Source organism: Vibrio sp. B181a (genome assembly GCF_030248375.1).
Taxonomy (GTDB): domain Bacteria; phylum Pseudomonadota; class Gammaproteobacteria; order Enterobacterales; family Vibrionaceae; genus Vibrio; species Vibrio campbellii.
This window is the reverse complement of the sequence record NZ_JAHGAD010000025.1, coordinates 1-57671: the sequence shown is the minus strand read 5'-3', so window position 1 is coordinate 57671 and position 57671 is coordinate 1. Positions and strand designations below refer to the sequence as shown.

At 46.8% G+C, this 57671-nt stretch carries 42 protein-coding genes, 1 other RNA gene and 1 other annotated feature (1 of these 44 running past the window's edge); of the genes, 15 read left to right on the top strand and 28 right to left on the bottom strand.

What is annotated here, in order from left to right; all coding sequences use genetic code 11:
* On the bottom strand, positions 1-1148 hold the 5' portion of the coding sequence (gene thrA / locus KIO97_RS12905) for a bifunctional aspartate kinase/homoserine dehydrogenase I (RefSeq protein WP_038888975.1). It extends 1312 nt beyond the left edge of the window; the window shows 1148 of its 2460 coding nt (coding positions 1-1148); it begins with the start codon at positions 1146-1148; its stop codon lies off the left edge, out of view.
* A gap of 53 nt (positions 1149-1201) precedes the next feature.
* Positions 1202-1318, bottom strand: a sequence feature (Thr leader region).
* 442 nt (positions 1319-1760) lie between these two features.
* Between thrA and KIO97_RS12900 the strand changes: the two genes are divergently transcribed.
* Positions 1761-2231, top strand: a complete 471-nt coding sequence (locus tag KIO97_RS12900; RefSeq protein ID WP_285382860.1) for a ribonuclease regulator — start codon at positions 1761-1763, stop codon at positions 2229-2231.
* On the opposite strand, the gene KIO97_RS12895 is transcribed toward KIO97_RS12900, so the two are convergent.
* The gene (locus KIO97_RS12895) at positions 2228-2710 is read right to left on the bottom strand and encodes a putative 4-hydroxy-4-methyl-2-oxoglutarate aldolase (protein ID WP_005426466.1); all 483 of its coding nucleotides are present in this window, start codon (positions 2708-2710) and stop codon (positions 2228-2230) included. The genes KIO97_RS12900 and KIO97_RS12895 overlap by 4 nt on opposite strands.
* Positions 2711-2764: 54 nt before the next feature.
* A complete protein-coding gene (locus KIO97_RS12890) occupies positions 2765-3172 on the bottom strand; it encodes a DUF3293 domain-containing protein (RefSeq protein ID WP_285382858.1) in 408 nt (135 codons plus the stop codon).
* Between the two features lie 360 nt (positions 3173-3532).
* On the opposite strand from KIO97_RS12890, the gene arcA reads away from it, so the two are divergent.
* A complete protein-coding gene (gene arcA / locus KIO97_RS12885; protein ID WP_005436194.1) occupies positions 3533-4249 on the top strand; it encodes a two-component system response regulator ArcA in 717 nt (238 codons plus the stop codon).
* Positions 4250-4353: 104 nt separating this feature from the next.
* On the opposite strand, the gene KIO97_RS12880 is transcribed toward arcA, so the two are convergent.
* The 4 genes from KIO97_RS12880 to KIO97_RS12865 all read right to left on the bottom strand — a co-directional run bounded on the left by KIO97_RS12880 (position 4354) and on the right by KIO97_RS12865 (position 10129).
* Positions 4354-4803 carry a hypothetical protein gene (locus KIO97_RS12880; RefSeq protein WP_038888973.1) on the bottom strand — a complete coding sequence of 150 codons (450 nt, stop codon included), beginning with the start codon at positions 4801-4803 and terminating at the stop codon, positions 4354-4356.
* A 1-nt stretch (position 4804) separates the two neighbouring features.
* On the bottom strand, positions 4805-7165 hold the full coding sequence (gene arcB / locus KIO97_RS12875) for an aerobic respiration two-component sensor histidine kinase ArcB (protein WP_012127010.1): 2361 nt from the start codon (positions 7163-7165) through the stop codon (positions 4805-4807).
* A 223-nt stretch (positions 7166-7388) separates the two neighbouring features.
* Positions 7389-9134, bottom strand: a complete 1746-nt coding sequence (locus KIO97_RS12870; RefSeq protein ID WP_045369970.1) for a diguanylate cyclase — start codon at positions 9132-9134, stop codon at positions 7389-7391.
* A gap of 50 nt (positions 9135-9184) precedes the next feature.
* On the bottom strand, positions 9185-10129 hold the full coding sequence (locus KIO97_RS12865; protein ID WP_285382855.1) for a TIGR01212 family radical SAM protein: 945 nt from the start codon (positions 10127-10129) through the stop codon (positions 9185-9187).
* A 554-nt stretch (positions 10130-10683) separates the two neighbouring features.
* Between KIO97_RS12865 and gltB (KIO97_RS12860) the strand changes: the two genes are divergently transcribed.
* From gltB (KIO97_RS12860) to KIO97_RS12815, 10 genes are all read left to right on the top strand, one after another.
* Positions 10684-15234 (top strand): glutamate synthase large subunit, encoded by a 4551-nt coding sequence (gene gltB, locus KIO97_RS12860; protein ID WP_285382853.1) that lies wholly within the window; start codon positions 10684-10686, stop codon positions 15232-15234.
* Positions 15234-16703 (top strand): glutamate synthase subunit beta, encoded by a 1470-nt coding sequence (locus KIO97_RS12855; protein WP_050905358.1) that lies wholly within the window; start codon positions 15234-15236, stop codon positions 16701-16703. Before gltB (KIO97_RS12860) ends, KIO97_RS12855 begins: the two co-directional genes overlap by 1 nt.
* A 452-nt stretch (positions 16704-17155) precedes the next feature.
* Positions 17156-21619: a glutamate synthase large subunit gene (gene gltB / locus KIO97_RS12850; RefSeq protein WP_285382850.1), complete on the top strand. Its 4464-nt coding sequence runs from the start codon at positions 17156-17158 to the stop codon at positions 21617-21619.
* Positions 21620-21639: 20 nt separating this feature from the next.
* On the top strand, positions 21640-23052 hold the full coding sequence (locus KIO97_RS12845; protein WP_005436181.1) for an FAD-dependent oxidoreductase: 1413 nt from the start codon (positions 21640-21642) through the stop codon (positions 23050-23052).
* Between the two features lie 91 nt (positions 23053-23143).
* Positions 23144-23572: a DUF1499 domain-containing protein gene (locus KIO97_RS12840; RefSeq protein ID WP_285382848.1), complete on the top strand. Its 429-nt coding sequence runs from the start codon at positions 23144-23146 to the stop codon at positions 23570-23572.
* A 65-nt stretch (positions 23573-23637) separates the two neighbouring features.
* Positions 23638-24333 (top strand): 5'-methylthioadenosine/S-adenosylhomocysteine nucleosidase, encoded by a 696-nt coding sequence (gene mtnN, locus KIO97_RS12835; RefSeq protein WP_005436177.1) that lies wholly within the window; start codon positions 23638-23640, stop codon positions 24331-24333.
* Between the two features lie 14 nt (positions 24334-24347).
* The gene (locus KIO97_RS12830; protein ID WP_285382847.1) at positions 24348-25301 is read left to right on the top strand and encodes a cobalamin biosynthesis family protein; all 954 of its coding nucleotides are present in this window, start codon (positions 24348-24350) and stop codon (positions 25299-25301) included.
* Entirely contained in the window at positions 25301-26125 is an 825-nt protein-coding gene (btuF, locus tag KIO97_RS12825; protein WP_285382845.1) for a vitamin B12 ABC transporter substrate-binding protein BtuF, read from the top strand. The genes KIO97_RS12830 and btuF overlap by 1 nt, the downstream gene beginning before the upstream one ends.
* Positions 26126-26202: 77 nt before the next feature.
* Positions 26203-26823 (top strand): TRIC cation channel family protein, encoded by a 621-nt coding sequence (locus KIO97_RS12820; RefSeq protein ID WP_005425397.1) that lies wholly within the window; start codon positions 26203-26205, stop codon positions 26821-26823.
* A gap of 130 nt (positions 26824-26953) precedes the next feature.
* The gene (locus KIO97_RS12815; protein WP_105064787.1) at positions 26954-27814 is read left to right on the top strand and encodes a LysR family transcriptional regulator; all 861 of its coding nucleotides are present in this window, start codon (positions 26954-26956) and stop codon (positions 27812-27814) included.
* Here KIO97_RS12815 and KIO97_RS12810 read toward each other — a convergent pair.
* Positions 27750-28529, bottom strand: a complete 780-nt coding sequence (locus KIO97_RS12810) for a TSUP family transporter (protein ID WP_009707726.1) — start codon at positions 28527-28529, stop codon at positions 27750-27752. The two genes, KIO97_RS12815 and KIO97_RS12810, sit on opposite strands and share 65 nt — an antisense overlap.
* Positions 28530-28780: 251 nt before the next feature.
* On the opposite strand from KIO97_RS12810, the gene KIO97_RS12805 reads away from it, so the two are divergent.
* Entirely contained in the window at positions 28781-29692 is a 912-nt protein-coding gene (locus KIO97_RS12805) for a hypothetical protein (RefSeq protein ID WP_038888962.1), read from the top strand.
* Positions 29685-30149 (top strand): hypothetical protein, encoded by a 465-nt coding sequence (locus KIO97_RS12800; protein ID WP_285382842.1) that lies wholly within the window; start codon positions 29685-29687, stop codon positions 30147-30149. Before KIO97_RS12805 ends, KIO97_RS12800 begins: the two co-directional genes overlap by 8 nt.
* Positions 30150-30248: 99 nt before the next feature.
* On the opposite strand, the gene carB is transcribed toward KIO97_RS12800, so the two are convergent.
* The 5 genes from carB to secA all read right to left on the bottom strand — a co-directional run bounded on the left by carB (position 30249) and on the right by secA (position 39244).
* On the bottom strand, positions 30249-33482 hold the full coding sequence (carB, locus tag KIO97_RS12795) for a carbamoyl-phosphate synthase large subunit (protein WP_285382840.1): 3234 nt from the start codon (positions 33480-33482) through the stop codon (positions 30249-30251).
* Positions 33483-33498: 16 nt separating this feature from the next.
* Entirely contained in the window at positions 33499-34638 is a 1140-nt protein-coding gene (gene carA, locus KIO97_RS12790) for a glutamine-hydrolyzing carbamoyl-phosphate synthase small subunit (protein WP_010445883.1), read from the bottom strand.
* A gap of 481 nt (positions 34639-35119) precedes the next feature.
* Entirely contained in the window at positions 35120-35929 is an 810-nt protein-coding gene (gene dapB, locus KIO97_RS12785; RefSeq protein ID WP_285382838.1) for a 4-hydroxy-tetrahydrodipicolinate reductase, read from the bottom strand.
* Positions 35930-36042: 113 nt separating this feature from the next.
* Positions 36043-36441 carry an 8-oxo-dGTP diphosphatase MutT gene (mutT, locus tag KIO97_RS12780; RefSeq protein ID WP_191117985.1) on the bottom strand — a complete coding sequence of 133 codons (399 nt, stop codon included), beginning with the start codon at positions 36439-36441 and terminating at the stop codon, positions 36043-36045.
* Positions 36442-36514: 73 nt separating this feature from the next.
* Positions 36515-39244: a preprotein translocase subunit SecA gene (gene secA, locus KIO97_RS12775; protein WP_010646536.1), complete on the bottom strand. Its 2730-nt coding sequence runs from the start codon at positions 39242-39244 to the stop codon at positions 36515-36517.
* Positions 39245-39664: 420 nt separating this feature from the next.
* On the opposite strand from secA, the gene KIO97_RS12770 reads away from it, so the two are divergent.
* On the top strand, positions 39665-40123 hold the full coding sequence (locus tag KIO97_RS12770; RefSeq protein WP_038888956.1) for a DUF721 domain-containing protein: 459 nt from the start codon (positions 39665-39667) through the stop codon (positions 40121-40123).
* Positions 40124-40192: 69 nt separating this feature from the next.
* Here the strand turns inward: KIO97_RS12770 and lpxC are convergent, their stop codons facing one another.
* The 15 genes from lpxC to rnpB form a co-directional block, all read right to left on the bottom strand.
* Positions 40193-41110, bottom strand: coding sequence for a UDP-3-O-acyl-N-acetylglucosamine deacetylase (lpxC, locus tag KIO97_RS12765; protein ID WP_005436150.1), 918 nt, complete (start codon positions 41108-41110; stop codon positions 40193-40195).
* A 101-nt stretch (positions 41111-41211) separates the two neighbouring features.
* Positions 41212-42459, bottom strand: coding sequence for a cell division protein FtsZ (gene ftsZ / locus KIO97_RS12760; protein WP_005528698.1), 1248 nt, complete (start codon positions 42457-42459; stop codon positions 41212-41214).
* A gap of 30 nt (positions 42460-42489) precedes the next feature.
* Positions 42490-43752, bottom strand: coding sequence for a cell division protein FtsA (gene ftsA, locus KIO97_RS12755; protein WP_005528700.1), 1263 nt, complete (start codon positions 43750-43752; stop codon positions 42490-42492).
* Positions 43745-44530 (bottom strand): cell division protein FtsQ/DivIB, encoded by a 786-nt coding sequence (locus KIO97_RS12750; RefSeq protein WP_005528702.1) that lies wholly within the window; start codon positions 44528-44530, stop codon positions 43745-43747. Before KIO97_RS12750 ends, ftsA begins: the two co-directional genes overlap by 8 nt.
* A gap of 191 nt (positions 44531-44721) precedes the next feature.
* Positions 44722-46179: a UDP-N-acetylmuramate--L-alanine ligase gene (gene murC / locus KIO97_RS12745; protein ID WP_005528704.1), complete on the bottom strand. Its 1458-nt coding sequence runs from the start codon at positions 46177-46179 to the stop codon at positions 44722-44724.
* A gap of 23 nt (positions 46180-46202) precedes the next feature.
* Complete coding sequence (gene murG, locus KIO97_RS12740) at positions 46203-47270, bottom strand: undecaprenyldiphospho-muramoylpentapeptide beta-N-acetylglucosaminyltransferase (RefSeq protein ID WP_081234362.1); 1068 nt, start codon at positions 47268-47270, stop codon at positions 46203-46205.
* Positions 47257-48453 carry a cell division protein FtsW gene (gene ftsW / locus KIO97_RS12735; protein WP_285382833.1) on the bottom strand — a complete coding sequence of 399 codons (1197 nt, stop codon included), beginning with the start codon at positions 48451-48453 and terminating at the stop codon, positions 47257-47259. Before ftsW ends, murG begins: the two co-directional genes overlap by 14 nt.
* 18 nt (positions 48454-48471) lie before the next feature.
* A complete protein-coding gene (murD, locus tag KIO97_RS12730; RefSeq protein WP_285382831.1) occupies positions 48472-49785 on the bottom strand; it encodes a UDP-N-acetylmuramoyl-L-alanine--D-glutamate ligase in 1314 nt (437 codons plus the stop codon).
* A gap of 39 nt (positions 49786-49824) precedes the next feature.
* Positions 49825-50907: a phospho-N-acetylmuramoyl-pentapeptide-transferase gene (gene mraY / locus KIO97_RS12725; protein ID WP_005428568.1), complete on the bottom strand. Its 1083-nt coding sequence runs from the start codon at positions 50905-50907 to the stop codon at positions 49825-49827.
* On the bottom strand, positions 50907-52271 hold the full coding sequence (gene murF / locus KIO97_RS12720) for a UDP-N-acetylmuramoyl-tripeptide--D-alanyl-D-alanine ligase (RefSeq protein ID WP_285382829.1): 1365 nt from the start codon (positions 52269-52271) through the stop codon (positions 50907-50909). Before murF ends, mraY begins: the two co-directional genes overlap by 1 nt.
* Positions 52268-53749 (bottom strand): UDP-N-acetylmuramoyl-L-alanyl-D-glutamate--2,6-diaminopimelate ligase, encoded by a 1482-nt coding sequence (gene murE, locus KIO97_RS12715; RefSeq protein ID WP_285382827.1) that lies wholly within the window; start codon positions 53747-53749, stop codon positions 52268-52270. The genes murF and murE overlap by 4 nt, the downstream gene beginning before the upstream one ends.
* 60 nt (positions 53750-53809) lie before the next feature.
* Entirely contained in the window at positions 53810-55615 is a 1806-nt protein-coding gene (locus KIO97_RS12710; RefSeq protein ID WP_038888951.1) for a penicillin-binding transpeptidase domain-containing protein, read from the bottom strand.
* Positions 55612-55929 (bottom strand): cell division protein FtsL, encoded by a 318-nt coding sequence (gene ftsL / locus KIO97_RS12705; protein ID WP_005428577.1) that lies wholly within the window; start codon positions 55927-55929, stop codon positions 55612-55614. The genes KIO97_RS12710 and ftsL overlap by 4 nt, the downstream gene beginning before the upstream one ends.
* Positions 55930-55934: 5 nt before the next feature.
* Positions 55935-56885, bottom strand: coding sequence for a 16S rRNA (cytosine(1402)-N(4))-methyltransferase RsmH (rsmH, locus tag KIO97_RS12700; protein ID WP_285382825.1), 951 nt, complete (start codon positions 56883-56885; stop codon positions 55935-55937).
* 176 nt (positions 56886-57061) lie between these two features.
* Positions 57062-57490: RNase P RNA component class A (gene rnpB / locus KIO97_RS12695), an RNA gene on the bottom strand.
* Positions 57491-57671 lie beyond the last annotated feature (181 nt).

Sequence of the window (57671 nt, the reverse complement as noted above, 5' to 3'; positions counted from 1 at the left end):
TTTAGTTCAAGTTCAAACGCATCCGCCAATACTTGTTGTGCTTTTGCTTTGTCTTGCGCTTCGATACAGAAGCTGATGCTGTACTCAGAAGAAGATTGAGTGATCAGAACGATAGACACACCTGCTGATGACATTGCGCCAAATACTCGACTTGCCATGCCAACCATACCCTTCATACCCGGGCCAGACACGTTAACCATCGTTAGGTCGTTCAGCGTCGTGATGCCTTTGATAGCGAGGTTATCTTCGCCAGTGTCTTGACCAATCAGCGTACCCGCACCTTGTGGGTTAAAGCTGTTTTTGATCAGACAAGGAATATGGAATTGTGCGATTGGTGCGATGGTTTTCGGGTGCAGAACAGAAGCACCGAAGTAAGAAAGCTCCATCGCTTCTTGGTAGCTAAGCGATTTAAGCAGACGAGCATCTTCTACTAAGCGAGGGTCACAGTTGTACACGCCATCAACGTCTGTCCAGATTTCACAGCAATCTGCGCGCAGACACGCCGCAAGAACCGCTGCTGAGTAGTCTGAACCATTACGACCTAGTGTAACTAGTTCACCTTTCTCGTTACCTGCGGTAAAGCCCGGCATAATATTCACATGGCCCTGAGGAAGAGGGTTCTGACGGAAGTTCTGAGTTGAAACTTCAACATCGACCATGGCTTCTAGGTGATCGCCTTTTGCGTAGAGGTATTCAACTGGGTCGATAAGATGCGCTGGTTGCCCTTTCGCTTCCAATACCGCTTTCATCAGCTGAATCGAAACGCGTTCACCTTTACTAATGATGCGTGCATTGACGTTGTTTGGGCACATGCCAAGAAGATTGATGCCATGAACGAACTGGCGAAGTTGAGAAAGTGAGGTTTTAACTTGGTTATCGAAAGCTGCACCATCGATGTTTGGTAATACAACTTGGATATCTGCAAACAGAGCTTTGAAAGAAGCTTCCAGCTCATTGATTTGCAGTTCAGCTTCACCATTGCGAAGCGCACCTTCAATCACCGCTACCAGCTTGTTGGTTGTTTTGCCAGGTGCAGAAAGTACCACTGCGACTTCTTCTTGTTGTGCGTTGTTGGCGATGATATCCGCCGCTCTCAAAAAGCGATCTGCATCTGCTAATGATGAGCCGCCAAACTTTAATACTCGCATCCCTTCCTCCGATGTATCTTCTTAAATCTGTCTAAATTCTGTATAAAAAAGCATAAAAAAAGGCCTGTATCTTGTTGGATACAGGCCTTCTTTGTGAATTTCTTTCGCTCAGCAGCCTGCCCCAACATTGGTCGTGTTGGTAATAATAATGGTTGTGGTCATTACTACTTGGCTGTGAGATGTCATAAATAAATATTCAACGATAATTATGTGTTTGCTTAACTCTACGTTTACCGAGTTTCGTAAACAGAGTCAACAAAAAATTGTTTATTTTCCGGCCTTGCAGAGATTTCTGCTACGCAATGTCATTGATATTTCAAAGTAATTACAAGGATTTACCGTTACAGCGGTTTGGGTTACTTTTTTGTGCACAGTTCTTAACTCACTAAAAACCAAATCATCGAATGATCCTTGAGCCGATCTTAAACGCTGAGCACAAGATCAAAATGCCATCCTTTACTGACATTACTTAACAAACACTTAACCGTGATCAATGTTCATAGGATCGAATTAAACAGAAAATAAATGAGCTGGATTTCATATTCTATGCTTTAATAGTGAGAAGCTTTTAGCACATACTAATAACAAAGTTAGACACAAGGAGTGGTCAACATGAAAAAATGGATTTTTCTGTTACTGTTCGTTGTGCCTGGCATTTCTGTCGCCAGTGATCTTCCGCCTTTACCGGGCAAAACTTCCTCGTCTCCACACAAACTTTTCATTTCGAGTGAAAACTACCAAACCGACAGCTTTGACGTCTGGAATATCGATGGTGGGTACGCGTATGAGCTCTTTGATTCTGTCGATCTTTACGTGGGTGCTCGCGTCAATAACTCTCCAACTCAGAATCAGAGCGGCTTTTTAAGTGGTATCAGCTATCACGTGAACGATCGCGTAACGGTGAAAAGTACGGTGCGTTCTTACAAAGGCGAAACGACAGAAGGCATACGTGAAGAAGACAGTAGCCTTGCCGCAGAAGTATCGAGCCGCGTGAAAATCACCGAGAACTTGGATCTTCACGCCACTTTGGATTATCAAGACTGGCAACAAGGCTTTGAAGTAGGCCTAGGTTTCCGCTTCTAAAAATCCAACGCCTCTTTCGAAGTTAATACCCCATTCCAATCCGCATACACATAATGCTTAGGTTGTACGATCTGGTTTTGCATGGTCAATGTCACGTTGACTTCTCCCATGCCACGCTTCTCAGTTTTAAACGGGCATGTACCCAATGCTTGAATACCGATGTCCATCTGTGACATCTGCGCCACATCACGAACCGCACCGTAAACGATGATCCCTTCCCATCCATTTTCGATACCAAGAATCGCCAATTGATCGCCAAGCAAAGCTTTTTGACAAGAGCCGTGTCCATCCACGATCAGCACTTTTCCTGTGCCGTCTTCACTCAGTACTTCACGTACTTTGGAATTATCGTGGTAGCAGCGCACAGTGACAATTTCGCCGTGAAAGGCACTGCGTTGACCAAAGTTCTGCAATGGTAAGCTCAGCAGGGTAACTTGGTCCTCAAATTGGTCACAAATGTCTGGTGTTATGTCTCTCATAGTTCCTCCGTGAATTGTCTCATCCGAACCAACGCCCAGGTGAGTAGTATCCTTCTATACGAGTCGCGGTGTTATCGACCCTAGCTTGTGCATCACCTCAGGAGCGGAACAAGCAATCAAATAAAGTTCGTCATCAATAACGTAGTAAATCGCGTTCTGCTGGAACTGATTGGCCAACTCTACCGCCGCTTGTGGGGTTAACTCCGCAGCGTAACTTTCTTCCAACCACTCAAATGCCTGATCGCCTACCGTGACAGGCACGTACTTTACGTGGTTTAATTGTTTCTCGAGCTTATGAGTACTTATGCAATTCTCTTCTTTTGACCGCAAATTACTGTAAGGGTTCCAAGCAGTTATCACTGCGTAGCTGGTAACCTGCCATTCAGCATGAAAACGGAAGAAAGACTTTGAATAAGCATTCCATAACGATGCGTCTATGTTCGTATTACTTTTTTCTATCATAACTCTTAAACGATTAATAACAGTTACATTTCATCAATTGATGTAAATCAACAAACTGAATGGAATTAACATTTGAGCATTGTTAGCATGCTGTTAACAATATAAAATCCGCTCCATATCTTAGGGTGTTTACGTTTCAGGCCCCATAAATACTGGAATTGAAAGGTAAACAAGCCCTATAGAATAAACGTCGCCATTGGATACTGGTGAGTTGGCAAAATTCCAAGGAGGGCGGATAACTGAAAGAAGTGTTTTTTTGATCAACTTGATTTATTATCAAAATCACATTACCTGTATGTTATATTTTTGCCTAGAATTTATTCTATTAGCACAATTTTGTCACAAATTTAGGTACCGCCAATGCAAACCCCGCAGATTCTTATCGTTGAAGATGAGCAAGTAACTCGTAACACTCTTAAGAGTATTTTTGAAGCAGAGGGATACGCTGTTTTTGAAGCCAGTGACGGTGAAGAGATGCACCAAGTGTTGTCTGAAAATTCAATCAACTTGGTTATTATGGACATTAATCTTCCAGGCAAGAATGGTCTCCTTCTAGCACGTGAACTTCGCGAGCAAGCGAACATCGCTCTGATGTTCCTAACTGGTCGTGACAATGAAGTAGACAAGATCCTAGGTCTTGAAATTGGTGCTGATGACTACATCACTAAACCATTTAACCCACGTGAACTGACTATCCGTGCGCGCAACCTGCTAAGCCGCTCTATGAGCACTAACGCTGTACAGGAAGAGAAACGCTCGGTAGAAAAATACGAGTTCAACGGTTGGGTGCTAGACATCAACAGCCGCTCGCTAGTGAGCCCAGCTGGTGATAGCTACAAACTGCCTCGTTCTGAGTTCCGTGCTCTACTGCACTTCTGTGAGAACCCAGGTAAGATTCAAACTCGTGCTGATCTTCTTAAGAAGATGACTGGCCGTGAGCTTAAGCCACACGACCGTACTGTAGACGTAACTATCCGTCGCATTCGTAAGCACTTTGAATCAGTATCAGGTACACCTGAAATCATCGCGACAATTCACGGTGAAGGCTACCGCTTCTGTGGCGATCTAGAAGACTAATCTGCCTCAGTAAAAAACAATAAGGGCTTGCTCCATGAGCAAGCCCTTTTTCTATCTGTAAACGAGCAAATAGTACAAAACCGTAATTAGTACAAACCTAGCGATTAGTACACCTTGTCGATTCGGATGCCTTTTTCGACTAACCAACCTTTCTTACCTGCGTCATCCAACAACAGTGCTAAATCGACCGACTTCTCCATATCCGCTTCAATTTGCCATACAAACGCCACTTCCCACTGATTTTCGCTGTGAGTACGCAGTTCGAGCAGATCACCATCGATTTCCCACTCAGAGTCACCCTGCTTGATGATCAACGAATCAACGGTCAAGTTTGCTGGAAGTTCTTTATCAGCCTTCAAGTACAGTGCGCCGTGCACGTTCTGTTCTTGAACTTCGCCAATGGTTGGCATTAGATTTACCCACAGATTGCTTTTCAGTTCAACATTCACCTTGTTCATGGTGATTTGACTGTCCTCTTGCCAACCAACCTGAGGAGCAGAACTACAACCCGCCAGAAGCGCCATTGCCAGTGCTGCCGATGCAAATTTCTTCATGTTATTTCCTCTGTTCCAACCAACTTTTCAAGACTTGAATATCGTTTTGATACTCGTTTTTAATTTCTTCGACCCAATCAGAGATGTTCTCCCACCATGCTGGCATGTCTGGAGACTGCGCTTTTTGAGCAACGCTTTGAATGTGTTTAAGACCAATGGAGCCCGCCGCACCTTTGATCTTGTGAGCTTCGGAGACAATGCCATCTTGGTCTTTGGCCGTCATATTTGAGTCGAGCACTTCAATATAATCCGGCATCATGTCTTCGAACATCTTGATGCTATCGTACACAGGCTTCACGCCCACGATATCCACGTATGACTCTAGCATATCCAAATCAAGCAAATGGGTATTGATGACTGGTGATGGGGTAGGTGTAACATCCTCAACCACTTCAGGCTCGATAACGACTTCTTCTTGGCTTTCAATACGATTAACGAAGAACTTATCAATCACTGCCTGCATTGCCTGAACCGCAAGCGGTTTGCTGATGGCATCGTCCATACCATTATCTAGATACTCGCGACGATCTTTCATGACGTTAGCCGTCAAGGCCACCAGCGGCGGCAGATTGTCGTAGTGCTCGCGATAGTACTTGGCGACATCAAAACCCGTCATGTCAGGCAATTGAATATCAAGCAGTGCTAAATCATATTCATCCGGTACAAAGTTCACTAGCGCCTCTTGGCCTGTCATTGCAACGGTCACGGTATGCCCTAAACTCTCAAGCAGTGACTTAGCAACGGTGACGTTCAACTCAATGTCTTCCACCATAAAGATATTCAGGCGCACGTTATCGCGTTTTGCATCGACAACCGGCTCTGCGAGCTCAACAATTGGGACGTGAATGGACACGGTGAAGGTACTGCCAAAGCCTTCTTCACTCGCTACGGTAATATCACCGTCCATCATGTTGATCAGCTGCTTAGAAACTGCCAAACCAATACCAGTGCCAACCGCATGCAGGTTATCTTTGCCAGATTTCACTTGGTAGTACATAGCGAAGATCTTATCCAACTCTTCGTCTGGAATACCGATGCCAGTATCTTCCACTTCCATGATGATGGTCGCGTAATCGTCTTCTACATCTGCACTCACCGTCATCACTACGCCACCTTCTTTAGTGAACTTCATGGCATTGCTAACGAGGTTCCAAATCACCTGACGCAGGCGGGTCGCATCCACTTCAATCGCTTTTGGCAACGAGCTCAGACGCTCTAGATCGAAGCGCAACCCTTTTTGCTCAGCCATCAGAGCCGAGATACTTTCGATTTCAGCGACGAAGTCTTCAAAGTTCAATGGGGCTGGTAACAGCTCCAACTTACGACGGTCGAACTTGTCCATATCGATGATGTCGTTGAAGATGTTGCCCAAAGTAATGGCACTAACATTGATGGTTTGCATGTGCTTACGCTGCTCTTCAGTCAACTGACTATCAAGCAACATACGGCTCAAGCCAACGATGCCGTTTAATGGCGTACGCAGCTCATGACTGATCGTAGAGATAAACGTGGTTTTGTCACGGCTGGCTTTTTCTAGTGATTCTTCGTGGCGTTTACGCTCAGTGATATCACGACCGAAACCAACCAGACCAAGATGGCGGCCATCTTTGCTGTAGAACGGCACCTTGCGCAGTTCAAAGTAATGCTTACGCCCGTCAGGGTATTCCAGCCATTGTTCGTAAGTAATAGCTTGATTGTCGGCAAAAACTTTTTGGTCGGTATCGACGATATGCTCCGCCACTTCTTTGCTGTAGACATCCCATGGGCTCAAGCCGACTAACTGGTGCTCTTTCTTACCAGTTAGCTCTTCCATCGCGCGGTTACAGCCAGAGAAAACACCGTCAGCGTTACGGTAGTAAATCAAGTCAGGAGATGCATCGATAAAAGAACGCAATAGTGCCGTACGCTCGGCAAGCTCAAGCTGAGTGCGTTCACGTTGGAAAACTTCGTTCTCAAGATCTTGCATCGCTTCTTCGCGAGCTTCTTCTGCTTTAATGCGCTCTTCAATCTCTTGGTTGAGCTTCTCAATGTTCTGCTGTAGCTGGAAGTTTAGCTCTTGGTCACGAGAACGCATGTCTTTAAGCTTAGATACCAACTTGGTTAGTCTTTGACGTGACTCTTCTAGTTGATCGACTACCACAGATAGGAAGTACACCGCCCAAGGGGTGATCAACAAACCAAAGAACACTGAACGGACAATATCAATATCGTCGACATTGCCTTTCAGCGCTAAGGTAATCCCCACTTGCACCACAACAGCCAATGCCACCAACGCCAGCGCCAGCAATATCGAGAAACGGACAATCCCCAGTTTGACCAATAGGTCAACATAGTACTGGGCGAGATTTTTCATGGGCTTCATTCACTACTCCACGGAACAAGCTAGATATCGAACCCTGACAAAATGAAAAGCGAAACCGCTGAGCGAAGAAGCAACAACGATTTACCTATTTGAAAGACACACGGATGGAGTAGCGGTGTTTCAGGGCTCATCAACGCCTCATCCTATGTGCTTGCAGTTTAACGTGTTTAATACGGTGATTTAAACAGCCTACTCTCAACTTAGAGCAAGCGGTCACAAAGCGTTAGTAAGAACTTGGATGAACACTGGTGCAATCACGGCCATCAGCCTTGGCTTGGTAAAGCGCACTGTCTGCCATTGCAACGCCCATTTCTGGCTCATCACCATGATGAGGAACATAAGCGACGAAACCGATACTGACTGTCAGTCGGTCCGATGTATTTGAACTGCGATGTTCGACCGCCAGTTCGTGAATTTGCTCATGGATGCGCTGTGCGACTTTCAGCGCCCCCTCCGTCGTTGTATTAGGTAAAATGAAAGCGAACTCTTCACCACCGTAACGCGCCACGCAGTCAGAAGATCGGCTCGCGACTTGTTGGAATACCGCAGCCACCTTCACTAAGGCTTCATCACCTTGCTGGTGACCATAACAATCGTTGTAATCTTTGAAGAAGTCGATATCACATAGCATGATAGTCAGTGGTAACTTCTCACGAATATGGTGGTACCAAAGGGTATGCAGTTGCTCATCGAAACGACGACGGTTGGCCACTTGAGTTAAGCTGTCTGAGAAGCTGAGTTTCTCTAGTTCTAAATTCGCTTCTTCAAGTTTCTGCTCAGCAAGATAACGCTCTGAAATATCACGTGCCATGATCAACACGCCATTGGTGCCAGAGGCTTTATCTTTGAACGGCGATTTCACCACATCAAACCATGTGTAGTAACCATCGGTGCTGCTCACTTTATCGATGTATCGAATTGGCTGAGTTTGTTGTAAAGCCTGTAGGTCACTCGCTTCTAAGCGGATATAGATATCCTCAGGAATGACATCTTGCAGGCGCTTACCAATCAAATCTCCCACATCGGAAATGCCGAGAGCATTAACAAAGGGTTTATTACAAGCTTGGTAAACCATGTTCTCATTGAAGATACCGATTGAGTCCGGGCTGGCATCCAGAATGGTTTGTAAGATGGTATCGCGCTGTGCCAAAGCGACTTCGGTATCTTTACGGCGCTCCATCTCATCACGTAGGTTCTGCTGCATCTTGTGCCATTCAGTGACATCATGGCTGATAGACAAGGTGCCAATCATCTCTCCACTCTGAGAGACTAACGAACTCTGATTAACTTCAAGCAAACAACTTCGTCCTTGAGGGTCTGTCGTCCAACGACGCTCACTTTTTCTTGTCGCGATCGGGCTAATGTTTGCAGAGCAGGCTTCTTCTCTCCGCCCCTCCCAGAAAAGATCAAACGCTCGGTTAGTTGTTAACACTTTACCCTGCTGATCTTGTAAGCAAATCAACTCAGATAGAGAATCGATCGCAGAGCGAGCAATGCCTAATTTTTCTAGCTCTTTCTGCTGCTCTTGAAGTGTCGCTTGATAAGGTTGAGCGTAGATAATCCAGACTCGATGACCACGCAGTACACTCTTTTTACCAGACAGTTCAACTTTGACGTTTTCTGTTTCAGATAACCGCCAATCAAATAATTGATGGCGGAAATGGCGGCTGGAAAAGCTATCGAGTAGCGCCACCAGCTCTTCAGTGTGAAAAGAGGCAGGATAAAGAAAGCCAGACCCTAATGCGCGGATGCCAAGTAATTGCATCGCAGGATCGTTAGAAAGCAGTAATTGACCATGACTTGCGTCGAGTACAAGTACGGGGTAAGGAGAGTCAGTAACGAGGTGTTTTAAAGCGGATTGGAATCGCAGATAGATCAGCGTAACAGTGATTACACATACCACAGAGAGCAGGACCACAAATCCGTAGTCGCCCTGCCCATCCCAGAGCCAATTGAGTAACTGATCCATTTTTCCGACCTTTAAAGCAAATCGGGAGAAATATAACAGTTCTTAATCGATCATTCTGCCTTTAATTCTGGTTTGCTATAGATGAAAGCATCACCAGTTAAGCTACCTTGTGCGCCCTCTCGGTCCAATGCGCGACCAATTTCGGTCATCGCGAGCCAACGGTTCTCACACCACAGTGGTGATAGCAAGGTTGGACGACGCGCCGCAGAAGAAACACGATGATAAATCACCTCTTTTGGCGTCATGCGGATCATTTCACTGGCGATAGCCACATACTCTTCAAGCTCAGGCGCTTCTAGCTTTCCAGCACGCCACGCTTTTGCCATAGTACTGCCTTCGACAATATGTAGACCGTGAAGCTTGATGCCGTCAGTACCGACTTCGAGCACTTTACGCAGTGTTTCAACATTGTCGTCGCGTGTCTCTTTCGGCAAACCAACGATCAGGTGAGTACACACTTTGATACCAAGTGCACGAGCACGCTTGGTGATTTCTGCGTAGCACTCAAAATCATGACCGCGGTTGATACGCTTGAGGGTGCCATTGTTGGCCGTTTGAAGACCTAGCTCTAGCCAAATCTCATAACCTTGATTCACGTAATCCGACAGCAGATCTAGTACCGAATCAGGAACGCAATCAGGACGAGTGCCCACACAAAGGCCGACGATATCAGCCGCCTTGAGGGCTTCTTCGTACATGTTTTTAAGAACTTGTACTTCTGCATAGGTACTGGTGTACGCCTGAAAATAAGCCAGATACTTCTTCGCTCGATGGATCTCTCCAGCACGATCTTTCAATTGCTCGTGAATGCTTTTGATCTGAACTTCTTCGTCAGCAAATGAAGCCACATTACAAAATGTACAACCACCTCGGCCAATCGTGCCGTCGCGGTTTGGGCAGCTAAAGCCACCATGTAAAGTCAGCTTATGGACTTTTTCGCCGTAACGACGCTGAAGATCTTGGCCTAATGTGTTGACCAACTCATGTAACTGCATAGATTCTCACCAATAGTAAACCGTAATAAATCTCACTACGATTCATGTAAATAAATTACATCCCTGCAAGAAAAAACAAATAATTCTAGTCAATTCAAACAAACAGGTAGCGGTGTGAAATCAATAAAACTGCATAAAACCACCCCAAAACCCGCAATGTTGCGCAAATGTTAAACAAAAAGTGAATATTTAAACGAAAAAATTGGGTCACAAAAGCGACTTTTCGTTGCATTCTCAAGTCACAAAATTGTAGGATACTTACACAACCCCGTTGTTTTTGTGACTTTTATTACAACAATAACTGCGGGAATTGTCGGCGATACCCCGATCCCACCTATATAAGTCACTAAATTGTGGCAATAAATAAAGGGATATCACCAAGGATTGTTTTTCTCGCAAAATTTTTCCTGCGAGATACGGAAAGGAATCAAGACTGGTCAACCTCGGCCAGTGGCGAATCATAAATATAAAGGACAAGACGCAAAGAGCGCACCTAAGGCAGTCGAGATCTGTCCGGGATTCTTGCGTCGACATTGAACTGGAAGGATGTATCTATGGTAGATAGAGAGCAAAATTCACAGGGTCTGTACACTCCGGAGCTGGAGCATGACGCTTGTGGTATCGGTTTTGTTGCTCACCTTAAAAACCGTAAATCTCATGAAGTAGTGACTCAAGCATTGGATATGCTGGCTCGCATGGAACACCGTGGTGGTCAAGGTTGTGACCCGTGCAGCGGTGACGGTGCGGGTATCTTGCTACAAAAACCTCATGAATTCCTATTAGAAGAAGCCGTTAAGTTAGGCATTAAACTGCCTTCGTTTGAAAAGTATGGTGTTGGTGTCGTTCTTTTCCCGAAAGACGAATACAAACGCGAGCAATGCCGTGACATTCTAGAACGTAACGCACAACGTCTAGATCTTGAAGTTATCGGCTACCGTGTATTGCCAACCGACAACTCAATGATCGGTGCAGACCCACTAAGCACAGAACCTCAGTTTGAGCATGTGTTTATCTCTGGTGGCCCTGGCATCACACCTGAAGAACTAGAGCGCAAACTGTACGTACTTCGTAACTACACTGTACGTGTTTGCCTAGAAAGCGTCTCGAACATTAGTGACGACTTCTACATTAACTCCATGTCTTACAAGACATTGGTGTACAAAGGTCAGTTAACGACCGAGCAAGTACCTCAGTACTTCCTTGATCTACAAAACCCGACCATGGTGACCGCACTGGCACTGGTACACTCTCGCTTCTCTACCAATACCTTCCCGAAATGGCGTCTTGCACAGCCTTTCCGTTACATTGCCCACAACGGTGAAATCAATACAGTTCGCGGTAACTTGAACTGGATGAAAGCCCGTGAGGCAATCCTAGAATCAGACCTGTTTACTCAGGCTGAAATCGACATGCTTCTTCCAATCTGTCAGGAAGGCAGCTCGGATTCATCTAACTTTGACATGGCACTTGAGCTCCTAGTTCTTTCTGGTCGCAGCCTGCCACACGCATTGATGATGATGATTCCGGAAGCATGGCAAGAAAACAAAAACATGGATCCTAAGCGTCGCGCATTCTATCAGTACCACGCGAACATCATGGAACCATGGGATGGTCCTGCTTCAGTATGTTTTACTGATGGTGTTCAAGTTGGTGCGACACTAGACCGTAACGGTCTGCGCCCTTCTCGCTACACAGTGACCAAAGACAACTTCCTAGTAATGGCATCTGAATCTGGTGTTGTGGATATTGAACCAGAGAACGTAGAGTTCCGCGGTCGTCTACAACCAGGTCGTATCTTCGTTGCAGACCTAGAGCAAGGTCGCATCATCTCTGATGAAGAAGTGAAAGACACCATCGCAACGGCGCAGCCTTACGAGAAGTGGGTAGAAGAAAACCTGCTGAGCTTGAAGAAGCTACCAGATGCGAGCAACCAGTTCAGTCAACCTTCTCCAGAGCGTTTGCTACACCGTCAACAAGCTTTCGGTGTGAGCACTGAAGAAGTGAACGAAATCATCGTTCCAATGGCGAATGATGCGAAAGAGCCATTATCAGCAATGGGTGCTGACTGGCCTCTTGCGGTTCTCTCTCATCAGTCTCAGCACCTTTCAAACTACTTCAAGCAGCTGTTTGCACAGGTAACTAACCCACCGATCGACCCGATCCGTGAGCGTATGGTTATGTCGCTGAACACTTACTTGGGTAAAGACCAAAACCTTCTGACTGAAACACCACTTCACTGTCAGAAAGTAGAATTGGAATCACCTGTTCTGGCGAACTCAGAGCTTGAAAAACTGCGTGCGATCGATAACGAGCACCTACAAGCGAAGACGCTGGATATCGTATTCCAAGCCAATGAAGATCAAGGCAAGCTTGAGCGAGCACTAAAACGTATCTGCCAATACGCAGAAGACGCGGTTATCGATGGTTACTCAATCATCCTTCTAACTGACCGTGCAGTGAACTCAAACCACGCGGCGATCCCTGCAATGCTGGCAGTTGGCGCAGTGCACCACCACTTGATCCGTAAAGGTCTACGCGCGAAGTGTGACATCGTGGTTGAAACCGGTGACGCGCGTGAAACGCACCACTTTGCAACACTACTTGGTTACGGTGCGAATGCGGTTAACCCTTACCTAGTGATTGAAACCATTATTGAACTTCAACGTACTAAGAAGTTGGATCCAGAAGCGAACCCTCGCGATCTGTTCAACAACTACCGTAAAGCGATCAATGGCGGTCTTCTGAAGATCTTCTCGAAGATGGGTATCTCAACGCTACAGTCGTACCATGGTGCGCAAATCTTCGAAGCGTTGGGCATCCACAAATCAGTGGTAGACAAATACTTCACAGGTACCGTTTCTCGTATCCAAGGTCTAACCCTTGATGATATCGCCAAAGAAGTGCTGATCCGTCACCGCATCGGTTACCCACAACGCGAAATCCCAATTCAAATGCTGGATGTTGGTGGTGTTTACCAATGGAAACAGCGTGGTGAGAAGCACCTATTCAACCCAGAGACTATTTCTCTACTGCAAGAGTCTACGCGTAACAAGAACTACGATCAGTTCAAGCAATACGCGACTGCTGTAGATAAGCAAGGTGACAACGCGGTAACCCTGCGTAGCCAACTTGAGTTCATTAAGAACCCTGCCGGTTCTATCTCTATCGACGAAGTCGAGCCAATTGAAAGCATCGTGAAACGCTTCGCGACAGGTGCAATGTCATTCGGTTCTATTTCTTACGAAGCACACTCCACACTAGCTGTTGCGATGAACCGTCTTGGCGCGAAATCGAACTCTGGTGAAGGTGGTGAAGACCCAATGCGTTTCGAGCGCAAAGAGAACGGCGATTGGGAACGCTCTGCAATCAAGCAGGTGGCTTCAGGTCGTTTCGGCGTAACCTCTTACTACCTAACTAACGCTGAAGAGCTGCAAATCAAAATGGCTCAAGGTGCGAAGCCAGGTGAAGGTGGTCAGCTACCAGGCGATAAAGTGGATGATTGGATCGGTGCAACACGTCACTCTACTCCGGGCGTTGGCCTTATCTCGCCACCGCCACACCACGATATCTACTCAATCGAAGATTTGGCTCAGCTTATCTACGACTTGAAGAACGCGAACCGCGCGGGCCGTGTAAACGTGAAGCTGGTATCGGAAGCAGGCGTAGGTACGATCGCTTCTGGTGTAGCGAAAGCGAAAGCGGACGTTGTACTCATCGCAGGTTTTGATGGTGGTACTGGTGCATCCCCAATGTCTTCAATCCGTCATACCGGTCTTCCTTGGGAACTTGGCTTGGCTGAAACGCACCAAACGCTTCTGAAGAACGGTCTGCGTAACCGTATCGTGGTTCAAGCGGATGGTCAGATGAAGACACCTCGCGACCTAGCAGTGGCAACACTACTTGGTGCAGAAGAATGGGGCGTGGCAACCGCAGCATTGGTGGTTGAAGGTTGTATCATGATGCGTAAGTGTCATAAGAACACCTGTCCTGTTGGTATCGCGACTCAAAACAAGACACTTCGTGAGCGCTTTGATGGTCGCGTAGAAGACGTCGTCACCTTCTTCCAATACATGGCACAAGGTCTACGTGAAATCATGGCTGAACTTGGTTTCCGCACTATCGATGAGATGGTTGGCCAAGGACAAAAACTGAAGATTCGCCAAGACGTTTCTCACTGGAAATACAAGAACCTAGATCTGTCTCCTGTTCTTCACGTTGAGCAACCACGCGAAGCTGATGGTGTATTCAACCAAGCTCAGCAGAACCACAACCTAGAAGAAGTGCTGGACCGCAAGCTGATTCAAGCAGCGATTCCTGCACTCGAGAAAGGCGAAGCGGTGAATGCCGAATTCCCTATCGTCAACACAGACCGCTCTGCAGGTACCATGTTGTCGAACGAAATCTCGAAAGTGTACAAAGATGCGGGTCTACCTCAACCAATGAACGTGAAGTTCAAAGGTTCTGCGGGTCAGTCATTCGGTGCATTCCTCGCTAAGGGCGTGAAGTTTGAAGTGGAAGGCGACGCGAACGACTACTGGGGTAAAGGCTTATCTGGCGGTACCTTAGTACTTTACCCAGACGCGAAATCAAGCATTGTCGCAGAAGACAACATCGTGGTTGGTAACGTGTGTTTCTACGGTGCTACTTCGGGTGAGTCTTTCATTCGCGGTATGGCTGGCGAACGTTTCTGTGTTCGTAACTCAGGCGCGAAAGTAGTAGTAGAAGGCGTTGGTGACCACGGTTGTGAATACATGACGGGCGGTGCAGCCATCATCCTTGGTTCAACAGGTCGTAACTTTGCCGCAGGTATGAGTGGCGGCGTGGCTTACGTATGGGATAAATCAGGTGACTTTGAGTCAAAACTGAACCCAGAGCTAGTAGACCTAGATCCAATCGAGCAAGAAGACAGAGATCTATTACTCGACATGCTAACTAAGCATGTTCAATTCACAGGAAGTGAAGTCGCTCAGTCTTTCCTAGACAACTTTGAAGCAAGCCTAGCCTCTATGGTTAAGGTAATGCCGCGTGACTACAAAGCGGTTCTTCAAAAGCGTAAAGCTGAAGCACAGTCTCAAGGAAACGAAACTCAAGTGGAGGCCGTATAATGGGTAAGCCTACTGGATTTTTAGAGCATGGTCGTGAACTACCACAGAAGATCGACCCAGCTGAACGCATCAAGAACAACAAAGAGTTCGTTCTGAACGAGGAGTTTGGTGACAAGATCAATACTCAGGCTTCTCGTTGTATGGATTGCGGTGTGCCGTTTTGTCATAACGGCTGCCCTATCGGTAACATCATCCCAGAGTTTAACGATGCGGTTTATCGTGATAGCTGGGAAGAAGCATGGAACATTCTAAGCTCAACCAATAACTTCCCAGAGTTCACTGGTCGTGTTTGCCCTGCTCCGTGTGAAAGTGCTTGTGTACTTGGCATCAACCAAGACCCAATCACCATCTGTAATATCGAGAAAACCATCGTAGAAACGGCGTATCGTGAAGGGTACGCCAAACCAAAAACACCACGCTCTCGCACAGGTAAAACTGTTGCGATCATCGGTTCGGGCCCTGCTGGCCTTGCGGCTGCTGAGCAGCTAAACAGCGCCGGTCATACTGTGACAGTATTCGAGCGAGACGAGAAAGTGGGCGGTCTGCTGCGTTTTGGTATCCCAGACTTCAAACTGGGTATGGATGTGATTGATCGTAAGATCAACCTAATGGCAGAAGCGGGTATTGAATTCAAAGTTAACCAACATGTTGGTGTTGATGTGAACGCTCAGCAGCTGCGTCAAGAATTCGATGTGGTTCTACTAACGGGTGGTTCAACCGTTCCTCGTGATTTGCCAGTTCCGGGTCGTGAACTAAAAGGCGTTCACTTCGCAATGGAATTCCTAGGTCAAAACAACCGCCGTGCCAACAACATGGATCTTAAGGGTGAAGAACTTCACGCCGCGGATAAACATGTTGTCGTTATCGGTGGTGGTGATACGGGTTCTGACTGTGTAGGTACATCAAACCGCCACGGTGCAGCAAGCATCACTCAGGTTGAAATCATGCCGATTCCACCAGAGAAACGTCCTGCCAATATGCCATGGCCACAGTACCCGATGATCCTACGTACTTCGACGTCTCATGAGGAAGGTGTTGATCGTCACTGGAATATCCTAACCAAAGAGTTCATCGGCAATGACAAAGGTGAAGTTACAGGCCTTCGTTTAGCTGATATCGTTTGGCAAGATGCGAAACCAGGCGAGCGTCCAAGCTTCAAAGAAGTTGAAGGTAGCGAGCGTGTGATCCCATGTGATATGGCCTTCCTAGCGATGGGCTTCCTGCATCCAGAACCAACAGGCGTACTTGCTCAACTGGATATCGCGCTAGATGATCGCGGTAACGTAGCAACTCAAGGTTTTGCTACTAACCAAGAAGGTGTATTTGCTGCTGGTGATATGCGAACAGGCCAATCTTTGGTGGTTCGTTGTATCAATGAAGGCCGCGAATGTGCCCGTGCTATCGATGATTACCTAATGGGTGGCACGAACCTAGAAGCAAAAGCAGATTCACTGATGCTTTCAGCTTAAAGGGAGTGCGCTCACTTCCTCTTTTCGGAGCATAAACCCAGCCATCAGTACTATCGATGGCTGGTCGTCAGGAAAGAAAACAGTTCCTTCCAATCTTTTTATTTTGACCAGCATTTTGTGCTGGTCTTTTTTATTCCCTCCAGAATCAAATGTTACTTTTTTGTAACAATCACTTTTCTATCTCACTGTTTTCCTTGAACTATTTCAGCTATTTAAATGGTAAATCGCATATTCACGCGATGATTCACTAATAACTTGACCTTTTTTACAATAAGCTATAGCTTGTGAATTTGGTGAAAATAAAACACACAATTTTTGTTAAGATATTTGACGAATTTTATTGAATAGATATACATAAAACTTAGAAAGTGACGCATAGTTAGTCATCATTATCAACTTGAGCAGTGTTGATATATCTGTCGGGATGACAGATAAGCAAAGGGAGAATTGCAATGGCTCTTTATGATCCAAGTCTTGAGAAAGACAACTGTGGATTTGGCTTGATCGCGCACATGGAAGGCGAGCAAAGTCACAAGCTGGTACGTACAGCAATTTCTGCACTTGATCGCATGACCCACCGTGGTGGTATCGCCGCCGATGGTAAAACCGGTGATGGTTGTGGTCTTCTTTTACAAAAGCCCGATTCCTATTTACGCCTTATCGCTGAAGAAAATGGCTTCAACCTTGGCAAGCAATACGCCATTGGGATGATTTTCTTCAACCAAGATCCGGTGAAAGCCCAACTCGCCAAAGACATCATCAACAAAGAGCTCGCACAAGAGACTTTGACGGTAGCAGGGTGGCGTGAAGTACCAACCAATTCAGAAGTACTCGGCCCAATCGCCGCCGATTCACTTCCAAACATTCAGCAAGTCTTTATCTCTGCTCCGGCAGGTTGGCGCGAGCGTGACATTGAGCGTCGCCTCTATATTGCACGCCGTCGCATCGAGAAACAAATCACCGAGGATCCTGACTTCTACATCTGTAGCTTGTCGACACAAGTTTTGGTGTACAAAGGCTTGTGCATGCCTGCGGACTTACCGCGCTTCTATCTTGATCTTGCTGATCTACGCATGGAATCCGCTATCTGCCTGTTCCACCAGCGTTTTTCTACCAACACTCAACCGCGTTGGCCTCTGGCTCAACCGTTCCGTTACCTTGCACATAATGGTGAGATCAACACTATCGAAGGTAACAGACAGTGGGCGCGAGCGCGAGCTTACAAGTTCTCGTCACCACTGCTGCCAGACCTACAAACCGCAGCACCGTTTGTGAACGAGACAGGTTCAGATTCTTCCAGCTTAGATAATATGTTGGATCTATTCCTTTCTGGCGGTATGGATATCTTCCGTGCCATGCGCATGCTTGTGCCACCAGCATGGCAAAACCATCCAGACATGGACCCGGATCTGCGAGCGTTTTACGACTTCAACTCTAAGCACATGGAACCATGGGATGGTCCGGCAGGTATCGTATTGTCTGACGGCCGTTACGCTGCCTGTAACCTAGATCGAAATGGTCTGCGTCCTGCACGTTATGTGATTACCAAGGACAAATTTATCACCCTAGCATCAGAGGTAGGGATTTGGGACTACGCTCCCGATGAAGTTGCCGAGAAAGGCCGTGTTGGTCCGGGTGAACTGCTGGTTGTCGATACTCGTAAAGGGAAGCTTTGGCAGTCTAGCGAGATCGATAACGATCTGAAATCCCGCCACCCTTACCGCGAATGGATGGAAAACAACGTTCGCAAACTCACTCCTTTTGCTCAGCTACCTGAAGATCAAGTGGGTGAGCGCAGCTTTGATGAAGACTTACTCAAGACTTATCAAAAGCAATTTGCTATGAGCAATGAAGAGGTCGATCAAGTACTGCGTGTTCTTGGTGATATGGGCCAAGAAGCGGTCGGCTCCATGGGTGATGACACCCCAATGGCCGTTCTCTCGTCGAAAGAGCGCTTGGTGACTGATTACTTCCGTCAGAAGTTCGCTCAGGTAACCAACCCGCCAATCGATCCATTGCGTGAAAAACACGTTATGTCACTGGCGACCAGTATCGGTCAGGAGATGAACGTCTTCTGTGAAACCGATGGCCACGCCTACCGAGTGACCTTCGATTCGCCAGTATTACTTTACTCAGACATGCAGCAATTGCTTGAGCTTGGTGACGATCACTACCGTAATACCATTCTCGATATCAATTACGATCCACAACAAAAAGATCTCAAACAAGCCATTGATGATTTGTGTGAACAAGCAGAACACGTTGTCCGTGAAGGCACGGTTCTAGTCGTGCTTTCAGATCGCGCTTTAGTCAAAGGCAAGTTGCCAATTCCTGCAGCAATGGCAGTCGGTGCGGTTCAAACTCGCTTGATCGATGCCAACTTACGTTGTGATGCCAACATTGTTGTTGAGACTGCAACAGCTCGTGACCCACACCAATTTGCTGTCTTGCTTGGCTTTGGCGCCACTGCAGTTTACCCATACCTAGCTTATGAAGCGCTAGGTAAGCTAATTGATGATAAAGCGCTAGAAAAAGACTATCGCGATGTGATGCAAAACTACCAATACGGCATCAACAAAGGTCTGTACAAGATCATGTCGAAAATGGGGATTTCTACGATCGCCTCTTACCGCTGCTCGCAACTGTTTGAAGCGGTTGGCTTGAGCCAAGAAGTGGTCGATTTGTGCTTTAAAGGTGTTACAACTCGTATTGAAGGCGCGAACTTCGACGACTTCCAACAAGATTTGTACAACCTTTCTCGTAAAGCTTGGGCAAAACGTAAGGCCATCGAGCATGGTGGTCTATTGAAATATGTCCACGGTGGTGAATATCACGCCTACAACCCAGACGTGGTTGGCACACTGCAAACTGCGGTTAAATCAGGCGAAAGTAACGATTATCAGAGCTTTGCTAAGCAGGTGAACCAACGCCCTGTTGCCATGCTGCGTGACTTAATGGCGCTGAAAAAATCAGACACCCCGCGACCTTTAGAGCAAATTGAGCCTAGCACTGAGCTCTTCAAACGCTTTGATTCTGCGGCGATGTCCATTGGTGCACTTAGTCCAGAAGCGCACGAAGCACTTGCAACAGCGATGAACCGCCTTGGTGGTTACTCTAACTCAGGTGAAGGTGGTGAAGATCCACGTCGCTTCGGTACAGAGCGTAACTCGCGCATCAAACAAATTGCTTCAGGTCGATTTGGTGTTACGCCTCACTACCTAACCAATGCAGACGTACTGCAGATCAAGGTCGCACAGGGTGCGAAGCCGGGCGAAGGTGGTCAGTTACCGGGACACAAAGTCACCGCAGAAATCGCAAAACTGCGTTATTCGGTACAGGGGGTGACTCTGATCTCCCCTCCTCCGCACCACGATATTTATTCGATTGAAGACTTAGCCCAGCTGATCTTCGACCTAAAACAAGTCAATCCAAATGCGCTGGTTTCGGTGAAATTAGTATCTGAACCTGGTGTCGGCACCATCGCAACAGGCGTCGCGAAGGCCTACGCTGATCTCATTACCATTTCGGGTTACGACGGCGGTACTGCAGCAAGCCCATTAACTTCAGTGAAATACGCAGGTAGCCCTTGGGAGTTGGGACTGGCAGAGACACAACAAGCACTGGTTGCCAATGGTCTACGCCATAAGATACGTCTACAGGTAGATGGTGGTCTAAAAACGGGTCTAGACGTGGTGAAAGCGGCGATTCTCGGTGCGGAAAGCTTCGGTTTTGGTACTGCGCCAATGGTGGCAATGGGTTGTAAATTCCTACGTATTTGTCACCTCAACAACTGTGCTACTGGCGTTGCGACTCAAGACGAGACATTGCGTAAAGAGTACTTCAAAGGCCTACCGGAAATGGTGATGAACTACTTCATCGGTCTGGCGGACGAAGTGCGCGGATTGCTCGCTGAACTTGGTGTTGAAAAACTGACTGACTTGATCGGTCGTACCGATTTGTTGGAAACCGTTGAAGGTCTGACAGCAAAACAAACCAAACTAGATCTGTCGAATATCCTTGAAGCACCAGTCTCTCCAGAAGGACACCCTCTTTACTGGACACAACCAAATACACCATTTGATAAAGCAGAGCTAAACAACAAGATCATCGAAGATGCACTACAAGCGGTTGAAAAACGTCAATCTGCTAGCTTCTTCTACAACGTGATCAACACCGACCGTTCTGTGGGTGCTCGCCTATCAGGTGAAATCGCTCAGCGTTACGGCAACCAAGGCATGGCGGCAACGCCAATCAAACTGCACTTGGATGGCACTGCTGGTCAGTCATTTGGCGTTTGGAACGCGGGAGGCGTAGAGCTTTACCTCACTGGTGATGCCAACGACTACGTAGGTAAAGGCATGGCTGGCGGTAAGGTGGTTATCAAGCCTCACCTTGGCACTGCATTTAAATGTAATGAAGCGACCATCATTGGTAACACCTGTCTGTACGGCGCGACCGGCGGTAAGCTGTTTGCGGCGGGTAAAGCCGGTGAACGTTTCGGCGTACGAAACTCAGGTACGATTGCCGTCATTGAAGGCGCTGGCGATAACGCTTGTGAGTACATGACTGGTGGTATTGTTGCCATTCTTGGCGCAACAGGCGTGAACTTTGGCGCAGGCATGACTGGCGGTTTTGCTTACGTATTGGATGAGAACCAAGACTTCCAAGGTCGCGTGAATAACGAATCTGTTGAAGCGATTTCTCTGTCGGATCTCTACATCCATCAAGAGCACTTACGTGGTCTTATTGCCGAACATCTTGAAGAAACCGGCTCTAGCCACGCAGAAGATATCTTGGCGAACTTTGATGAATGGATTCCAAAGTTCTACTTGGTGAAACCACAAGCGGCGGATTTGCGCACGCTACTTGGTCACCAGAGTCGTAGTGCCGCAGAACTGCGCGTTCAAGCCCAGTAATCATGGAGGATGTTTGAATCATGAGTCAGAACGTTTATCAATTTATCGATGTTCAACGCGTAGATCCTGCGAAGAAACCTATCAAAGTGCGTAAGATCGAATTCGTTGAAATCTATGAACCATTTACCAAACAACAAGCGACTGCGCAGGCGGATCGCTGCTTGGATTGTGGTAACCCATATTGTGAATGGAAGTGCCCAGTCCACAACTACATCCCGCAATGGCTAAAGTTAGCCAATGAAGGTCGTATCCTCGAAGCCGTTGAGCTATCGCACCAAACTAACAGCTTGCCTGAAGTTTGTGGCCGAGTATGTCCGCAAGATCGTCTATGCGAGGGCTCTTGTACTCTCAATGAGGACTTTGGTGCAGTCACTATAGGTAACGTTGAAAAATACATTACCGACAAAGCCTTTGAAATGGGCTGGAAGCCTGACATGTCTAAGGTGGAATGGACCGATAAAAAGGTTGCCATCATTGGTGCAGGCCCAGCTGGCTTAGCAGCCGCTGATATCCTAGTGCGAAATGGCGTGAAACCTGTCGTATTTGACCGCTACCCTGAAATTGGAGGCCTACTGACCTTCGGTATCCCTTCGTTCAAGCTTGAAAAAGGCGTGATGGAAAACCGCCGTCGCGTCTTTACCGAGATGGGCGTGGAGTTCAAGATGAACATCGAAGTAGGTAAAGATGTGCAGATGCAAGAGCTACTTGATGAGTACGATGCCGTCTTTTTGGGGGTTGGTACTTACAAGTACATGCGTGCGGGACTAGAAAATGAAGGTGCGCCGGGCGTTTACGATGCTCTGCCATTCTTGATTTCAAATACGTACAAGGTCATGGGCTTGGAGCACGATAAACCATTTATCGACATGGCAAAGCAACGCGTAGTGGTACTCGGTGGTGGTGATACCGCAATGGACTGTGTTCGTACCTCTATCCGCCAAGGCGCGTCAAACGTGGTATGTGCTTACCGTCGTGATGAAGCCAATATGCCAGGCTCTCGCCGCGAGGTGAAAAACGCCAAGGAAGAAGGCGTGAAGTTCATGTTCAACCTTCAGCCTTTAGGAATTGAAGTCGATGCGTCAGGTAAGGTTTCAGGGGTCAAAGTGGTGAAAACTGCCCTTGGTGAGCCTGATGAAGCAGGCCGCCGACGCCCAGAACCAGTAGAAGGCAGCGAGCACGTTCTACCAGCAGACGTCGTTATCATGGCGTTTGGTTTCCAGCCACACAAAATGGACTGGCTAGCTCCGTTTGATGTCGAGTTGGACCAATGGGGCCGCATCAAAGCTCCTGCGAAACAAGAGTTCCAATTCCAGACCAGCAACAAAAAGATCTTCGCTGGTGGCGATGCGGTACGAGGCTCAGATCTGGTCGTGACCGCGATTGATGAAGGTCGAAAAGCCGCAGAAGGTATTCTCGATTACCTTGAAGTTTAATCACTGTTAACGTCTCAAAAAGGATCCTACTATTGGATCCTTTTTTCTTTTATTACATATAATTAAATTCCTAAGATAAGGGATAAAACCAATGAAAAAAGCCGCTCTCCTTTCCATTACTTTGCTCGGCTTAACCGCTTGTAGCCAAGGAGTCACAACCATGACGGATCGTTCTCAATCACCTTGTGGTGACAAACCCAACTGCGTCTCCACCCAAGACACGCGTGAAGAATACAACCTAACACCATTCACCCTAACCGAATCCACGAACATCGATGCAATTGAGCAAGTGGCGCTTGAACTGCCAGGCGCGAAGACAGCCGTTAAAGAAGGCAATTATCTACGTATCGAATGTACATCTAAAATCATGCGCTTTGTGGACGATTTAGAGCTTAAGCTCGAAGGCGATCAGTTAATTGTTCGCTCAGAATCTCGCGTTGGCTATTCAGACTTTGGCGTGAACCGTAAGCGTGCCGAACAATTACGTTCACTGTTGGCGAATGCTGAGTTAATCAAATAACGACCACATATTGGTGCAGAGTGGTATACTCTCGCCAACTTAAATTTTTATCGAAAGAGAGTGTTATGAAAGTTGGTATCATCGGTGCGATGGAACAAGAAGTCACCATCCTGAAAGAAGCAATGACAAACTGCCAAACAGTAAGCAAAGCAGGTTGTACGTTTTTCTCTGGTCAGATTAACGACGTTGATGTGGTACTACTTCAATCTGGCATCGGTAAAGTAGCGGCTGCAGTAGGCACAACTATTCTGCTAGACGAGTACCAACCAGATGTGGTTATCAACACTGGCTCTGCGGGTGGCTTCGATTCAAGCCTAAACCTAGGCGACGTTGTAATCTCAACAGAAGTTCGTCACCACGATGCAGACGTAACTGCGTTTGGCTACGAAATGGGTCAAATGGCAGGCCAACCAGCAGCATTCAAAGCGGATGAGAAGTTAATGGACCTTGCTGAAAAAGCACTGGCTCAAATGGAAAACACTCACGCCGTTCGCGGCCTGATCTGTACTGGTGATGCGTTTGTTTGCACAGCAGAACGCCAAGAGTTTATCCGTAAACATTTCCCTTCAGTTATCGCTGTAGAGATGGAAGCATCTGCTATCGCTCAAACTTGTCACCAATTCAACACACCGTTTGTTGTTGTTCGTGCTATCTCTGACGTAGCAGACAAAGAATCGCCAATGAGCTTCGAAGAGTTCCTACCGCTAGCAGCGAAAAGCTCTTCAGAAATGGTATGCAAAATGTTGGAACTGACTAAGTAAGTCCCCAGAATTTCATGGAAGAAATATTTCAACAGCTCTATGCCAATGGTGCGCTCCTCGTCATGTGGGGCGCATTACTATTCCACTTATTAATCCCTATTCCTCACGCTGCTCATCCTGTGACTTTGTGGCATAAATTCGCAGAACAACTGGCGAACAAAGTTAATAACAACCACAACTACTCACAAAGCATTCTCTCTGGCGGACTCGCACTGCTTCTTATGCTTGTACCCTGCTTGATATTACTGCTCGCGATGAAACCTTTAGTTTGGCAAGCGCCCTTATTTGAGCTGGCATTGCTGCTTATTGCTCTCGACTGGCGAAACAACGAATCACTTGCGAAACAACTGGTCACAGCAATGTCGAATGAGAACAAAGTGCAGTGCCGAGCACTACTAAAACCTTACCTTAATCGAGATACCGAGAGCTTATCACTGCTTGGCATTGGTAAAGCTGGTGCAGAGACCATCATCATGGGTTACGGACGTAACGTTGTGTGCGTGTTGTTCTGGTATGGATTGACTGGTGGAATTGGCGCATTAATGTATCGCCTAACGGCAGAGCTAGCTCGTGCTTGGTCCCCAAGTCGCCGCCAGTATTCACCTTTTGGTAAGCCTGCTATTCAGCTAATGGCTGCATTGGAGATTGTTCCTTTGCGCTTATTTGCCGTGTTCATTAGCATGGGTAAAAACCTATCGAGTGTTTCGACTGCTATGCTTCAACAAGCGAAGTCTTGGCCACTTCCAGGGCCAGCTTGGTTATTGTGCTCGATTGGTAACAAGCTTCAATTGTCACTTGGCGGCCCAGCGCTGTACCAAGGTCAAAGAGCTGAACGAGCGAAAATTGGTGGTCGTATAGCGCCATCTGCTATTCATTTGGCACAAATCCAAACCCTAATTGTATGGCGTATTTTTGCTTGGATCGTTATCCAAAGCCTGATTCTCGGACTCATTTATCAAGGACTATGATGAACAAACTTTGCTTTGCTCTTCCTCTTATCTTCTCTGCCGCTTCTTTTGCCAATGAACCAGTTCAACGCGTCATCAGCCTGGCACCACACTCAACAGAAATCGCCTATTCTGCAGGTCTTGGTGACAAGCTGATTGCCGTCAGCGAGATGAGTGACTACCCAGAGCAAGCTAAAGATTTAGAGAAAGTATCAAACTATCAAGGCATCACGTTAGAGCGCATCATTGCCCTTCAACCCGATTTGGTTATCGCTTGGCCAGCAGGTAATCCAGCCAAAGAACTTGAAAAGCTCAAGCAGTTTGGAATTCCTATCTACTACTCAACGACTGGAACGTTAGAAGACATCGCTACGAACATTGAGCAACTTAGCCAGTACAGTGAGAAGCCAGAAGTTGGGCAAAAAGCCGCCGCAGAATTCCGCGCGCAGTTAGAAGCATTAAAAGAAAAATACAATACCGAGGATAAAGTCAGTTACTTCTATCAATTAAGTGAGAAACCGATCATCACCGTTGCGGGCAAGAACTGGCCAAGTGAAGTCTTCACCTTCTGTGGTGGCGAGAATATCTTTGCTAAAGGCAGTGCCCCTTACCCACAAGTCAGCATCGAGCAAGTGATTACTCGCCAACCCGAAGTCCTGTTTACCTCTCGCCATGCCATTAGTAATGATGGCATGTGGGCAGAATGGAAAAACGACATCCCTGCGTTAAAGAACAACCACGTTTGGTCACTCAATTCCGATTGGATCAACCGCCCAACCCCAAGAACCTTAAACGCGATCACAGAGGTGTGTGAACACTTTGAAACCGTTCGGCAAAAACGCTAACGTTTTCGTTGGAAATCCCGTACAATTTCCGTCCCATTTCTGTTCCCCCACAATTTGTTTAAAAGGTACCAAGTAACATGGACTCCATGCTGCTTTATATGATCGATTTATTCGGTACTGCTGTCTTTGCGGTTTCTGGCGTTTTACTCGCAGGCCGATTAAAGATGGATCCTTTCGGTGTGATCGTACTCGGTAGTGTGACAGCTATTGGCGGCGGCACTATTCGTGATATGGCGCTTGGCGCAACCCCGGTCTTCTGGATCACTGACACCACTTATCTTTGGGTAATTTTCATCACTTGTTTGCTCACGATGATTCTCATTCGTCGCCCTAAGCGCTTGCCTTGGTGGGTTCTACCTGTCTGTGACGCAATTGGTTTAGCGGTATTCGTCGGTATCGGTGTCGAGAAAGCCCTCGCCTACAATGCTTCTGGCATGGTAGCGGTGATCATGGGCGTGATCACTGGCTGCGGTGGCGGCATTATCCGTGATGTGCTGGCTCGTGAGGTACCCATGGTGCTGCGAAGCGAAGTCTACGCGACCGCATGTATCATAGGCGGAATTTTCCATACAACGGCATTGAGTATGGGGCACGACCATTCAGTCGCCCTACTCGCAGGTGTCATTTCAACCTTGATTATTCGCCTTGGTGCGATTCGCTGGCACTTGTCACTGCCAACCTTTGCTATCAATCGTTGATCGATACGAATCAATTTACGCACAAGAGCCGACTGAAACGTCGGCTCTTTTTGTTTGTAAAATCACCTGTCGCTTCTCATCTCAAGCTTGGCTATATTAGGCCTATTATTCCCAACATTCATGGATAGACATGTTACTGGAAGGCATCGAAACACTATTAGTTTTAAGTAAAGCAAAAACGATGAGTCGCACTGGGAGTTTGCTGTATATCAGCCAATCTGCGGTGAGTAAACGTATCGCGAACCTAGAGAAAAAACTGGGAAAGAAGCTAGTAGAACCGTCAGGGAGAACCATTAAACTCACACCTGATGGCATGGCTTTGATCGAGAATATTGGCCCATCTTTTAACGAGTTACGTGGCCTTATTTATGAACAGCAAGAGCTAGAGGACACATCATTAATCACCCTCGATAGCTCAAAGTCTCTTATTGCGGGTTATCTTGGAAAAACCATTGGTGATTACCTCAAGCAAGATCAGTACTTAACTATAACCACCAACCACAGCCCTAGAATCGTTGAGCGAGTTCAATCCGGTAAAGCGACCATTGGGCTTTGCGCTGGTTTGCTTCCACCACATCACGGCTTGATGGCTTTTCATCTGTGCGATGAACCTTTTTTCCTCGTTAGTGATCAACCACTGAATGAACTTCCGAAAAAAGTCATCACAAATGATTTAGCTAACCCGTCCAATAGCTACCAACTGCCTGCATTAGAGAAAATCGGCATCAAACCATTGATGGAAATGGATGCCTACACTGCAGCAGCCCAACTTGCACTTGGAGGGGCAGCGCCAGCATTAATACCGTTATCGATCGTTAGAGCGTTAAAGATCCCTGACCATAACTGCTTTATGTTCGAACAACTGACATCTTTAATTCGACCGATTCATATCTGCGTTAGGCAAAACGTGTACCAGTCACCAAGAGTTAAAACAGTGATAGAAACCATTGGTGATGTTGTTGCCAGAGAAGTTTCGCGGCCATCAGCATAGACATAGTAATCACCAAAGGTCGAATCCACTTTTGGCCTTTGGTCACCACTACTTTGGCACCAAGCTGAGCACCAATAAAGCCCCCCACAGCCATGGTCAGACCGATTTCCCACACAGGCAAACCAGCAAGAATAAAGAACAGCAGAGCCGCGATATTTGAGGTGAAGTTGAGAATCTTAGTACGAGCGGTCGCATCAACCAAAGAGAAGTGACCCAGTGCGACAAAGCAAAGCGCAAAGATAGAGCCAGTACCAGGACCAAAAAAGCCATCGTAAAAGCCCACGCCGCCACCGACGCACAAAGCGAACATCGCTTCAGAGAGCTTTGGCTCCCCTTCCGCGGCTTTCGAAGTTGAAGAGAGCAAAAAATAGAGTGAAATCGCGATCAGCAAGACAGGGATAAGACTAGTGAGCACACCGGCATCGATAAACTGCACAGCCTCTGCGCCAATAGCAGAACCAATAAAGGTACATAGAATCGCTAAGCGCATCTCTTTCAGGCTAACAATGCCATTACGCACAAAGTACCAACTAGCAGAAAAGCTTCCAAACGAGCTTTGGAGTTTGTTGGTCGCCAATGCCTGAGTAGGACTTAAGCCTGCGGCCAACAAAGCAGGCAGCGTCAAGAGGCCACCACCTCCCGCCATCGCATCAATAAATCCCGCAGCGGATGCGACAAAAAACAATGCAATTAAGATTTCGAACGTAACTTCCACTTGTGCGCCCTTGTAAATATTTGTAACCAAGATGAAGCAACGATAGCACTGCCCAGCAAACGCACAAAAGGAAACTCAAGACACTAACCTATTCCATATTTTCATCAATTAGAAGGTTCTAAGAAATGATACGTTAAATGTATCAATTACATTTACAATAGAATTGACTCTCAAGAGCATTTCAATTTTTTGATGGGAAAGAAAAACACTGGCCTAATCTGGTAAATTCAATCTCATAGAAAGTGAAAACAATGGATGCTTTAGGGATTCGCCCATCAATAAAAGAGCAACAGTTACGCTCTCGTATAGAACAAACCGTAAATCTAAAACAGCTCTTCAAAGTCATAGACTCTAGGCCTGAAACTTCGGGGGCTGGGGTTATTTATATCGCAGGTGATTCAACGATAATCTCTCTTCGAAAGTTCAACTCCAGTTGTCGCGTCAACCCTATCAACATTATTTTAAAAGAGCCGACGTCTCCTATGTCTGCTGATAGCTACGCTAAAGAACTGAAGTCTTCGAATAGAGAGTCTAAGTTAGCTTCTGAGCTTATTGGAGCAAGCTTAAGCTGTGCTTCAGCTGCTTTAGGTTGGATTGTGGTAGTTGGTAGCGTTGGCGCGATTCCAATTTCGGGAGGTACGAGTGCTGCCGTTACTTATTTGGGATACAGTGCTGCAGCTGCCTCTACCGTTCAGTGCATGGTGGGTATAGGCAGAAGTGGAGCTGAGAGTTTTGCTCCAGAAAAGCTAGATGAACTGGACTCGCAAGCTTGGTATCAAAATACATCTAAAGCCCTCGATTACATATCTCTGGTCGGTGTTGGAGCCTCTGGCACAGCCACAATAAAAACTATAAATAATCTACAGAAGAGCTCAGGAAAAAGCTTAAGTGAAGTCTTAAAAGGCTTGAATCGACACGAACGAGCAAGGCTCACGAAAGAAATTTCGAAGCAAAACATTCCAAACTTATCTGCAAAAGCCTTTAAACAACTAGTACGTTCAGGAAGCGTAAAACGAAGATACTCTTCACAAGAGATCAGTAATGCCATCCAACTTCAACTAAAAGATGCCATTGGTGCAACTATCAGTTTCGTGGGCAGTGCAACCTCCGGCAACGTCGGTGCTATTGCAGTGGGTGTGTACGAGGAGTTTTCCATTGAATAGTAGAGAAAAAGAAGTCTTCATTCTGTCCGCTAAAAGCATCGCTACAGCTTTAAGTGCAATAATGCTTTTAACAATGGGGGGAGGATTAAATACTTTCTTTCTGGATCAACTAATCGATATTTCAACCACTTACGGTCCATTCTACTTTTGGGTAGTAATGATGGGCATTGGTGCACTTTTGGTAACGATTCCATTTGGGATGATCATTATTCATGGTTTAAAGTTCTTAAACCCAATCAATATTTTCAATGCCACGATACAGATTTTCATTGCGATATGTTTTGGAGTTTCAGAAGCAAAATTAGGAGACCTATTGTGGTTGGTAGCCCTTGCTCTCCCCATTCTTGCTCTTTATTTGATGAATACACCTTCCTACAAATCCTTCATAACCTTTTACTATGAATTAGCTCAGAGCCGTAGAGAGCATCGAAGACAAATGCAAAATATCAACAAGTAGAACAAGTTGCTTAATTAAATAAAAAAAAGCCCGCTCAAATGAGCGGGCAATGAGGTTGTCATATAAGCCCTATTTTTCGGGCTTACTGATTTTTATCTATTACGCTTCTAGGCTAGCTTTCACTTTTGCGTGTAGCTCTTGAACCGAAGTTACTGTGCTCTTCGCATCTGCCGTGTGTGCCATACAAGTTGCGAATGCAGCGTTTAGCGTTGTCGTGTAGTTCACTTTCTCAGCCAGTGCACCACGACGCAGAACTTTAGAGTCTTCAATCGCTTGACGACCAGCAGCCGTGTTTACGATGTAGGTGTACTCGTTGTTCTTGATACGGTCAAGAATGTGAGGGCGACCTTCGTGTACTTTGTTTACTAGACGTGGGTTGATGCCCGCTTCGCCTAGAATCACTGCTGTACCGTGTGTTGCATCTAGCTGGTAACCAAGTTTTGTCAACTTAGACGCTAGGTCCACAACACGCTCTTTGTCACCTGCACGAACAGACAATAGTGCACGACCACCTTCTGGGTAAATGTTGCCACAACCCAATTCTGCTTTCGCGTAAGCTTCTGCAAACGTTGCACCAACACCCATAACCTCACCAGTAGATCGCATTTCTGGGCCTAACAGTGGGTCTACACCAGGGAATTTGTTGAATGGAAGTACAACTTCTTTCACTGAGTAGTAAGGTGGGATGATTTCTTTCGTAAAGCCTTGAGCTTCAAGCGATTGACCCGCCATTACACGCGCAGCAATCTTAGCGATTGGTGCACCCGTTGCTTTAGATACAAACGGTACTGTACGCGCTGCACGAGGGTTCACCTCGATTAGGTATACTTGGTTGTTCTTAACCGCAAACTGCGTGTTCATCAGACCACGAACACCCAACTCAAACGCTAGCTTTTCAACTTGCTCGCGCATTACGTCTTGGATTTCTTGGCTTAGCGTGTATGCAGGAAGAGAACATGCTGAGTCACCTGAGTGAACACCCGCTTGTTCGATGTGCTCCATGATACCGCCGATAACCACACGCTCACCGTCACAGATAGCATCGATATCGACTTCAACTGCGTCGTCTAGGAAGCTATCTAGTAGTACTGGAGACTCGTTTGATACGCTCACAGCTTCGTTGAAGTAGCGACGTAGGTCTTGCTCATCGTATACGATTTCCATCGCACGACCACCAAGTACGTAAGAAGGACGTACAACCAGTGGGTAACCGATTTCACGAGATTTCTCTACCGCTTGCTCCATCGTCGTTACTGTCGCGTTTTCTGGCTGTAGAAGACCTAGACGGTCAACAGCAACTTGGAAACGCTCACGGTCTTCTGCACGGTCGATTGCATCTGGGCTAGTACCGATGATTGGCACGCCAGCCGCTTCAAGTGCACGAGCCAGTTTAAGTGGTGTTTGACCACCGTACTGAACGATAACGCCTTTTGGCTTCTCAACACGAGCGATTGCTAGTACGTCTTCCAGTGTTACTGGTTCGAAGTACAGACGGTCAGACGTGTCGTAGTCCGTAGAAACAGTCTCAGGGTTACAGTTAACCATGATAGTTTCGTAGCCATCTTCTCGCAGTGCTAGCGATGCGTGTACACAACAGTAGTCAAATTCGATACCTTGGCCGATACGGTTTGGACCGCCGCCTAGAATCATGATCTTGTCTTTGTCTGTTGGGTTTGCTTCACACTCGTCATCGTAAGATGAGTACATGTAAGCTGTATCAGAAGAGAACTCAGCCGCACACGTATCAACGCGCTTGTACACTGGGTGGATGTAGTACTGGTCACGTAGACGGCGGATTTCGCTTTCCGCAACACCTAGAATCTTAGATAGACGCGCATCAGCAAAGCCTTTGCGCTTCAGCTTGTTAAGTTCTTCTTTGTTTAGACCAGCGAAGCCTTTTGCTTTTAGCTCTTGCTCAAGCTTCACGATGTCTTCGATTTGAACTAGGAACCAACGGTCGATTTGCGTTAGGTTGAATACGCCATCTACTGACATACCCGCACGGAATGCATCCGCGATGTACCAAATACGCTCTGCGCCTGCTTCTTTCAGCTCATGACGGATTTTCGTCAGTGCGTCTGGTGCATCTAGGTCAACCATTTCGTCAAAGCCAGTCGCGCCAACTTCTAGGCCGCGAAGCGCTTTTTGTAGAGATTCTTGCTGATTACGGCCAATAGCCATAACTTCACCAACAGACTTCATTTGCGTCGTTAGACGGTCGTTAGCACCAGCAAATTTCTCGAAGTTAAAACGAGGAATCTTAGTTACTACGTAGTCGATTGTTGGTTCGAATGATGCTGGCGTAGCGCCGCCAGTGATGTCGTTCATTAGCTCGTCTAGCGTAAAGCCAACTGCTAGTTTCGCTGCAATCTTAGCGATTGGGAAACCTGTTGCTTTTGAAGCTAGAGCAGAAGAGCGAGATACACGTGGGTTCATCTCGATGATAACCATACGGCCATCTTTCGGGTTGATACCAAACTGTACGTTAGAACCACCAGTTTCAACGCCAATCTCACGCAGTACTGCTAGAGATGCGTTACGCATTAGCTGGTATTCTTTGTCTGTTAGTGTTTGCGCTGGTGCAACCGTGATTGAGTCACCCGTGTGGATGCCCATTGGGTCAAAGTTTTCAATCGCACATACGATGATACAGTTGTCCGCTTTGTCACGAACCACTTCCATCTCGTACTCTTTCCAACCGATAAGAGATTCATCGATAAGAAGTTCGTTGGTTGGAGATAGGTCCAAACCACGACGACAGATTTCTTCGAACTCTTCCTTGTTGTATGCGATACCGCCACCAGTACCACCCATAGTAAATGATGGACGGATAATACATGGGAAGCCAACCATATCGAGAACAGCGTAAGCTTCTTCCATCGTTTTTGCAGTATCTGCACGTGGACACTCAAGGCCGATAGACTTCATCGCTTTATCGAAACGAGAACGGTCTTCCGCTTTGTCGATTGCGTCAGCAGTCGCACCAATCATCTCAACGCCGAACTCTTCAAGAACACCGTGCTTCTCTAGGTCTAGTGCACAGTTCAATGCAGTTTGACCACCCATTGTTGGTAGTACTGCATCCGGCTTTTCTTTCGCGATGATGTTGCGAACCACTTCCCATTGAATTGGCTCGATGTAAGTTGCATCCGCCATGTCTGGGTCAGTCATGATGGTTGCAGGGTTAGAGTTTACTAGGATAACTCGGTAACCCTCTTCACGCAGTGCTTTACACGCTTGTGCGCCAGAGTAGTCAAACTCACATGCCTGACCGATAACAATCGGACCAGCACCAAGAATAAGAATACTTTGAATGTCAGTACGTTTTGGCATTATCTACTACTCCGAATTAAGCGCTGTGTTTTTTGATTAGTTCGATAAAGTGGTCAAATAGCGGTGCCGCGTCGTGTGGACCTGGGCTCGCTTCAGGGTGACCTTGGAAGCTAAATGCTGGCTTGTCTGTGCGGTGAATACCTTGTAGAGAGCCATCAAATAGCGATACGTGAGTAGCACGTAGATTTTCAGGTAGTGTTGCTTCGTCTGCTGCAAAACCGTGGTTCTGCGACGTAATCATCACAACATTACGCTCCAAATCTTTTACTGGGTGGTTTGCGCCGTGGTGACCAAACTTCATTTTCACTGTTTGTGCACCCGATGCTAGCGCAAGGATTTGGTGGCCTAGACAGATACCAAAGATTGGAAGGCCTTTTTCTAGGAATACTTTTGTCGCTTCAATCGCGTAAGTACATGGTTCTGGGTCTCCAGGGCCGTTTGATAGGAAAACGCCATCTGGGTTTAGAGCCAGAACTTCTTCTGCTGAAGTTTCAGCAGGAACAACCGTTAGGCGGCAGCCTCGGTCAACCAACATGCGCAGGATGTTGCGTTTTGCGCCGAAGTCGTAGGCAACAACGTGATATGGCAATTCGCTGTCGTCTTTCGCTTCTGGAAGTCCACCCTCAAGCGTCCACGAACCTTGTTTCCATTGATACGCTTCTTTTGTTGTAACCTCTTTCGCAAGATCCATTCCTTTCAAGCCAGGGAATTCTTTTGCTTTCGCTAGTGCCAAAGCTTCGTCTAGGTTGTTACCAGCTACGATACAACCGTTTTGAGCACCTTTTTCACGCAGGATACGAGTTAGCTTACGCGTGTCGATGTCTGCAATGCCGACGATGTTTTGCGACTTGAGGTAATCAGAAAGGGATTGTTCATTACGGAAGTTAGAAGCGATAAGAGGGAGATCGCGAATCACAAGGCCTTGTGCGTGGATTGAAGAAGATTCTTCGTCTTCGGAATTGGTTCCGGTATTGCCTATGTGAGGATAAGTAAGAGTAACGATTTGTTGAGAATAGGAAGGATCAGTGAGAATTTCTTGGTACCCCGTCATCGAGGTATTAAAAACAACTTCACCAACGGAAATACCATCTGCTCCAATGGAAACACCGCGGAACACTGTCCCATCTTCTAGGACTAACAGTGCTAATTTACCCAAGACAACCTCCAGAATAAAAATGCATAAAAAATAAATTAAGCTGCAAATTTGCCTTCCTTTACCTTGATTATTTACATAAACAGGTATTTTTGACAAATTGGCGGTATTCTAAAGACGGACTTGGAAACTGTCAACACACATTGAAAAATAAATTAGTACTTTCTAGCGAGTAAGGGCATTTCAACAGAAAAAGCCCTAAAAAAGTAAGTTTTACTTACCTACACATCAGTTACCATGACTTTTTTGTGAATTTTACAAATTTGAACTTATTACAGATCACAAAATTTTCCGAGTTTTTTGCGCAAACGTTCATCCAGCAAAAACAACCCTCACTTTTAAGCTTTACACACAAATAAATAGCCAAACCACCCAAAAAACCAACCAAACTATCGATAACACGTGCATCGCACGTACTCATTTCATTTACATAATTTTCTTCAAATACAAAAAAGCCGGCTTACGCCGGCGAATAATTATGTACTTAAAGCTCATTCAACCCGAGGACATCGGTCATGGTATAAAAACCCGCTGGTTTAGAATGTAACCAAACAGCGGCCTTAACGGCACCATTAGCAAAGGTCATACGATCGGTCGCTTTGTGCGTGATCTCAACACGCTCACCAATATCAGCAAACATTGCAGTATGATCACCAACGATATCACCAGCGCGAATAGTGGCAAAACCAATCTCATCTTTGGTGCGCTCACCAGTAATGCCTTCACGCGCGTACACCGCCACATCACTCAGTTTGTTGCCCATTGCACCAGCAATTGCTTCACCCATACCAATCGCTGTACCTGAAGGGGCATCCACTTTATGGCGGTGATGCGCTTCAACAATCTCAACATCACAGTAGTCGCCCATGACTTTGGCTGCTTTCTCAAGAAGCTTAAAGACTAGGTTCACACCAACAGAGTAGTTAGGAGCCATGACAACAGGTACTTGCTTAGCGGCTTCATCAATCAGTTCACGTTCTTCTTCACTAAAGCCCGTAGTACCAATAATAATGCTCTTACCATATTGCTTACACAGTTCTAGATTCGCTAGCGTGCTCACTGGAGCAGTAAAATCGATCACTACATCAAAGTTGTCGACTTCTTTTGTTAAATCATCCGTCAGAAAGACATCAAATTTACCTTCACCACACAGTTCACCCACATCGACGCCAACTAATGAAGATTCTGGACGCTCAGAACCTGCAGTAACGGATGCTTCTGGATTGAGGTGTGATGCTTTAACTAGGTTGCGACCCATACGGCCAGCAGCTCCTGCGATTGCAATACGAACCATTGCGCTTTCTCTCCTTCTCTGGATAAACGAGGTTTGCCTCGTCCTCTTTCGTTTCGCGATATCTTTTTAAACTAACAATATCCTGTGTTAACCACAAGATAGTTCGCGGTGAGTTAGGAAAACTCTTTTACCACTCTTTCAAGGATCGGCACATTCGCTTCAGGGAAGGCGTAATCAGGCAATGCTGCAATATCCACCCAACAACCTTCTTGGCCTTCGCGACCATAAGGTTGGTTATCGAATTGAGATACTGTCATAAAATCAAACTTCAGGGACTTATCAGGATAATCGTATTCCAAGTGTTCAAACAAAGCTTGCTCAGTCACCGTAATGCCAATCTCTTCCTCAAGCTCACGAACCATCGCTTGTTCAACCGTTTCGCCTTGTTCAACTTTACCACCAGGGAACTCCCAAAAACCGCCCTTGTGCTTGTCGCTTGGACGCTTGGTGATGAAGATTTGCGATTTGTCTTGGTTAAAGATGATCGCCGCAACAATGTGAATTCTTTTCATTAGATTCGTTCCTAGATCTATCAATACAAAAAGAGCCGCCTAAGCGACTCTTTATTTATGTTTTCAGACTGTATTAGTCGATTTTACCGTGGCACTGTTTGTACTTTTTGCCGCTGCCACATGGACAAGGCTCATTACGGCCCACTTTGCGTTCTTCACGAACCATTGGTTGGTGAGCGCCTTCTTCAGACTCTTCGCCTTCAGACAATGGATTTTGTGCTGCCGCGTGTTGAGCTTGTGCACGACGAGCTGCTTCTTCAGCTTGCGCGCGACGTTGCTCTTCCATACGTTCAACTTCTTCTTGCTGTTGAACACGAACACGAGATAGAACAGTAATCACGTCTGTTTTCAGCGCTTCTAGTAGACCTTCAAACAGTTCAAACGACTCACGCTTGTACTCTTGTTTCGGGTTCTTCTGCGCGTAACCACGTAGGTGAATACCTTGACGTAGGTGATCCATCGCCGCTAGGTGCTCTTTCCATAGCGTATCTAGCGTTTGAAGCATTACTGATTTTTCGAAGTTACGTAGCACTTGTGCGCCAACCACTTCTTCTTTCGCTTTGTAAACTTCAACCGCTAGGTTAGTGATCTTCTCACGTAGCGCTTCTTCGTATAGCTTGTCGTCTTCTTCAAGCCATTGCTTGATTGGCGCGTCTAGATCGAAGTCTGCCTTCAAGCGCTCTTGTAGACCTTCCACATCCCACATGTCTTCTAGAGATTGTGGTGGAATGTATTCGTCGATGATCGCAGTGATTACATCTTCACGGTTTTGTTCGATCATATCGCTAATGTCGTCAACGCTCATTAGCTCATCACGCAATTCGTAAACCACTTTACGTTGATCGTTCGCCACGTCATCGTATTCAAGAAGCTGTTTACGGATATCGAAGTTACGGCCTTCCACTTTACGCTGTGCTTTTTCAATTGAACGAGACAGCATTTTAGACTCGATCGCTTCACCTTCTTCCATACCACTTTGGATAAGGCTAGCCATACGGTCTGAAGTGAAGATACGCAGCAGTGAATCTTCCATCGATAGGTAGAAACGAGATGAACCCGCATCACCTTGACGACCAGAACGACCACGTAGCTGGTTATCGATACGACGAGATTCGTGACGCTCAGTACCGATGATGTGTAGACCACCAGACTCTAGTACTTGATCGTGAACTTGTTTCCACTCAGCTTTAATCGCGTCGATCTGTTCTTTAGTCGGATCTTGCAGTGCTTCCACTTTCGCTTGCCAGCTACCACCCAACACGATATCGGTACCACGACCTGCCATGTTCGTTGCGATAGTTACTGCACCAGGTGTACCAGCTTCTGCAACAATCTCAGCTTCACGTTCGTGGAATTTCGCGTTCAGTACGTTGTGCTTAATCTTCGCTTTCTTAAGTGCGTTAGATAGCAGTTCTGATTTCTCGATAGAAACCGTACCTACTAGAGATGGTTGACCTTTCTCTACGCGCTCTTTGATGTCTTCGATGATTGCAGCAAACTTCTCTGCTTCAGTACGGTAAACCACGTCTGGCATATCGTTACGGATCATTGGCTTGTTAGTTGGGATAACAACCGTTTCAAGACCGTAAATCGATTGGAATTCGAATGCTTCTGTATCCGCTGTACCTGTCATGCCTGACAGTTTTTCGTATAGACGGAAGTAGTTCTGGAAAGTAATCGAAGCCAGCGTTTGGTTTTCGTTTTGAATCTTAACGCCTTCTTTTGCTTCAACCGCTTGGTGAAGACCTTCAGACCAACGACGACCCGGCATTGTACGACCCGTGTGCTCATCAACGATTACAACTTCACCGTCTTCGTTAACGATGTAATCTACGTTGCGTTCGAACAACACGTGTGCACGAAGCGCTGCGTTTACGTGGTGCAGTAGGCTGATGTTCGTTGGAGAGTAAAGCGTATCACCCTCTTCCATCAGACCGTTTTTCACCATCAATTCTTCAACGAATTCTTGGCCCGTTTCTGTTAGGTGAACCTGTTTAGATTTCTCATCTACTGTGTAGTGACCGTCACCGCGGTATTCTTCAGAATCTTCTTTATCTTGCTTTTGAAGCTGTGGAATAAGCAGGTTGATACGAGTGTATAGATCAGAGCTGTCTTCTGCTGGACCAGAGATGATCAAAGGAGTACGAGCTTCATCGATAAGGATTGAGTCCACCTCATCGACTACAGCGAAGAAACGCTCACGTTGAACACGGTCTTCATTGCGGAAAGCCATGTTGTCACGTAGGTAGTCAAAACCAAATTCGTTGTTTGTACCGTATAGGATGTCAGCTTGGTAAGCTTCTTTCTTCGCTTGAGGAGGCATGTTTGGCACGTTTACGCCAACAGTCATACCTAAGAATTCAAATAGTGGACGGTTAGTCTCAGCATCACGTGTCGCTAGGTAGTCGTTCACTGTGACTACGTGTACACCTTTACCTGGAAGTGCGTTTAGGTAAGCAGGAAGGGTTGCAGTTAAAGTTTTACCTTCACCAGTACGCATTTCCGCAATTTGACCGCCGTTCAGTACCATACCACCGATAAGCTGAACGTCGAAGTGACGCATGCCGTAAACACGTTTAGATGCTTCACGAACCGTAGCAAAAGCTTCTGGAAGTAGCTTATCAAGAGTTTCGCCTTGCTCTAGGCGCTCACGGAACTCAACTGTCTTCGCTTTTAGCTCTTCATCAGAAAGTGCTTCGAACGTTGGTTCGTAGTTATTAATCTCTTTTACAATTTTTCTAAGGCGGCGCAGTGTTCGGTCGTTGCGACTGCCAATTACTTTTGTCAGTAGCTTAGTTATCATTTTTCGTGGATCTCTCTTTAATCAGACCGTTCCCGATCTACTCGTAATGCCTTCAGTCTCTGCCAGTTTGGAACTAAGAATACTGAGATAAATCATTTATCAAAGATATTGAGTTCAAACATCCATATTTCAAGGCTAAATTTTGAATCAATGTGGCTTAGTGTAAGGATTTTTCATCGATACAACCATAAATAGACGTATTTGTTTGAAGCACTCGTAAGTTTTTAGACAAACTGATGGCGGATTAGCCAGTATTACACAAGCCTCACGGCGTAAAGTCAGCATTTTCAAAACAATCCGCTTTTACTTGCTAAACCCAAATCGTCTGGTGAAGTTGAAGATAAAGGCCATAATGTAAACTATACCTAAGCAGAAAGCTGCTCTAGAATACCCATATCTCAACAAAATTAGATTTTACCTATGCGTGATCATCGCCCTACCTCAACAGACGACCTTATTGCTGAATCTCAGTTTAAGCAGATTCAAGAGCATGCAGGGGAAATCTTGCAGCTGAATCAGGCATTGCAGGAGATCTTGCCAAAAGGAACGGCCGATCATTGCCGTGTGGCGAACGTTCGCAACGGTCATTTATTAATTGATGTATCGAGTGCTGCGATCAAAATGAAGATCGATTACGATCGCCTAATGATCCTCAATAAACTGAGAACCCAGGGCTACGCAAAATTAATGAGTGTGGAGGTAAGAATCAACCCTTCCCTTTACCGTAATCGGTTCGAACAAGAGAACAAACCAAAGCGTCCACCATTAACCGAATCCGCGGCAAACTCGCTGTTGATCATTGCTGATATGGCGCCACCGAAGATCCAAGAACGCTTGAAGCGCCTTGCCGATATGGCAGAGAAGAAAAGCGAAAAATAGCAACGAAACTTCAGATACTAAAAAGCCAGGCATTGCCTGGCTTTTTTAATTTGTTTGCGTTTGCGTATTTTACGCTAGAACCATATTTGGTTGTGCAAATGCAACTGGCGAACCTTCTTCTTCTTCGAATGTTGTCCATTCCCATGCTTCTTGATCAGCAAGAACTGCACGTAGAAGTTGGTTGTTTAGGCCATGACCTGATTTGAACGCACGGAATTCACCGATAATTGCGTGACCACACATGTAAAGGTCACCAATCGCATCCAATACTTTGTGAGTAACAAACTCGTTATCAAAGCGTAGGCCTTCTTCGTTAAGAATGCGGTAATCATCCAGTACGATTGCGTTATCAAAGCTACCACCAAGAACTAGGTTCTGAGATTGTAGATATTCGATATCACGCATGAAACCAAATGTACGTGCACGAGAAATCTCGCGAACGAAGCCTTGAGATGAGAAATCAAACAGAAGACGTTGCTCGTCTGATTCGATCGCAGGGTGGTTGAATTCAATTTCGAAGTCCATACGGAAGCCGTTAAATGGAACAAACTCTGCCCACTTATCGCCATCTTCAAAACGAACTGGTTTCTTAATACGGATAAAACGCTTAGGCGCATTTTGCGTTTCGATACCTGCTTGTTGTAGCAAGTATACGAATGGGCTAGCGCTACCATCCATGATTGGAATTTCAGGTGCGTCAACTTCAACAATAATGTTGTCGATGCCCATACCAGCAAGTGCCGCGTTCAAGTGTTCAACAGTTGAAATACGCACGCCTTCATCGTTCACTAGTGCTGTACATAGCATAGTGTCACGAACAGACGCTGGATCAGCTGGAAAATCTACAGGTGGGTTTACATCTGTACGACGGTAAATGATACCTGTATTAGCAGCAGCTGGGCGCAGAGTAAGTGTGACTTTACGACCAGAGTGGAGACCCACACCAGTTGTTTTCACTATTTCTTTCAGAGTACGTTGTCTGATCATCTGCTTGCCTCTCTAAAATATGCTACAAAACACGGCCGTCTGTAACGTCGACCGTGAATGCTACCATAATTTTGAGCTATGTCAAATTTACGGGTTAAAGATTAATCAGCCTGACGACGCAAAAATGCCGGAATATCTAAATAACCGCTTTCTTTCTCTTGCTTTGGTGCTGCTGAGCTTTGGCCCGCAGATGAAGCTGGAGAAGAAGAAACTGTGTTTGTCGGCTGAGGAGTTACCTGTGGCTTCTCTTGCACTGGAGTAGTCTGCAAAGTTTGTGCCGGTTTCTCTTCAGCTTGTGGCGCTACAGCTTGCTGTTGTGGTTGAGCTTGCGGTGCAGCCGTCGGAGCTACTTTCGCTTTGCCACCAGCAACTAGCGTAATGTCTGGTTTTTTCTCGTTGCCGATACCTGTCGCAACAACTGTTACGCGGATTTCGTCCGTCATATCTGGGTCTAGAGAAGTACCGATAACCACTGTCGCATTGTCCGAAGCAAATGCTTTCACTGTGTTACCTACTGTCTCAAACTCATCAAGACGCATGTCCAGACCAGCAGTGATGTTAACAAGAACACCACGAGCACCCGCTAGATCGATGTCTTCTAGAAGTGGGCTAGAGATAGCCATCTCTGCTGCTTCTTCTGCACGATCTTCGCCTTTCGCGATGCCGCTACCCATCATTGCGTGACCCATTTCAGACATCACAGTGCGTACGTCTGCAAAGTCGACGTTGATCATGCCAGGACGAGTGATTAGCTCTGCAATACCTTGAACTGCGTTCTTAAGAACGTCGTTCGCGCTTGCAAACGCTTCTAGCAGCGTTACACCACGGCCAAGTACTTTAAGTAACTTTTCGTTTGGAATCGTGATCAAAGAGTCAACGTGCTTAGAAAGCTCATCGATACCTTGCTCTGCAAATGCCAAACGCTTTTTGCCTTCAAAGCTGAACGGTTTTGTTACTACCGCAACGGTAAGAATACCCAGCTCTTTTGCTACTTCAGCGATAACAGGTGCTGCACCAGTACCTGTACCACCGCCCATACCAGCTGCGATAAACACCATATCGGCACCAGTTAGGGAATCTTTAAGTCTATCTCTGTCTTCGAGAGCTGCCTCACGGCCAACCTGTGGATTCGCACCTGCACCCAGACCTTTAGTGATATCACCACCAATCTGAATGACATTGCCAACGCTTGTCTTACGAAGTGCTTGCGCATCAGTGTTGACGCTGATGAATTCCACACCTTCGATGGATTCACGCACCATGTGTTCAACAGCGTTACCACCGCCGCCACCAACCCCAACGACCTTGATTACTGCATCGTCAGACATTTCCATCATCGGTTCAAACATGTGTTGTCTCCGTTTATCCTGCAACTCAGGTTAAAACTCTTTTTGTATCCAATTACGCAATTTACCGAAAAAGCCAGTAACAGATGAGCGCTTAGGTTCATTATAATCGCTATCGTCGCTAGACTGCATGTCTCTTGCGTAATGAAGTAATCCAACTGCCGTAGAATGGTACGGCTCTTTTACATAGTCAGTTAATCCGCTGACTTCGAGCGGTTTGCCGACCCTTACTTGGTTGCGGAATACGCGTTCCGCACATTCTACCACTCCCTCGATTTGCGCTGCACCGCCGGTAAGAACTACACCCGCGGCGAGATGGTGCTTAATGCCCTCTTCGCGCAATTTCGCTTGTACAGAGTCGATAGTTTGGTTAACCAGTCCCATAAGCTCAGAGTAGCGTGGTTCAATCACTTCTGACAAAGTCTGACGCTGCAGACTACGTGAAGGTCGACCACCTACGCTTGGAACGTTAACCGTGTCATCCTTACTGACCAGTTCACTCAAGGCGCAACCATATTTGACCTTTATTTCTTCAGCATCGCTCACAGGCGTACCAAAAGCAAAGGCAATATCGCTAGTTACAGCATTTCCTGCGTAAGAAAACACCTCTGTGTGACGTAACGCACCACCAGTCCAGATAGAAACATCCATCGTGCCAGCGCCAATATCGACCACACAAACCCCAAGCTCTCTTTCATCCTCGGTAATTACCGCGTTACTCGCAGCAAGCCCAGAAAAAACAAGTTGCTCTACTTTAAGGCCGCAGCGTTCTACCGCCTTAATAATATTGCGTGCCATATCATTATGGCATGAGATCAAATGGACACTCACTTCCATTCTCACTCCAGATAAACCAAGCGGATTTTTGATACCCTCTTGGTAGTCGATGGTGAACTCTTGCGGAATCACGTGAAGGATTCGTTGTTCATCACCGATTTTAATCGATTTTGCGGTATGGATAGCGCGATCCATATCTTCTTGAGAAACTTCCTCGTCCGATATAGTGCCCATGCCTTTTTCAATTCGGCTTGCGATATGCTTACCAGACAACGAAATAAATACTCGACTGATTTGGCATTCCGCCATTAACTCAGCTTGATCAATTGCGCGTTGTACTGATTTTACAACCGACTCCAAATCATTCACGCCGCCTTTATCCATGCCACGTGAAGGGCTACTACCCGAACCAATAATATTTATTTGGCCATCCGGTAGAATCTCACCCACTAGAGCTGATACGGTTGCAGTGCCTATATCAAGACCAACAATAATGTTGTCATCAGCGGCCTTAGTCATTCGTACTCTCTTGTTCTAACTCATGTTCAGGAAACCAACCAACCGCGGCTCCCGTATCGTACCTAAGATCGATATAACTGATTCTTTGTGTGTCACTGCCAAGCTTGTTGTAGAGCAAGAAGAAACGCTCTATTCGCTCATCCAGAGACTCTTTACCGAGCTCTAGTCGAATACCGTTATCAAGGATGATTTGCCAAGCTCGTCGCTCGTTTAATACAAGAGACGATATAGCAAGACCCAGTGTTTGGAACTTAGGTCGGAGTTCGCGATAGGTTTGCAAGACTTCCGGCCCGGTTTCATTGGGTCCATATAACTTAACTTTCTCTTCCTTTAGCAGGCCGACATCGCCTCCAAATACCAAGCCATTATTATCTAATAACTCGTTGCCATTCCAGATGGCGACTGGGCGATGTTCTGTCAAAAATACTTTTACTGTGTCAGGCCATTGTTTGCGGATCGCGGCATGCGCAACCCAAGGAATGGCTTCAACACTATGTTGCAACACATCAATGTCTTGTGACATGAAGGTGCCAATATGATCAATCTGGCTAAACGCAGCTTGAACATCGTCTGCAGTGACATACTCCAGTTTTCCCTGAAGTACTATTTTGGAGAGAGGTAACCTTTGGTCATCCCACATCCAACTGATCGCTGAGTACAAAACAGAACTAATTAAGGTCACCACAACAACGAAAAATAGCGCACCTAAGATTTTATCTTGGCGACCACGGTTATTGTCCGTGTTAAGTCGCTCTTCATTAAGTGCAATATTCAACAACGTCTTCGTTTCCTGACTTTTGTCCTGTACTTTTCACCGTGTTAGCACACATTGGCAAAAGCATTGACTTTAACCTTGGGATTATACTGAGCTCTTGTAAACTATCAAACACTGATAGCGATAAATCACAACGTTCTTGACGCAAAATCGAGATCTAGGTCTTTCTCTGTACCTTGCGTCAACCTTGGTCGCTAACCGAGCATCTTGCTAATGTTCAATTCAAGTGCTGCTAATTGCTTCGCCACTTTACCAACATCACCCGCGCCTTGAGTCAAAATCAGGTCGCCGTCTTGTATAACGTTAGCCAAAACTGAAGGTAATTGCTCGATTTCTGGGACAAAAATTGGATCTACCTTCCCACGACTGCGAATGGTACGGCACAATGCTCGACCATCTGCACCTGATATTGGCTTTTCACCTGCGGCGTATACATCCAACATGATCAGCACATCAACTTGTTCAAGTACGTTTGCAAAATCATCGTATAAATCACGAGTTCGGCTGTAACGGTGCGGTTGGAAAATCATCACTAAGCGCTTATCTTGCCAACCACTTCGCGCGGCATGGATCGTTACGTCCACTTCTGTTGGGTGGTGACCATAATCATCGACAAGCATGGCATGGCCGTTGCCCGTATCAAACTCACCCAAATGGTCAAAACGACGACCAGTACCTTGAGTACCTGCCATTGCTTTTAAAATCGCTTCATCGCTAATGTCATCTTCTGTGGCTACCGCAATTGCTGCTGATGCGTTCAAGGCATTATGACGGCCAGGAATATTTAGTGTGATATCAAGATTCGCACGACCTTCGCGTACAACGGTGAATTTGCCTTGCTGACCTTCTTGGTGATAATCCTCGATACGAACATCCGCATCTTCAGAGAAACCATAAGTGATCACTTGACGGCTAATTCGAGGAATCAATTCACGAATCACAGGATCGTCGATACATACAATTGCTTGGCCGTAAAACGGTAGGTTGTGAAGGAAGTCAATGAAGGTTTGCTTCAAGGTTTCGAAGTCACCACCGTATGTATCCATGTGGTCCGCTTCGATGTTCGTTACGATGCTCACCATAGGTTGCAAATGCAAGAATGAAGCGTCACTTTCGTCTGCTTCAGCAATCAAGATTCGGCTAGAGCCTAAGCGTGCGTTCGTACCCGCGCTCTTAACCAAACCACCGTTAACAAAAGTTGGATCCAAGCCCGCTTCAGAATAGATTTGCGTCACAAGCGCCGTGGTCGTTGTTTTGCCGTGCGTACCCGCAACAGCAATACCGTGACGGAATCGCATCAATTCAGCCAACATCTCTGCGCGACGTACAATAGGAATACGCAACTCACGCGCTGCCATCACTTCTGGGTTTTCTTCGTTAATCGCGGTTGAAACCACAACAACACTGGCTTTTTCTACATTGCTCGCTTGGTGGCCGATAAATACGGTCGCACCCTTTGATACTAAACGCTCAGTCACTGGGTTCTCTGATAGATCAGAACCTGTGATTTGGTAGCCTTCGTTCAACAGCACTTCTGCAATGCCGCTCATGCCCGCACCACCAATACCGATGAAGTGGATGGATTTCACGCGGCGCATCTCTGGCACCATTGCGCGAATCTGAGCTAAGTCTTGTGTATGTTGGATTGTCATCAATTCTATTCTCAATAATTCGGTTAACGCTTTTCGGTCAAAGCGACAATGGCCTGTGCGACAACTCGGTCAGCATTCAATTTTGCAGCGCCACGCGCTTGCTCAGCCATTGTAAGTAAAGCTTGTCGATCCAATTGTTGGATCTGCTGAGTCAATGACTCAACGGTTAAATCTGGTTGTTCAATCATTTTCGCCGCACCGCAATCCACTAAGTGGTCTGCATTCAGTGCTTGCTGACGGTCTTTATGCATAAACGGAACAAAAATAGCCCCCACGCCTGCCGCCGAGACTTCCGAAACGGTTAACGCTCCTGAACGACAAACTAAAAGGTCAGCCCATGCATACGCTTCTGCAACGTCGTCAATGAACTCTGTAACGTCTGCATTCGCAACACCATTCGCTTGGTATGCTGCGTTCACCTCTTCAGCGGAGCCTTTGCCCGCTTGATGACGAATACTGTAATCATCGCCCAATTTTGCCATCACTTCTGGCAGAGTTTGGTTAAGAATGCGTGCGCCTTGGCTGCCGCCCATCACCAAAATACGAATTGGACCTTGACGTTCTTGCATGCGCTCAGTTGGCGCTGCTAATTGAGTCACATCCTCACGAACCGGGTTGCCAACCACTTCAGCATTTGGAAACGCACCAGGGAAAGCTTGAAATACCTTCTTCGCGATTTTCGATAACCATTGGTTCGTCAGGCCTGCGACTGCATTCTGCTCGTGCAGCACTACAGGAATACCACTCATCCAAGCGGCAATACCACCAGGACCGCTAACATAGCCGCCCATGCCAAGCACTGCGTCTGGCTGCCAGCGTTTCATGTGAGTTCGAGCTTGCATGATGGCATTGATAATTTGAAATGGTGCAGCAAGAAGACGCTTAACGCCTTGACCTCGTAGACCTTTTACTTTGATAAAGTCGATTTCAATGCCATGTTTTGGCACTAGATCGGCTTCCATTCTATCCGCGGTGCCTAACCAACGAATCTCCCAACCTTGTTCTTGTAGCTGCTTCGCTACCGCAAGACCCGGGAACACGTGACCGCCAGTACCACCAGCCATCACCATCAAACGTTTATTTTTCTTCATCGACTTGTTGTTCTGATTCTTTCTGGCCGCGCTTCAAGCGGCATTCGTGATCGATTCGCAGCAAGATAGATACTGCCACGGACATGATAATAAGACTCGAACCACCGTAACTGATCAGCGGTAGAGTAAGACCTTTGGTCGGAACGATACCGGCAGCCGCGCCGACGTTAACCAAAGTCTGAAAAGCAAACCAAATACCGATACCAAATGCGAGGTAACCACCAAACATTTCGCCTTCATCAAAAGCGCGCTTGCCGATATAAACGGCTTTAAGTACCAAGCTGAAGATCAGCATCAACACCAATACTACGCCGACAAAGCCAAGCTCCTCTGCTAACACCGCAAAAACGAAGTCAGTGTGTGCTTCTGGTAGGTATTCGAGTTTTTGAATTGAGTTACCGAGACCTTGACCAAACCATTCACCACGACCAAACGCCATGAGTGACTGAGTGAGCTGATAACCGCTGCCGAATGGGTCTTCCCAGGGGTCTAAGAATGACGTGACACGGCGAATACGATATGGCTCGACCAAGATGAGGCCAACTACGGCACCGATACCGGCAATCATCAGAGCTAAGAATTGCGTCAGTTTAGCGCCGGCAATGAACAACATGCCAAACAAGGTCACCAGCATTACGACCACAGTACCTAAGTCGGGCTGACCAAGCAGCAAGACCGCGAAGAAGGCAAACACCATAATCGGCTTCATGAAACCGCCAAAGAAAGTTTGGCGAACTTCGTCTTGCTTACGCACCAGATAACCGGACATGAAGACAAATAGCGAGAGCTTGGCGACTTCGGCAGGCTGCAAGTTGAACAGCCCCAGCGGGATCCAACGTGAGGCACCGTTCACCGACTTACCAGCGACTAATACGATGATGAGCAAGCCAAAAGCAAGCCACAATAGGTAGTAGCTCTTCTTGAACCACTCCTGCAAAGGCACTTGGAGAATAACGGAAGAAACACCAATCGCGAGAACTAGGAAGGTGGCATGACGGAACATGAAGTGAAACGGCTGATCCGTCAAACGTGAGCTGATAGGAAATGATGCTGATGTCACCATCACCAAGCCAGTTAACATCAAACCCAGCGCAATCCAGACAAGTTGACGATCAAAGAGCGCCTCTGGTGCAGGATGCTTAAGCCAAGTGCCAATGCTGCGTTTAACGTTACCTAAACCCACGAAGTGTGTGACCTTTAATTATGCGTATTTCTCAGCAAGAGCTGCGAATGCGTCACCTCTTGCCATAAAGTTGTCGAATTGATCAAAGCTAGCACATGCCGGAGACAGCATCACCATATCGCCCGTTTTTAACTGCGAAGATATCTGTTGAATCACATCTTCCATGGTGTCGAAACGAGTTGCTGATTCATGCAGTGGCATAAATTCATCGCCATCCGCGCCAAAGCAGCAAAGTTGTAGGTTCAGTGTTGCGAAGATCGGTTTTAGTGGAGTGAAGTCAGCGCCTTTGCCAACACCACCAACAAGCAAGTACAGCTTGCCTGTCGACTCTAAACCAGAGAGTGCAGCCATAGTGCTCGCAATATTGGTCGCTTTAGAGTCATTCACCCATTTTACGCCACGATTATCCGCAACCACTTGGCATCGATGTGTCAAACCCGTGTAAGTTTTCAGTGCATTCAATGATTTGTGATAGTCCACATCCGCCGCTTTAAGCAGAGCAAGTACCACAAGCGCGTTAGCTAGATTGTGCTTACCAACCAGCTTTAATTCATCACTGGCAATCACACGCTGACCATGATCAAGCAACCAAGTACGGTTACCATCTGCTTCAAGGCCGTAAGCTTGCTCATCACTTCCGAACGTCACCAACGGTGTTTCAGTATCAGGGAAGGTTTCTTGATCATCACGGTTAACTACTGCCAGCTCCGCGTTATCAAAAATGCGCAGTTTAGCTTGTCGGTAGTCCGACATGCCCTCATAGCGATCCATGTGATCTTCGGAAAGGTTCAGAAACGCCGCCGCTTTAAGCTTCAGGCTTGAAGTGGTTTCTAGCTGGAAACTGGACAACTCAAGCACATACAAGTCTGCATCTTGCTCTAGCAAATCGAGAGCAGGAACACCGATATTGCCACCAACACCCACTGTTAAGCCTGCAGCCTTCGCCATTACACCCGTTAAGTCAGTAACTGTGCTTTTACCATTAGAACCGGTAATCGCAATAACTGGCTTATCGACTGCCCACGCGAAGAGTTCGATATCACCAACAACTGGCGTTCCTTTCGCAAGAACCGCTTGTATCTCTGGTGTCGCTAAGGCAATACCCGGGTTAGTCACCACTAAGTCAGCATCTGCCAACCACTGTGTATTCCAACTCCCGCTGTGCAGCTCTACCTGCTCAGGTAAACGCTCCGCACCCGGTGGATTCGCACGCGTATCGATGACTTTAACCGCCAGTTGCGGCTGATTTTTTGCAAGGTGTTTAACGACAGAGAGCCCGGTAATACCGAGCCCTACAACGACGACCTTATGTATGTTTTGCCAACGTTCCATATTTGATCACGCAATTTGTCTTGTTCTTGGAAAGTGCGATTAACGCACTTTCAGTGTCGCTAGACCAATAAGAACAAGAACCATAGAAATAATCCAGAAGCGCACGATTACGCGAGGTTCCGGCCAACCTTTTAATTCGTAGTGGTGGTGAATCGGTGCCATGCGGAAAATACGCTGGCCGCGCAGTTTGTAAGAACCTACCTGTAGAATTACCGATAGTGTCTCCATTACAAATACACCGCCCATGATCACGAGTACTAGCTCTTGACGAACCAATACTGCGATTGTGCCAAGCGCACCGCCTAGTGCTAGTGAGCCCACATCGCCCATGAAAACTTGTGCTGGGTAAGTGTTAAACCACAAGAAACCAAGACCTGCACCAACAATTGCCGTACATACCACAACCAATTCAGAAGCGTGCGGTAGGTAAGGAATGTGAAGGTATTCAGAGAAGTTAACGTTACCCGTCGCCCATGCAATCACCGCAAAACCAGCCGCAACGAGAACCGTTGGCATGATAGCCAAACCATCTAGACCATCGGTTAGGTTTACCGCATTACTGGTACCCACGATTACAAAGTAAGTCAGGATAATGTACATCAAACCAAGTTGCGGCATGATGTCTTTAAAGAACGGCACGACAAGTTGAGTTGCGGCAGTGTCTTTGCCGTAAGCGTACAACGCAAACGCCACTACAAACGCAATTAATGATTGCCAAAAGTACTTCCAACGAGCAATCAGACCGTCAGTGTTCTTACGCACGACCTTACGATAATCATCGACAAAGCCGATTGCACCATAGCCAAGCAGAACCGTCAGTACCGCCCATACGTATGGGTTCGATAAGTCAGTCCATAAAAGAATAGTGATAGAGATAGCAGCCAAAATCATGATACCACCCATCGTTGGGGTACCACGTTTGCTAAAGTGGGATTCTGGACCTTCGTTACGAACAACCTGACCAATTTGGAGCATCTGTAGACGCTTGATCATGATAGGCCCCATCCAAAGAGACAGACCTAGAGCGGTTAGAACGCTGAGGATTGCTCGAAAAGACAGGTATTCAAACAATCGGAAAAAAGATAGGTATGGCTGTAGCAGCTCGGCAAGCCAAATAATCATTAATAATACTCCTTCAAAGCAGCAGCGACTTCAAACATACGTGCACCGTTCGCGCCTTTCACCAATATCGTATGGTGTTCAGGAACCACTTGGTCTAGATGCTGCTTGATGTAGTCAATCATCTCTTGATGTGTCTCGAAATGGATGCCATCGCAAAGCTCGCTAATGACCTTTGCATCCGCACCATACGTGAGAACATGTTCAAATTTTTGTGGGGCAGCATGTTCCCCGACTTGACGGTGAAGTGCAAGACTTTCCTCACCCAACTCCGCCATATTACCTAAAATCAACCAACGTTGACCTTGGAATGCCGCCAGTAAGTCGACTGCCGCCTTCATGGCAGGAACACTAGCGTTGTAGCTGTCATCGATAAGCTTGATTTTATCGCTCAGCTCTTCCACTTCAACACGACCTTTCACCTTATTAAGATGTTTTAGCCCCGCTTGAATCTCTTCTAATGTTGCCCCCATTTTCAAGGCAATGATAGAAGCGGCAATTGCGTTAGGCACGTTGTGTTGACCAATAATACCCAGAGACAGTTCAATTTCTTGTGAAGTTGCAGCGATATGTAAGTCAAAGCTTGCCTCACCTGCGGCGCTCATCACGATGTTGGAAGCGTAAAAGTCAGCGTCCGCGTTACTTTGTGAAAAAGTAATCACATTCTTATCTGCTAATACTTCATCCCACTTCGCTCCGCCATTGCTATCTAGGTTTACGATCGCAATACCGCCAGCCGCTAGCCCTTGGTAGATTTCACCTTTAGCTTGTTTCACGCCATCGATAGACCCGAAACCTTCAAGGTGAGCAGCAGCCACGTTGTTTACCATGGCAATGTCTGGCTTAACTAATTGCGTGGTGTACTCAATTTCACCAATGTGGTTCGCACCCAACTCGATCACCGCGTAGTCATCGTCTTGTTGCGAACGCAGCAAGGTCAATGGCACACCAATGTCGTTGTTGAAGTTGCCCGCAGTAAACAGCACTTTACCTTTCAACTGCAAAATACTGGCAACCATCTCTTTCACCGTGGTTTTACCACAGCTACCTGTAATGGCGACCGTCGGCGTTTGGCATGTTTGGTGAACCCAAGCTGCCACTTGACCCAATGCTACCTTACTATCGCCAACAACGACTTGAGGCACATTCACATTAACGCGTTTTTGTACCAATAGTGCACCCGCGCCCGACTCTACTGCTTGTTGGCAGAAATCGTGAGCATCAAAACGCTCGCCAACCAAAGCAACAAATAGAGCACCTTGTTCGATAGCTCGAGTGTCAGTCGAAACAGATTCAATAGAAAGATCGTTACCAACCAGTTCACCGCCAGTAATATCGGCAATTTGAGAAAGCGTTACTGTGATCATGATGAAAGCCCCAATAGTGTCATGGCTGACTCGCGGTCAGAGTAATGGATGGTTCCAGAATTTAGAATTTGGTAGTCCTCATGACCTTTACCGGCCAGAAGGATAATGTCTTGCGAAGAAGCATGCTCAAGTGCGTAAGACAGCGCTTTGAAGCGGTCATGTTGCACAATCGCGTCAACTGGTTTCGTTAAACCAGCCAGCATGTCTTTCATGATCAACGCTGGGTCTTCGCTACGAGGGTTGTCATCGGTAAGTACCACTTTGTCACCCAAACGTTCAGCGATTTCTGCCATCATTGGGCGCTTACCAGCATCGCGATCACCACCGCAGCCGAAGATAGCCCAAAGCTCACCGTGGCAATGTACACGCAATGCTTGCAGCGCTTTTTCTAGCGCGTCAGGCGTGTGAGCATAATCCACCACTACTTTGGCATTATCATCAGCTTGGAACAGTTCCATACGACCAAGAACGGGCTGTAATTGGCCTGCTGTTGCCAGCAAATCTTGCTTGCTGAAACCTAGACTAAGTAACGTTGTGAATGCCAACATCAGATTCGCGGCATTGAACTCACCGATAAGTGGTGCATGCAACGTACCTTCACCAAACTTGCCATCAAACTCAATCGTGATGCCAGACTCAGCATAAGCGATGTGGTTTACATACACGCTTTGAGAAAATTCTGTTGTTGGTTTGAGTGATACGGCAAGCGCGTTGTTCAATTGCTTCGCCCACGCAGCACCCACAACATCATCGACATTGATAACAGCGTGACCACATTGATGTTCAGTAAACAGGGTTAACTTAGCGTTGGCGTATTCTTCCATCGTGCCATGGTAATCGAGATGATCACGACTCAGGTTAGTAAACACGCCAGCAGCAAAAGACAGCGCTTTAACACGACCTTGAATCAAACCATGAGAAGACACTTCAAGCGCTGTGTATTGCGCTTTTTGCTCAGCGAGCGAAGACAGTGTTTTTTGGATTTCAACGGCGTTGCCCGTAGTATTCGCAGCTTCTTGTAGGTTGTCGAGAAAGCCATTCCCCGTGGTTCCCATTACCGCCGCTTTTGAACCGACCAAATCAATCCATTGAGCAATCAGCTGAGTGATGGTGGTTTTGCCGTTGGTGCCAGTGACACCAATCAAATCCATCGTTGGGTAGGTATACAAATGACCTGCAATTTCAGATAGGCACTTATCCAGCGCTTCAAGGTAAATCACTGGAACATCATCAACAATCTCAATCGTGCCATGCGCTTTTTGCTCACAAGCTTGAGCAATCACCGCATTCGCACCTTGCTCAATCGCGATTGGGATAAATTTACGCCCATCCACAACATGGCCAATAATAGCTACAAAGGTTGTTCCAGATTGAACTCGTCGACTGTCGAGTTCCAATTCAGAAACAAGAATGGACGACAAACTCGGGCAATCGACCCAAGTGGAAAGCAGCGTGTCCATACTGATGGCTTTAGTCATATTTATTCTCCGAGCATTAGCTCAGCTTTCTTCATTTTGTTTCTCAGTACGCTTATAAGCCTACTGTTGGAATTTATTTTCGTCAGGGGCAACGTTCAGAATTTGCAGTGCGCCTTTCATGATTTCAGAGAAAACAGGTGAGGCTACCGAACCACCGTAGTAATCATCACCTTGTGGTTCATTAACCACAACCACAAGCGCTAAACGTGGGTCACTCACTGGCGCAACACCAGCCGTGTAGTTGATGTACTCATCACTATAGCCACCTGCGCTTGCCTTTCGCGCAGTACCAGTTTTTGCACCGACTCGATAACCGGGAACCGCCGCACGACGTGCAGAACCGCCTTTTTGCGTTACCGTTTCAAGCATATCCAAGACGAGACGAGCGTTCTCTTTGCTCACGACTTGGCGTGCCATGTCATTATCGTTACTTTCGATAATATGAATCGGCTCATATTTACCCAAGTTACCTAGCGTCGCATAGGCATGCGCTAGCTGAATTGGGGTAACAGATAAACCATAACCAAACGAGATGGTTGCGCGCTCAATTGGAGACCAGCGGGAGCGGCTTGGGAAGATACCCACCACTTCACCAACCAAGTTAAGACCGGATAATTCACCAAGGCCAACCGAACTGTACAAACCAAGTAGCGCCTCAACAGGCATTCGCATCGCCAGCTTGGTCACACCGATGTTACTCGATTTCTTCAGAATCGTAGTTAGGGTTGCTTTGCCGACTTTTGGCGCATCACGAACACGGCTACCACCAAGCTGCAGAATGCCGTTACCCGTATCAACGATCGTGTCTTTGTCTGCAACTCCATTTTCTAAGGCGGCCAAAACAACGAATGGCTTAATGGTTGAGCCCGGCTCTAGTGAGTCAGTAATCACGCGGTTACGCATTTTGTAACTTTGCCAATCACTGCGGTTGTTTGGGTTGTAAGAAGGCGCGTTGACCATCGCCAGTACCGCACCCGTTTTAACGTCTAGGATAACAACGGATCCAGATGTTGCACGGTGATCCGCTACGGCCTGCTTGATCGCTCGATAAGCGACGGCTTGAATGCGTTGGTCGATCGTCAGCTGTAACGGTTTACCTTCTTGCTTCTCTTCAAGAGCAATGTTCTCTACCACGCGACCATAACGGTCTTTACGGATAGTTTTCTTACCTGCTGCGCCAGTTAACCACTCGTCATAGCTTCGTTCCACGCCTTCTAGGCCGTGGCCATCAATGCCAGTTACACCAACTAAGTGAGCACTAACCTCACCAGCAGGATAGTAGCGGCGAGATTCCGACTTCAAACCGACACCAGGTAGTTTGAGTTCACGAATGTAGTTCGCCATCGCTGGGCTAACTTGGCGTTGTAGATAGATAAAACGACGTTTTTCGTTTTTCTTGATTTTGTTGATCAGGCCTTGGCGATCTAAGCCAAGTACGTCAGCAAGTGCGTACCAACTCTTCGTTTGCTGCAGAGCGCCTTCTTTGAAGATAGTTTTAGGATCAGCCCACACGGCTTCAACAGGAACACTCACCGCAAGAGGTTCGCCATTGCGATCAGAGATGATACCGCGCGCCGAAGGAATGGCTTTAACACGGACAGAGCGAAGGTCACCCTGTTTGATTAGGTTGTCAGGCTCTATAACTTGAATATAGGCCACTCGCCCAACGAGAAGTGCGAAGGCACAGAAGACAAAAAACAGCAGTAACTGAAAACGCCAACGAATCAAAAACGATTCTGGCTCTTCAACCACTTCTGCTTGTTTCGTTTCTTTGGTAGGTTGCGGCTTTGTAGCAGCTACTTTTTTTTCTTTCGCAGCAGACTTGCGCGTATTTCCTTGTTTAGATTTGGCTTTCTTTCCAATCATTTTAGCGTGATAACCACTTCTTTATCGCCATCTGGTCGTTTCATTTCAAGGTCCTTCTTTGCCAAGTCTTGAACGCGACTGTGTTCCGCGAGGGCTGTTTCTTCCAACATTAGGTTGCGCCATTCGCTATCCAATCGCTCTCGCTCAACCAATGTATGATCTTTTTCAGTGATCGCCTGACGCGCATGGTGGGTGGCAAACACCACTCCCATTGCCGTTGCGAAAATCAAAATCATCAGCAACAACGACCAGCGACCGACGGTAATTAAGTCCGTCGCAATCAACTTAGCAAGGTTAGGAGTGGTTTTCGTCATAATAATTAAAGCTTTTCTGCAATTCTTAGCACTGAGCTTCGAGAGCGCGGGTTCATGTCAATTTCTTGTTTCGTTGGCTTGTTCGCTTTACCAATCGGCTTCATGTTCGCACTGCCAAGCGCACGGATTTGTTCTTCCGTCATCGGAATACCGTGTGGCACTTCTGGGCCTTTGCTCTCTTTACGGATAAAACGTTTCACCATGCGATCTTCCAATGAGTGGAAACTGATCACAGACAAACGGCCTTCAGGAGCCAAAATACTTGCCGCACCTTTTAGTGCCGTATCAATTTCTTCTAATTCACTGTTGATGTAAATGCGAAAAGCCTGAAAAGCGCGAGTCGCTGGGTGTTTTTTCTCTTTAAAGCTCTTTGGTGCCGCATCTGAGATCAATTTTGCTAACTGACCAGTACGAACCATTGGTTCGTTTTCTTCATCTTCGCGGTAAGCTACGATCGCTTTGGCAATGCGGCGGGCGTGCTTGTCTTCACCAAACTCACGAATCACCCAAGTAATGTCATCAAGGTCGGCTTCCATCAGCCATTGAGACACAGGAATACCCGATGTTGGGTCCATACGCATGTCTAATGGGCCGTCTTTCATAAAACTAAAGCCGCGTTCAGCGTCATCAAGCTGCGGAGACGACACGCCTAGGTCTAGCAATACACCGTCAACTTTACCAACTAGGCCATACTCTTCTGCGTATTTAGCCATACCTGAGAACGGACCATGAATGATAGTGAAGCGCGGGTCATCGATTTTAGCGGCTTCTGCGATAGCTTGTGGGTCTCGGTCGATGCTATACAGTCGACCATTTTCACCCAGTTTCGACAAGATAGCTCGGCTGTGACCGCCACGGCCAAATGTTCCATCGATATAGATACCATCGGGTTTGATAGCCAAGCCATCAATGGATTCATTTAATAACACGGAGATATGTTGAAATGTTTCGGTCATAGCTGTCTCGTTGAATGATCTTGAAGCGATTCTTTAGTGTACTGATTTCCCACATCATCGCCACCTCAAGTCTAAAGTTAGACGTGATTCAGCGCCAAGTTTATTGGTAATGACATAGTTTGCGTCAATTAAATGCAAAAAACCCATCACTACCGAAGTAGAGATGGGTCTCGAATAGGTGGAGCCGACACATAAGCCGGGTTCTGTTCCGCTTGCGCGGCGGTAGCCATTCGTCTAGGCCAGCAATCACTCACTGGCTCGAGCAACCTACCCGCCTCCTTACGCGAGCAACGCAATGTGGAGGCCTATTTGGTCTTGCTTCAGGTGGAGTTTACCCTGCTACGAACTATTACTAGTCGTCCGGTGCGCTCTTACCGCACCCTTTCACCCTTACCTGTGCCCTAGGGCCATCGGCGGTCTTCTCTCTGCTGCACTTGTCGTAGGCTTGCGCCCCCCAGGCGTTACCTGGCACCTTGCTCTATGAAGCCCGGACTTTCCTCCCCTTTGTCAGTCTCCCGAAGGACGTCAACGTCAGTCTCCCAAAGGGACTTCGACGTCAGTCTCCCGAAGGACATCAACAAAGCAGCGACTACCCAGTCAGCTCCGAGGGCGGATTGTATAGAGTTATCCCCCCAGAGTCTAGTGAGATCACAGAAATGCTGAAAACGGTTGGTTAAGTGGTCAAAAAGACAGCGATACATAGAGGCACTTCGTTTCGGGAGGCGAGAACGCTTCGCTCCGAGAAAAAGAAGATGGAGAACTACGTTTCGGGAATCGGGAATCGGG

Excerpts from the sequence above, each read along its gene's own strand:
- dapB (WP_285382838.1), bottom strand. The coding sequence starts at position 35,929 with ATGGTTCGTATTGCAATCGCAGGAGCTGCTGGCCGTATGGGTCGCAAC.
- carB (WP_285382840.1), bottom strand. The coding sequence starts at position 33,482 with ATGCCAAAACGTACTGACATTCAAAGTATTCTTATTCTTGGTGCTGGT.
- KIO97_RS12845 (WP_005436181.1), top strand. The coding sequence starts at position 21,640 with ATGAGTCAGAACGTTTATCAATTTATCGATGTTCAACGCGTAGATCCT.
- mraY (WP_005428568.1), bottom strand. The coding sequence starts at position 50,907 with ATGATTATTTGGCTTGCCGAGCTGCTACAGCCATACCTATCTTTTTTC.
- murG (WP_081234362.1), bottom strand. The coding sequence starts at position 47,270 with ATGAAGAAAAATAAACGTTTGATGGTGATGGCTGGTGGTACTGGCGGT.
- ftsL (WP_005428577.1), bottom strand. The coding sequence starts at position 55,929 with ATGACGAAAACCACTCCTAACCTTGCTAAGTTGATTGCGACGGACTTA.
- KIO97_RS12840 (WP_285382848.1), top strand. The coding sequence starts at position 23,144 with ATGAAAAAAGCCGCTCTCCTTTCCATTACTTTGCTCGGCTTAACCGCT.
- murF (WP_285382829.1), bottom strand. The coding sequence starts at position 52,271 with ATGATCACAGTAACGCTTTCTCAAATTGCCGATATTACTGGCGGTGAA.
- mutT (WP_191117985.1), bottom strand. The coding sequence starts at position 36,441 with ATGAAAAGAATTCACATTGTTGCGGCGATCATCTTTAACCAAGACAAA.
- ftsA (WP_005528700.1), bottom strand. The coding sequence starts at position 43,752 with ATGACTAAGGCCGCTGATGACAACATTATTGTTGGTCTTGATATAGGC.
- mtnN (WP_005436177.1), top strand. The coding sequence starts at position 23,638 with ATGAAAGTTGGTATCATCGGTGCGATGGAACAAGAAGTCACCATCCTG.
- KIO97_RS12870 (WP_045369970.1), bottom strand. The coding sequence starts at position 9,134 with ATGGATCAGTTACTCAATTGGCTCTGGGATGGGCAGGGCGACTACGGA.
- ftsZ (WP_005528698.1), bottom strand. The coding sequence starts at position 42,459 with ATGTTTGAACCGATGATGGAAATGTCTGACGATGCAGTAATCAAGGTC.
- KIO97_RS12900 (WP_285382860.1), top strand. The coding sequence starts at position 1,761 with ATGAAAAAATGGATTTTTCTGTTACTGTTCGTTGTGCCTGGCATTTCT.
- gltB (WP_285382853.1), top strand. The coding sequence starts at position 10,684 with ATGGTAGATAGAGAGCAAAATTCACAGGGTCTGTACACTCCGGAGCTG.
- KIO97_RS12865 (WP_285382855.1), bottom strand. The coding sequence starts at position 10,129 with ATGCAGTTACATGAGTTGGTCAACACATTAGGCCAAGATCTTCAGCGT.
- KIO97_RS12890 (WP_285382858.1), bottom strand. The coding sequence starts at position 3,172 with ATGATAGAAAAAAGTAATACGAACATAGACGCATCGTTATGGAATGCT.
- arcA (WP_005436194.1), top strand. The coding sequence starts at position 3,533 with ATGCAAACCCCGCAGATTCTTATCGTTGAAGATGAGCAAGTAACTCGT.
- secA (WP_010646536.1), bottom strand. The coding sequence starts at position 39,244 with ATGATAACTAAGCTACTGACAAAAGTAATTGGCAGTCGCAACGACCGA.
- KIO97_RS12710 (WP_038888951.1), bottom strand. The coding sequence starts at position 55,615 with ATGATTGGAAAGAAAGCCAAATCTAAACAAGGAAATACGCGCAAGTCT.
- gltB (WP_285382850.1), top strand. The coding sequence starts at position 17,156 with ATGGCTCTTTATGATCCAAGTCTTGAGAAAGACAACTGTGGATTTGGC.
- KIO97_RS12830 (WP_285382847.1), top strand. The coding sequence starts at position 24,348 with ATGGAAGAAATATTTCAACAGCTCTATGCCAATGGTGCGCTCCTCGTC.
- murE (WP_285382827.1), bottom strand. The coding sequence starts at position 53,749 with ATGACTAAAGCCATCAGTATGGACACGCTGCTTTCCACTTGGGTCGAT.
- KIO97_RS12895 (WP_005426466.1), bottom strand. The coding sequence starts at position 2,710 with ATGAGAGACATAACACCAGACATTTGTGACCAATTTGAGGACCAAGTT.
- murC (WP_005528704.1), bottom strand. The coding sequence starts at position 46,179 with ATGACAATCCAACATACACAAGACTTAGCTCAGATTCGCGCAATGGTG.
- arcB (WP_012127010.1), bottom strand. The coding sequence starts at position 7,165 with ATGAAGCCCATGAAAAATCTCGCCCAGTACTATGTTGACCTATTGGTC.
- KIO97_RS12805 (WP_038888962.1), top strand. The coding sequence starts at position 28,781 with ATGGATGCTTTAGGGATTCGCCCATCAATAAAAGAGCAACAGTTACGC.
- KIO97_RS12770 (WP_038888956.1), top strand. The coding sequence starts at position 39,665 with ATGCGTGATCATCGCCCTACCTCAACAGACGACCTTATTGCTGAATCT.
- KIO97_RS12815 (WP_105064787.1), top strand. The coding sequence starts at position 26,954 with ATGTTACTGGAAGGCATCGAAACACTATTAGTTTTAAGTAAAGCAAAA.
- rsmH (WP_285382825.1), bottom strand. The coding sequence starts at position 56,885 with ATGACCGAAACATTTCAACATATCTCCGTGTTATTAAATGAATCCATT.
- btuF (WP_285382845.1), top strand. The coding sequence starts at position 25,301 with ATGAACAAACTTTGCTTTGCTCTTCCTCTTATCTTCTCTGCCGCTTCT.
- lpxC (WP_005436150.1), bottom strand. The coding sequence starts at position 41,110 with ATGATCAGACAACGTACTCTGAAAGAAATAGTGAAAACAACTGGTGTG.
- KIO97_RS12880 (WP_038888973.1), bottom strand. The coding sequence starts at position 4,803 with ATGAAGAAATTTGCATCGGCAGCACTGGCAATGGCGCTTCTGGCGGGT.
- murD (WP_285382831.1), bottom strand. The coding sequence starts at position 49,785 with ATGGAACGTTGGCAAAACATACATAAGGTCGTCGTTGTAGGGCTCGGT.
- KIO97_RS12820 (WP_005425397.1), top strand. The coding sequence starts at position 26,203 with ATGGACTCCATGCTGCTTTATATGATCGATTTATTCGGTACTGCTGTC.
- KIO97_RS12855 (WP_050905358.1), top strand. The coding sequence starts at position 15,234 with ATGGGTAAGCCTACTGGATTTTTAGAGCATGGTCGTGAACTACCACAG.